At 61.5% G+C, this 54,038-nt stretch carries 61 protein-coding genes, 3 tRNA genes and 1 pseudogene (2 of these 65 running past the window's edge); 11 read left to right on the top strand and 54 right to left on the bottom strand.

The genetic code is table 11. From position 1 onward, the window contains the following. The 3 genes from LJY25_RS15030 to LJY25_RS15020 form a co-directional block, all read left to right on the top strand. Positions 1-3,098: the 3' end of a T9SS type A sorting domain-containing protein gene (locus tag LJY25_RS15030; protein WP_227609171.1), read on the top strand. Its footprint begins 8,029 nt before the window's first position; only the last 3,098 of its 11,127 coding nucleotides appear in the window; its start codon lies beyond the left edge, outside the window; the stop codon is at positions 3,096-3,098. Between the two features lie 178 nt (positions 3,099-3,276). Next, positions 3,277-3,807 carry a GAF domain-containing protein gene (locus LJY25_RS15025; protein ID WP_227609170.1) on the top strand — a complete coding sequence of 177 codons (531 nt, stop codon included), beginning with the start codon at positions 3,277-3,279 and terminating at the stop codon, positions 3,805-3,807. 468 nt (positions 3,808-4,275) lie between these two features. After that, on the top strand, positions 4,276-4,983 hold the full coding sequence (locus tag LJY25_RS15020) for a M23 family metallopeptidase (RefSeq protein WP_227609169.1): 708 nt from the start codon (positions 4,276-4,278) through the stop codon (positions 4,981-4,983). A 238-nt stretch (positions 4,984-5,221) separates the two neighbouring features. Here the strand turns inward: LJY25_RS15020 and LJY25_RS15015 are convergent, their stop codons facing one another. From LJY25_RS15015 to LJY25_RS14980, 8 genes are all read right to left on the bottom strand, one after another. Next, the gene (locus LJY25_RS15015) at positions 5,222-5,377 is read right to left on the bottom strand and encodes a hypothetical protein (RefSeq protein WP_227609168.1); all 156 of its coding nucleotides are present in this window, start codon (positions 5,375-5,377) and stop codon (positions 5,222-5,224) included. A gap of 131 nt (positions 5,378-5,508) precedes the next feature. Further along, positions 5,509-6,486 carry a DUF4249 domain-containing protein gene (locus LJY25_RS15010; RefSeq protein ID WP_227609167.1) on the bottom strand — a complete coding sequence of 326 codons (978 nt, stop codon included), beginning with the start codon at positions 6,484-6,486 and terminating at the stop codon, positions 5,509-5,511. 93 nt (positions 6,487-6,579) lie between these two features. Next, positions 6,580-8,949, bottom strand: a complete 2,370-nt coding sequence (locus LJY25_RS15005) for a TonB-dependent receptor (protein WP_227609166.1) — start codon at positions 8,947-8,949, stop codon at positions 6,580-6,582. Between the two features lie 187 nt (positions 8,950-9,136). Next, the gene (locus tag LJY25_RS15000) at positions 9,137-9,820 is read right to left on the bottom strand and encodes an OmpH family outer membrane protein (RefSeq protein WP_227609165.1); all 684 of its coding nucleotides are present in this window, start codon (positions 9,818-9,820) and stop codon (positions 9,137-9,139) included. A 90-nt stretch (positions 9,821-9,910) separates the two neighbouring features. After that, complete coding sequence (locus LJY25_RS14995; protein WP_227609164.1) at positions 9,911-10,471, bottom strand: GNAT family N-acetyltransferase; 561 nt, start codon at positions 10,469-10,471, stop codon at positions 9,911-9,913. After that, positions 10,468-11,457: a succinylglutamate desuccinylase/aspartoacylase family protein gene (locus LJY25_RS14990; protein WP_227609163.1), complete on the bottom strand. Its 990-nt coding sequence runs from the start codon at positions 11,455-11,457 to the stop codon at positions 10,468-10,470. The genes LJY25_RS14995 and LJY25_RS14990 overlap by 4 nt, the downstream gene beginning before the upstream one ends. Positions 11,458-11,585: 128 nt before the next feature. Continuing rightward, positions 11,586-12,524, bottom strand: a complete 939-nt coding sequence (rimK, locus tag LJY25_RS14985; RefSeq protein ID WP_227609162.1) for a 30S ribosomal protein S6--L-glutamate ligase — start codon at positions 12,522-12,524, stop codon at positions 11,586-11,588. Positions 12,525-12,587: 63 nt separating this feature from the next. Next, entirely contained in the window at positions 12,588-13,064 is a 477-nt protein-coding gene (locus LJY25_RS14980; protein WP_227609161.1) for an ATP-dependent zinc protease family protein, read from the bottom strand. A 299-nt stretch (positions 13,065-13,363) separates the two neighbouring features. Between LJY25_RS14980 and LJY25_RS14975 the strand changes: the two genes are divergently transcribed. Further along, positions 13,364-14,494, top strand: coding sequence for an MBL fold metallo-hydrolase (locus LJY25_RS14975; RefSeq protein ID WP_227609160.1), 1,131 nt, complete (start codon positions 13,364-13,366; stop codon positions 14,492-14,494). Positions 14,495-14,561: 67 nt separating this feature from the next. Here the strand turns inward: LJY25_RS14975 and LJY25_RS14970 are convergent, their stop codons facing one another. Next, the gene (locus LJY25_RS14970) at positions 14,562-14,873 is read right to left on the bottom strand and encodes a 2TM domain-containing protein (protein ID WP_227609159.1); all 312 of its coding nucleotides are present in this window, start codon (positions 14,871-14,873) and stop codon (positions 14,562-14,564) included. Positions 14,874-15,048: 175 nt separating this feature from the next. Here LJY25_RS14970 and LJY25_RS14965 point away from each other — a divergent pair, with 175 nt between their 5' ends. Continuing rightward, a complete protein-coding gene (locus LJY25_RS14965) occupies positions 15,049-15,615 on the top strand; it encodes an O-acetyl-ADP-ribose deacetylase (protein WP_227609158.1) in 567 nt (188 codons plus the stop codon). Positions 15,616-15,666: 51 nt separating this feature from the next. Beyond that, positions 15,667-16,479, top strand: a complete 813-nt coding sequence (locus LJY25_RS14960; protein ID WP_227609157.1) for an alpha/beta fold hydrolase — start codon at positions 15,667-15,669, stop codon at positions 16,477-16,479. A 190-nt stretch (positions 16,480-16,669) separates the two neighbouring features. On the opposite strand, the gene LJY25_RS14955 is transcribed toward LJY25_RS14960, so the two are convergent. From LJY25_RS14955 to LJY25_RS14925, 7 genes are all read right to left on the bottom strand, one after another. Next, complete coding sequence (locus LJY25_RS14955) at positions 16,670-17,233, bottom strand: DUF502 domain-containing protein (RefSeq protein ID WP_227609156.1); 564 nt, start codon at positions 17,231-17,233, stop codon at positions 16,670-16,672. 77 nt (positions 17,234-17,310) lie between these two features. After that, positions 17,311-18,198 carry a 4-hydroxy-3-methylbut-2-enyl diphosphate reductase gene (locus tag LJY25_RS14950; RefSeq protein ID WP_227609155.1) on the bottom strand — a complete coding sequence of 296 codons (888 nt, stop codon included), beginning with the start codon at positions 18,196-18,198 and terminating at the stop codon, positions 17,311-17,313. A 168-nt stretch (positions 18,199-18,366) separates the two neighbouring features. Further along, positions 18,367-19,086, bottom strand: a complete 720-nt coding sequence (gene cmk / locus LJY25_RS14945; RefSeq protein WP_227609154.1) for a (d)CMP kinase — start codon at positions 19,084-19,086, stop codon at positions 18,367-18,369. Positions 19,087-19,473: 387 nt separating this feature from the next. Next, complete coding sequence (locus LJY25_RS14940; RefSeq protein WP_227609153.1) at positions 19,474-19,878, bottom strand: hypothetical protein; 405 nt, start codon at positions 19,876-19,878, stop codon at positions 19,474-19,476. Between the two features lie 15 nt (positions 19,879-19,893). Further along, a complete protein-coding gene (locus LJY25_RS14935; RefSeq protein ID WP_227609152.1) occupies positions 19,894-20,562 on the bottom strand; it encodes a hypothetical protein in 669 nt (222 codons plus the stop codon). Positions 20,563-20,602: 40 nt separating this feature from the next. After that, positions 20,603-21,277: a hypothetical protein gene (locus LJY25_RS14930; protein WP_227609151.1), complete on the bottom strand. Its 675-nt coding sequence runs from the start codon at positions 21,275-21,277 to the stop codon at positions 20,603-20,605. Positions 21,278-21,323: 46 nt separating this feature from the next. Then, positions 21,324-21,482, bottom strand: a complete 159-nt coding sequence (locus LJY25_RS14925; protein WP_227609150.1) for a hypothetical protein — start codon at positions 21,480-21,482, stop codon at positions 21,324-21,326. Positions 21,483-21,736: 254 nt separating this feature from the next. Between LJY25_RS14925 and ade the strand changes: the two genes are divergently transcribed. After that, a complete protein-coding gene (gene ade / locus LJY25_RS14920) occupies positions 21,737-23,392 on the top strand; it encodes an adenine deaminase (RefSeq protein ID WP_227609149.1) in 1,656 nt (551 codons plus the stop codon). Positions 23,393-23,539: 147 nt separating this feature from the next. Here ade and LJY25_RS14915 read toward each other — a convergent pair whose 3' ends face one another. The 3 genes and pseudogenes from LJY25_RS14915 to LJY25_RS14905 all read right to left on the bottom strand — a co-directional run bounded on the left by LJY25_RS14915 (position 23,540) and on the right by LJY25_RS14905 (position 26,464). Then, a complete protein-coding gene (locus tag LJY25_RS14915) occupies positions 23,540-23,956 on the bottom strand; it encodes a response regulator (RefSeq protein ID WP_227609148.1) in 417 nt (138 codons plus the stop codon). Positions 23,957-24,015: 59 nt separating this feature from the next. Beyond that, positions 24,016-24,990, bottom strand: a pseudogene (locus tag LJY25_RS14910) (PLP-dependent cysteine synthase family protein); the annotation flags it as partial. A gap of 91 nt (positions 24,991-25,081) precedes the next feature. Next, positions 25,082-26,464: an erythromycin esterase family protein gene (locus LJY25_RS14905; RefSeq protein WP_227609147.1), complete on the bottom strand. Its 1,383-nt coding sequence runs from the start codon at positions 26,462-26,464 to the stop codon at positions 25,082-25,084. A gap of 508 nt (positions 26,465-26,972) precedes the next feature. Between LJY25_RS14905 and sucD the strand changes: the two genes are divergently transcribed. Together sucD and LJY25_RS14895 are read left to right on the top strand one after the other, a co-directional pair. Further along, positions 26,973-27,854, top strand: coding sequence for a succinate--CoA ligase subunit alpha (sucD, locus tag LJY25_RS14900; RefSeq protein WP_227609146.1), 882 nt, complete (start codon positions 26,973-26,975; stop codon positions 27,852-27,854). A 429-nt stretch (positions 27,855-28,283) separates the two neighbouring features. After that, on the top strand, positions 28,284-29,573 hold the full coding sequence (locus LJY25_RS14895) for a phage integrase SAM-like domain-containing protein (RefSeq protein WP_227609145.1): 1,290 nt from the start codon (positions 28,284-28,286) through the stop codon (positions 29,571-29,573). A 262-nt stretch (positions 29,574-29,835) separates the two neighbouring features. Here the strand turns inward: LJY25_RS14895 and LJY25_RS14890 are convergent. The 22 genes from LJY25_RS14890 to LJY25_RS14790 all read right to left on the bottom strand — a co-directional run bounded on the left by LJY25_RS14890 (position 29,836) and on the right by LJY25_RS14790 (position 42,086). Continuing rightward, positions 29,836-29,907 (bottom strand) — tRNA-Glu (locus LJY25_RS14890). 11 nt (positions 29,908-29,918) lie between these two features. Continuing rightward, positions 29,919-30,002: transfer RNA gene (locus LJY25_RS14885), tRNA-OTHER, on the bottom strand. A gap of 3 nt (positions 30,003-30,005) precedes the next feature. Continuing rightward, positions 30,006-30,079: transfer RNA gene (locus tag LJY25_RS14880), tRNA-Pro, on the bottom strand. 238 nt (positions 30,080-30,317) lie between these two features. After that, positions 30,318-30,629 carry a hypothetical protein gene (locus LJY25_RS14875; protein ID WP_227609144.1) on the bottom strand — a complete coding sequence of 104 codons (312 nt, stop codon included), beginning with the start codon at positions 30,627-30,629 and terminating at the stop codon, positions 30,318-30,320. A gap of 404 nt (positions 30,630-31,033) precedes the next feature. After that, positions 31,034-31,252 carry a helix-turn-helix domain-containing protein gene (locus LJY25_RS14870; RefSeq protein WP_227609143.1) on the bottom strand — a complete coding sequence of 73 codons (219 nt, stop codon included), beginning with the start codon at positions 31,250-31,252 and terminating at the stop codon, positions 31,034-31,036. A gap of 153 nt (positions 31,253-31,405) precedes the next feature. Beyond that, positions 31,406-31,822: a hypothetical protein gene (locus LJY25_RS14865; RefSeq protein ID WP_227609142.1), complete on the bottom strand. Its 417-nt coding sequence runs from the start codon at positions 31,820-31,822 to the stop codon at positions 31,406-31,408. 4 nt (positions 31,823-31,826) lie between these two features. Next, positions 31,827-32,354, bottom strand: a complete 528-nt coding sequence (locus LJY25_RS14860) for a hypothetical protein (protein WP_227609141.1) — start codon at positions 32,352-32,354, stop codon at positions 31,827-31,829. Continuing rightward, on the bottom strand, positions 32,354-32,542 hold the full coding sequence (locus LJY25_RS14855) for a hypothetical protein (RefSeq protein WP_227609140.1): 189 nt from the start codon (positions 32,540-32,542) through the stop codon (positions 32,354-32,356). Before LJY25_RS14855 ends, LJY25_RS14860 begins: the two co-directional genes overlap by 1 nt. Positions 32,543-32,553: 11 nt before the next feature. Beyond that, positions 32,554-32,964, bottom strand: a complete 411-nt coding sequence (locus LJY25_RS14850) for an N-acetylmuramoyl-L-alanine amidase (protein WP_227609139.1) — start codon at positions 32,962-32,964, stop codon at positions 32,554-32,556. Next, positions 32,961-33,518 (bottom strand): NUMOD4 motif-containing HNH endonuclease, encoded by a 558-nt coding sequence (locus tag LJY25_RS14845; protein WP_227609138.1) that lies wholly within the window; start codon positions 33,516-33,518, stop codon positions 32,961-32,963. The genes LJY25_RS14850 and LJY25_RS14845 overlap by 4 nt, the downstream gene beginning before the upstream one ends. 106 nt (positions 33,519-33,624) lie before the next feature. Then, positions 33,625-33,756 (bottom strand): hypothetical protein, encoded by a 132-nt coding sequence (locus tag LJY25_RS21270; protein WP_262908809.1) that lies wholly within the window; start codon positions 33,754-33,756, stop codon positions 33,625-33,627. Beyond that, a complete protein-coding gene (locus LJY25_RS14840; RefSeq protein ID WP_227609137.1) occupies positions 33,740-33,937 on the bottom strand; it encodes a hypothetical protein in 198 nt (65 codons plus the stop codon). Before LJY25_RS14840 ends, LJY25_RS21270 begins: the two co-directional genes overlap by 17 nt. Positions 33,938-33,939: 2 nt before the next feature. Beyond that, positions 33,940-34,113 (bottom strand): hypothetical protein, encoded by a 174-nt coding sequence (locus LJY25_RS14835; RefSeq protein ID WP_227609136.1) that lies wholly within the window; start codon positions 34,111-34,113, stop codon positions 33,940-33,942. A 49-nt stretch (positions 34,114-34,162) separates the two neighbouring features. Continuing rightward, on the bottom strand, positions 34,163-34,798 hold the full coding sequence (locus LJY25_RS14830) for a hypothetical protein (RefSeq protein WP_227609135.1): 636 nt from the start codon (positions 34,796-34,798) through the stop codon (positions 34,163-34,165). Then, entirely contained in the window at positions 34,795-35,142 is a 348-nt protein-coding gene (locus tag LJY25_RS14825; protein WP_227609134.1) for a hypothetical protein, read from the bottom strand. Before LJY25_RS14825 ends, LJY25_RS14830 begins: the two co-directional genes overlap by 4 nt. Then, positions 35,139-35,477, bottom strand: coding sequence for a hypothetical protein (locus LJY25_RS14820; protein ID WP_227609133.1), 339 nt, complete (start codon positions 35,475-35,477; stop codon positions 35,139-35,141). Before LJY25_RS14820 ends, LJY25_RS14825 begins: the two co-directional genes overlap by 4 nt. Before the next feature lie 208 nt (positions 35,478-35,685). Then, positions 35,686-36,243 (bottom strand): hypothetical protein, encoded by a 558-nt coding sequence (locus tag LJY25_RS14815; protein WP_227609132.1) that lies wholly within the window; start codon positions 36,241-36,243, stop codon positions 35,686-35,688. Continuing rightward, positions 36,243-37,181 carry a hypothetical protein gene (locus LJY25_RS14810; RefSeq protein WP_227609131.1) on the bottom strand — a complete coding sequence of 313 codons (939 nt, stop codon included), beginning with the start codon at positions 37,179-37,181 and terminating at the stop codon, positions 36,243-36,245. Before LJY25_RS14810 ends, LJY25_RS14815 begins: the two co-directional genes overlap by 1 nt. Positions 37,182-37,184: 3 nt before the next feature. Next, complete coding sequence (locus LJY25_RS14805) at positions 37,185-38,414, bottom strand: hypothetical protein (RefSeq protein ID WP_227609130.1); 1,230 nt, start codon at positions 38,412-38,414, stop codon at positions 37,185-37,187. Then, the gene (locus LJY25_RS14800) at positions 38,407-41,388 is read right to left on the bottom strand and encodes a hypothetical protein (protein WP_227609129.1); all 2,982 of its coding nucleotides are present in this window, start codon (positions 41,386-41,388) and stop codon (positions 38,407-38,409) included. Before LJY25_RS14800 ends, LJY25_RS14805 begins: the two co-directional genes overlap by 8 nt. 68 nt (positions 41,389-41,456) lie before the next feature. Continuing rightward, positions 41,457-41,867, bottom strand: coding sequence for an SHOCT domain-containing protein (locus LJY25_RS14795; protein ID WP_227609128.1), 411 nt, complete (start codon positions 41,865-41,867; stop codon positions 41,457-41,459). Between the two features lie 33 nt (positions 41,868-41,900). Beyond that, on the bottom strand, positions 41,901-42,086 hold the full coding sequence (locus LJY25_RS14790) for a hypothetical protein (RefSeq protein WP_227609127.1): 186 nt from the start codon (positions 42,084-42,086) through the stop codon (positions 41,901-41,903). A 169-nt stretch (positions 42,087-42,255) separates the two neighbouring features. Here LJY25_RS14790 and LJY25_RS14785 point away from each other — a divergent pair, with 169 nt between their 5' ends. Continuing rightward, positions 42,256-42,531: a hypothetical protein gene (locus LJY25_RS14785; RefSeq protein ID WP_227609126.1), complete on the top strand. Its 276-nt coding sequence runs from the start codon at positions 42,256-42,258 to the stop codon at positions 42,529-42,531. Here the strand turns inward: LJY25_RS14785 and LJY25_RS14780 are convergent. Then, positions 42,528-45,383: a phage tail tape measure protein gene (locus tag LJY25_RS14780; RefSeq protein WP_227609125.1), complete on the bottom strand. Its 2,856-nt coding sequence runs from the start codon at positions 45,381-45,383 to the stop codon at positions 42,528-42,530. The genes LJY25_RS14785 and LJY25_RS14780 overlap by 4 nt on opposite strands. Before the next feature lie 21 nt (positions 45,384-45,404). Between LJY25_RS14780 and LJY25_RS21460 the strand changes: the two genes are divergently transcribed. Beyond that, positions 45,405-46,100: an HNH endonuclease gene (locus LJY25_RS21460; RefSeq protein WP_394799970.1), complete on the top strand. Its 696-nt coding sequence runs from the start codon at positions 45,405-45,407 to the stop codon at positions 46,098-46,100. A gap of 22 nt (positions 46,101-46,122) precedes the next feature. On the opposite strand, the gene LJY25_RS14770 is transcribed toward LJY25_RS21460, so the two are convergent. The 12 genes from LJY25_RS14770 to LJY25_RS14715 all read right to left on the bottom strand — a co-directional run. Continuing rightward, positions 46,123-46,425 (bottom strand): hypothetical protein, encoded by a 303-nt coding sequence (locus tag LJY25_RS14770; RefSeq protein ID WP_227609124.1) that lies wholly within the window; start codon positions 46,423-46,425, stop codon positions 46,123-46,125. A gap of 8 nt (positions 46,426-46,433) precedes the next feature. Beyond that, entirely contained in the window at positions 46,434-46,817 is a 384-nt protein-coding gene (locus tag LJY25_RS14765; RefSeq protein ID WP_227609123.1) for a hypothetical protein, read from the bottom strand. A 3-nt stretch (positions 46,818-46,820) separates the two neighbouring features. Further along, positions 46,821-47,267 carry a hypothetical protein gene (locus tag LJY25_RS14760; protein WP_227609122.1) on the bottom strand — a complete coding sequence of 149 codons (447 nt, stop codon included), beginning with the start codon at positions 47,265-47,267 and terminating at the stop codon, positions 46,821-46,823. A 12-nt stretch (positions 47,268-47,279) separates the two neighbouring features. After that, positions 47,280-47,645 carry a tail completion protein gp17 gene (gene gp17, locus LJY25_RS14755; RefSeq protein ID WP_227609121.1) on the bottom strand — a complete coding sequence of 122 codons (366 nt, stop codon included), beginning with the start codon at positions 47,643-47,645 and terminating at the stop codon, positions 47,280-47,282. Further along, entirely contained in the window at positions 47,645-48,100 is a 456-nt protein-coding gene (locus LJY25_RS14750; protein ID WP_227609120.1) for an HK97-gp10 family putative phage morphogenesis protein, read from the bottom strand. The genes gp17 and LJY25_RS14750 overlap by 1 nt, the downstream gene beginning before the upstream one ends. After that, the gene (locus LJY25_RS14745; RefSeq protein ID WP_227609119.1) at positions 48,087-48,413 is read right to left on the bottom strand and encodes a phage head closure protein; all 327 of its coding nucleotides are present in this window, start codon (positions 48,411-48,413) and stop codon (positions 48,087-48,089) included. The genes LJY25_RS14750 and LJY25_RS14745 overlap by 14 nt, the downstream gene beginning before the upstream one ends. Next, entirely contained in the window at positions 48,410-49,018 is a 609-nt protein-coding gene (locus LJY25_RS14740; protein ID WP_227609118.1) for a head-tail connector protein, read from the bottom strand. Before LJY25_RS14740 ends, LJY25_RS14745 begins: the two co-directional genes overlap by 4 nt. Next, a complete protein-coding gene (locus LJY25_RS14735) occupies positions 49,019-49,306 on the bottom strand; it encodes a hypothetical protein (protein ID WP_227609117.1) in 288 nt (95 codons plus the stop codon). A 62-nt stretch (positions 49,307-49,368) separates the two neighbouring features. Further along, positions 49,369-50,688, bottom strand: a complete 1,320-nt coding sequence (locus tag LJY25_RS14730) for a phage major capsid protein (protein ID WP_227609116.1) — start codon at positions 50,686-50,688, stop codon at positions 49,369-49,371. 12 nt (positions 50,689-50,700) lie between these two features. Continuing rightward, positions 50,701-51,561, bottom strand: a complete 861-nt coding sequence (locus LJY25_RS14725; RefSeq protein ID WP_227609115.1) for an HK97 family phage prohead protease — start codon at positions 51,559-51,561, stop codon at positions 50,701-50,703. Further along, positions 51,539-52,855, bottom strand: a complete 1,317-nt coding sequence (locus tag LJY25_RS14720; protein WP_227609114.1) for a phage portal protein — start codon at positions 52,853-52,855, stop codon at positions 51,539-51,541. The genes LJY25_RS14725 and LJY25_RS14720 overlap by 23 nt, the downstream gene beginning before the upstream one ends. Positions 52,856-52,990: 135 nt before the next feature. Continuing rightward, a protein-coding gene (locus LJY25_RS14715; RefSeq protein ID WP_227609113.1) for a terminase large subunit crosses the window boundary here: on the bottom strand, positions 52,991-54,038 show its 3' portion. 641 nt of this gene lie beyond the right edge of the window; only the last 1,048 of its 1,689 coding nucleotides appear in the window; its start codon lies off the right edge, out of view; it ends in the stop codon at positions 52,991-52,993.

The following is a 54,038-nucleotide window of genomic DNA, read 5'->3' as shown; positions in this document are numbered from 1 at the left end:
GTCTGACCGTGCTCAACACCACCGGCGTGAGCCTGAGCGGTCCGATCTTCGTGACCGGCAACCTGGTTAACGACGGCGTGTTCACGATTGGCACCCACCTGGTAACCTTCAACGGGACGGTGCTGCAGACCATCGGCGGTACGCAGGTCACCATTTTCAACGGCATCACCTGCGACAACGCGGTGGGCGTGGCTTTGGGCCAGAACATCCGGGTGCGCGGCGACTTCCGCAACCTGGCCCTGTTCACGGCCGGCGGCTACATCGTGTACTTCGACGGGTTGGTGGCCCAGGGCATCTACTGCCCCTCCGGCACACTGACTTTGCACGACGTGACCTTCGCCAATCTGACCGGCGTGACCCTGTTTGACCCGATCTTCGTGACCGGCCACTGGCTGAATAACGGCGGCTTCGTCCACGGCGGGCAGCGGGTGAGCTTCAAGGGCAGCGTCACCCAGCTGATCGGCGGCTCGGTAACCTCGGTGTTCCACCACCTGAGCATCCTGACCGGCGCCACGGTGCAGCTCAACCGCACCATCACGCTGGTCGGCAACTGGATCAACGACGGCACCTTCCTGCACAACAGCCTGCTGGTGACCTTCAATGGCTCGATGCTGCAGACCATCGGCGGCGCCGTGCTCACGGCCTTCTACGACCTGACGGTGAACAACGCGGTGAACGTAAGCCTGGCCCAGAACATCGACGTGGTTCACCACTTCGTAAACCAGGGCGGGTACTGCGGCTGCGGCTTCCGCACCCGCTTCAACGGCACTACGGCGCAGACCATCACCTGCACCTCGGGCCGCACGAGCTTCCACGACCTGACCTTCGACAACGCGGCCGGCGTCACGCTGCTCGACAACATCGGGGTGACGGGCCTGTGGGTAAACAACAGCGGCTTTGTCGCCAACGGCCACCTGGTGGTCTTTAACGGCACCGCCCTGCAAACCATCGGCGGCACCGTGGCTACGGCCTTCCACCACTGGACCATCGAGAACAACAGCCCGGCGGGCGTGACGCTGCTGCGCGACGTGAGTTTGACCGGCAACTGGATCAACAACGGCCGCTACTGCGGCTGCGGGTTCCGGACGCTGTTCAACGGCACGGCGCCCCAGTCCCTGACCTGCACCACGGGCCAGAGCAACTTCCACCACCTGACCCTGGCCAACACCAGCCTGGGCGGCGTTACCCTCACCGGTAACATCAACGTGAGCGGCAACTGGCTGGTGCAGGGAGTCTGGAACCCGCAGTCGAACGTCGTGTTCTTCAACGGCACCGCCGCCCAGAACATTGGCGTTGGCGGCACGGTTACCCAGGCCATCTTCCACGGCATCACGATTTCCAATACCTCCCTGGCCGGCGTCACGCTGAACGCGCCGCTGGTGGTGCGGGGCAACTGGATGAACGACGGCGTGTTCTTCGGCGGCAGCCACACGGTCTTCGCGGCCGGCACTACGGCCCAGACGTTCGGCGGCAGCAGTGCCACCCGGTTCTGGAACTGGACGATCCAGAATCCGGCCGGCGTGAGCTGCACCGGCACCGGCGGTACGGCTACCGTGCCCGCCCTGGGCATCCAGCGTATGCTGACCATGGCCACCGGCTCGGGCAACCTGAGCTGCGGCGGCAACCTGACCCTGCTTTCCGACGCTACCGGCACGGCCATGGTGGTAAACGAGCCCGGTGGGGGCATCTGCACCGGCACTGCCACCATGCAGCGCTTCATCACCGGCCTGACCAACCCCGGCTACCGGCACTACGCCTCGCCGATGCAGCTGAACTCGGCCACGGTGAACGAGTTTGCCGACGACCTGCCGGTGTTTGAGCTGAACCCCGCTTACAACACCCAGGGCGCTACGGTGACGCCCTTCCCCACTCTGTTTCAGTACGACGAGACCCGCCTGAACTCGACGGCCAATAACCGCTTCGACCAGGGCTGGATGGTGCCTACCGCTACCGACAACCTATTGCCCGGCCGGGGCTACTCGGCCCAGACGGACCCGGGCACGACGGTTGACATCAGCGGGGTGCTGCAGAACGGCAGTGTAGGCTTTAGCCTCGGCCGCGGTGGCTTCAGCGGCTCGGGCTGGCACCTGGTGGGCAACCCCTACCCCGCTCCCATCGACTGGGACGTGGTACGCTCCACCAGCGGCATGCTCAACGGCGTGGCCGATGCCACCTACGTGTTTGCGCCCTCAGGCCGCTACACCGGCACCTACCGCTCGTACGTGAACGGCTTCGGCACTAACGGTGCTACTAAGGACATTGCCTCCATGCAGGGCTTCTTCGTGCGGGCTACCGCGGCCTCGGCTTCCATCGCCATGACCAACGCCGTGCGGGCCACAAGCTACGTGTCGCCGGTATTCAGCCGCGGCACGGCCGGCAACCCGGCCGCTCAGCCCAAGCCCTCGGCCCGCCTGAACGTGCGCAGCGCCGCGGGCCTGACCGATGAGGCCGTCATCTACTTCGAGCAGGGCGCTGACCTTGGCTTCAGCCCGAAGCACGACGCCTACAAGGTGCAGCTCAACGGCAACGGTGTACCCACGCTGTGGAGCGTAGCCGGCACCGGCAGCATGTCCATCAACGGTCTGCCCGACCTGGCCACGGCCCCCAGCATCCCGCTGGGCGTGCGCGTCAGCCAGACCGGCACCTACACCCTGAATGCCGCCGCGCTGCTCAACCTGCCGGCCGGTACCCAGATGTGGCTCGAAGACCGCGTGCTGAACCGCCGCCAGAACCTGGCTGCCGACTCCAGCTACACCTTCCAGATGGACGCTGCCTACACCGGCTCACGCTTCTTCCTCTGGTTCCAGGCCGGCCGCGTCACGGCCACGACCAACGGCGCCCTCGATGCCCGCACCGCCCTCTATCCCAACCCTACGACCGGTGTGGCAACGCTGGAGCTGAGCGGTCTGCGCGAGCAGGGCAGCGTGCGGGTAGAAGTGCTGAACCTGCTGGGTCAGATGGTGCAGAACCATACTATAAAGCCCCGCCAGGGCATCGTGGAGCATAAGCTGGATCTAAGCCAGCTGCCGACCGGCGTATATACGGTGCGCATCCACACGGCCGAAGGGCTGGTGGTCAAGCGCCTCGTGCGGCAATAGTCAGCCTACGTTTTTCATCACGCACATTCAACCCGCCGGGCTTCCCGGCGGGTTGTTTTTTTGTAACGGCAGGTACAGTTTGGATGTAGTGCTCTTGCTTTCTGCATATGGCCGCTCCGGGCGGTCAGCCCGTATGCAGGGCCGGGCCGGAGTTACTTCCCACGGCCCCTCCCCGGCTATGTTCGATCCTCCCCTCGCTGCCCTCGAAGTCCTGCTCACCACCAATGCCCCACCGGCCGACCGGCTGCAGCAGGCCCTCGAGCTGGTCGGTCCGTACCTGCGCGCCGACCGCTGCTTTCTGTACGTGCGCAACCCAGACCTGGGCCGGGGCCGGATTGCCTTCGTGTGGCGCCTGGATGAGGCAGTGCCCGACCCGCGCCACGACTGGCAGGACGACACCGGTGAGCTGCCGACCATTGACCCCTTGTTTCGGGCCGCCCTGGCCGCCAAGCCGTCCGTGTTCGTGGACGACGTAACCGAGGCGGGGCCGGAAGTGCTGAACCAGGACTTTGAGCGCACCACCTTTGGCCACCGGGCCCTGGTGCACGCCCACATCACCGAGCACGACCGGCTGTGGGGCATTTTGCAGCCCTGCGTTTTTGGCCACCCTCACCATTGGACGTCCGCGGAACGCGACTTCCTGAACGCCGTCGTACCGCTGTTTCTACCCGTGGTGCAAGCGTATATGCACGAGGTTGGGTCTGGTTAGCTAGTTTATTAAAGCGACCTTGGTGATTGGGAGTTTCACCGGCGTAGCTATCAACGATTCGGGCCACTTTAAGCTGCCAACTCCTCCGTGGGGCAGCACCAACAGGCGACGACCTGCCGGCAAGAGCGGGGCATTCACGTAAGCTTTACCTTCAGTCCTCACCGCGACCTCACGCCAATGCCGAATACTTATTCTGCTTTCTTCTGGTCGGTCTTTGCCAGGCTAGTATTGGCTATAGGGCCCCTGCTTGTGCTGACTACGTGCGCCGCCCCTTTGCAGCTTGCATCGGCAACATCACCTACCCGCTCAGTAACTCGCCCCATCGCTGATCAGGCAGCCATTGCGCGGGCGCAGGTGTACACCAACTGGTTTTTTGCCGGGAAGTCTGATAGCTTATGGGCGGCACTTAGTCCCCGCGGTCGCCGGCGCTTCCCGACCCCAGGCAGCTGGGCTGCCTTACGCGCCCAGGTGCTGCCTGTGCTGCCCGGGTTCGAGCGGGTGCTCAGCGACAGTGTCTCGCGCAATGATACGCTGGTCTCGGTCTATCAGTATGGTATCGGTGCCCGCGATGGGGTCACGTACTACGTGAAGTGGGTCATGCGCCCGGGCAACTTTCAGATCAGCAGCTTTGCCGCGTCGGATGCGGGATGGGTAGCCCAGACCCCAGTCAGTGACTACCGCCCCCGGACCAAATTGAGCCTGCCTTTCCAGGGGGAGTGGATCGTATTCTGGGGCGGGCCCACCGTCGCGCAGAATTATCACGCCGCGTACGCGCACCAGCGCTTCGCCATGGACTTGATGCCTGCCTCTGACAGCCTCTTGATTTGGCGGGCGTCCCGCGGCGAGAAGGTTCAGCTTACTGATTTTGCCTGTTTCGGCTCTCCCGTGCTGGCCCCGGCGGCAGGCAAGGTCGTGGCCTGCCTGGACACGGTTCCGGATAACGCAGTGGGCAAATTTCATCCGACTGCTGAGTTTGGGAACTACGTGGTGATTCAGCACACGAGCGGTGAATATTCATTTCTCGGCCACCTGCGTCAGGGCAGCCTGCAAGTGAAAAGGGGCGACCGGGTCCAGGCCGGCATCAAAGTAGGAGAATGCGGCAACAGCGGCCGCACCACGGCCCCTCATTTACATTACGACCTGATAACCAGAAAGCAGTTAAACGCGGTACCCTAAGCTTACCGGCCGTGTTTTATCAGTACTACGCCGGCTCCAAGCTGATTGGGCGGGGGCAACCTGAGCGGTGGCAACGGCTACGGCCCTCTCCCCGGAAGGCTCGTAGCAAGTAGATGACGGCATCCGGGAAAGATGACAACACGGGCCGGCGTTGGCTCTTTAAGTTCTGGCAACCCTGCCCAGTCCATAGTGCTGTGGGTTCCTACCGCACTACAATCACGCGGCCGTAGGGGCAGTGTTAGTACGGGCGGGGTTCTACCGCGCGCCGGGGAGTTACCATAACCGGAGCCGGCCGCACCACCCGCACCGGGCAGCGGTAATGCACGGGTTGGGGCCGGTAGGTGGGCTCCATGCCGAGGGCGATGGGCACCGCGGCTACGCAGCCCAGCAGCACCTGGAAGGCCAGAAGAGTCAGCAGAAGCAGAAACGGGCGGTTTTTATGACGAAGGCAGGTGAGGCAGCACCACGCGCGGTGCGGGAGTTAGCTGCTGCCAACGGCTTGGTGTTTAAGCACCCCCGCTGCTGCTACAGGGCAATGCGGTACGTCATATCGGTGGCGCCCCCGAACAGGCCGTAGCCGGGCCGGATGTTGGACACCAGCGGGGCAGGTTCAGCCAGGGGGTTGCCCGAGCTGTCGTAATAGCGGCGCCGGGAAAGAAAGAAGTTATAGGTATCGGCCGTGATGCTGCTGATGCGCACTTCGATAAAGCCCGGGTCGGGGCAGCCGCCCGGGCACCGCTCGGGATAGAACATGACGTCGGAAAGCAAAGTCAGGCGCTGCCCGTTCACGCCGGCGTCCGAAAACGGGTATAGGCTATACTCCTGCTGGGTGCTCGACAACCCAAACTGCCCTACCCCGGCCACGCTGAGCTGGCTGTCGTAGTCCAGCTGCACTGATGACCACCCGCCGGGCTGGCCCTGACGGTCGAGCACCCGGGCGTAGGCCATGTAGTAGTCCGTCGTAGCAGCATTATCCTGTAGCACCACGGTCAGGCGGCCGCGCCGCTCGTCGGGGTTACCGCCGGGGCTGGTGCCGGTGCGAAGCACGAAGCTGCCGCTTTCCACCACTGCCGGCGCCGGCATCGTCAGCGTGCTTTCGGCCGGGGGCAGGCCGGGCACGGTGGCTCGCAGGGTATAGGTCTGCCCCGGCTGAGTCTGCAAGCCCATCGTGGGCGCGTAAAAGCCGGGCGGGCCCGGAAACTGCCCCCTCTGACCTACCGGCCGGAACCGCTCCACCACCGTGCCGGCCGCGTCGCGGATTTCCACGGTGGCATCGGTGCGGCCGGTCAGCGGAGCAGTTGAGAATACGCGCTGGCTATTGCTCACGTAAAGCCGGCGCTGGTCATAAAGCTCGTTGTAGGATGAGTCGGTGGTGTTGTTGGGCAGCGTATACTTCAGGGCCACGCTGGGCGTGTGCGGGGGCTCGGGCAGCGTCAGCGTGGTTTCGCAGGCGCTCAGGGCCAGCGTAGCCAGGGTAGTGGCGAGAGTCAGCGTGGGTTTCATAGCGGATGTCTGTTGATTGCTGATTGTTGATTGTTAGTGGTTGATTGTCGGGAAATGCCAGAACCAATCAACCATTAGCAATCAACAATTCACTTAAAACTTAAAGCTTTTGCTGAAGGAGGGAATGATGGGGAACAGGGACACCTGCTTGTACACGGCCTCCACCATGCCGCCCGACGGGGTGCTATAGCCCTGGTCGAGGTAGATGTAAAAGGGATTCTTGCGGCTGTAGGCGTTGTAGAGGCTGAAGCTGTTCACGATTTCGCCCCACTTCTTCTTTTTGGTGTGGCTCAGGTCCAGGTCCAGGCGGTGGTAGGCGCGCATGCGGTAGGAGTTGCGCGGACCGTAGTCCTCGAAGTCGTCGAAGGGTCCGAGCTGGTAGCGCCCCTGCGAGAGCGTGGTGGCGTTGCCGGTGCCGTACACCCAGGTGCCCGACAAGGTGAGCGTGGGGCTGAACTGGTGAATCACGACCAGGGATGCGTCGTGGCGCCGGTCATATTTGTAGGGGTACAGGCGCCCTTGGTTGAGCTCCGGAAACTTGCGGTTGCTCCAGGCCAGGGTGTAGCCGATCCAGCCCGTCGTCTTGCCCGACTTCTTCTGCAGGAATACCTCCCCGCCGTAGGCCCAGCCCTGCCCGCTCGTGACCTTCGACTCCCAGTCGCTGTCAGTGGTGCCCAGGAAGTCGGCGCCCTCCCGGAACTCGATCAGGTTGTTCATCGGCTTGTAGTAGGCCTCGAAGCTCAACTCGAAGTCCTCGTCGTGGAAGCGCAGGTCCTTGGCCGCGCCTACGGCAAACTGCTGGGCCGTCTGGGGCTTGATCTTCGCCGTGGCCGGCACCCACAGGTCGGTGGGCAGGCCGATGCCGCTGTTGGTGAGCAGGTGAATAAACTGGGAGGTGCGGGCGTAGGAAGCCTTCAGCGACACGTCCTCGGTCAGCATAAAGCGGGCCGACACCCGGGGCTCGGGCGAGTGGTACACCTTCTTATTCACCAGGAACGTGTTGTAGCGCACGCCCAGGTTCACCTTCAGCCGCTCGCTCACCCGGTAGTCGTCCTCCACGTACAGGCCGGCCTCGCTGGCCCGCACCCGGCTCCCGATATTCACCTCGTCGGTGGGCACGCCCAGGTCGCCCTTGGCCTGCACGGCGCCGGGCCGGAACTGGTGCAGAATGTACTGCCCTCCGAAGCGCACGTAGTGGTTGGGGTTGGGCACGAAGTCGTAGTCCTGCTTGATGCTCCAGTCCTGGATGTTGGACAGGTAAGCCAGGGAAAACTTGTCGGTTTTCAGGTCGGTGCCCTGGTAGTAGCGGTTTTCCGACTCTACTCCCACCAGAAACTGGTAGCGGGTGTAAGTGAGGTGGGTGTTCATGAACAGCCGGTCGTTCACCACGCGGTTCCAGCGCAGGGCGGCGGTGCGGTTGCCCCAGCCCAGGCCGCTGTCGAGCCGGTCGTACTCCTCCCCGCGCTTTTCCTCGGTGTCGGCGTAGAACTTGTCGTTGCCGGCGTAGCCGCTCAGGTAGAGCCGGTCCCGGGCCCCGACTTTCCAGTTCAGCTTGCCGTTGAGGTCGTAGAAGTAGTAGCCGGCACTCACGCCCTCGGTAGCCAGCTTGACCAGGGGCTGGGTGAGCACGTCGATGTAGGTGCGACGGGCCGAGAAGATAAAGGACGCGGTGTCTTTCTTGATCGGTCCTTCCAGGGTGATGCGGGAGGCAATGATACCCACGGCCCCTTCGCCGTGGAACTTCTCCATGTTGCCTTCCTTCATCGAGATGTCGAGCACCGACGACAAGCGGCCGCCGTACCGGGCCGGGAAGCCACCCTTGATCAGCTCCACGTTCTTGATGGCATCGGCATTGAACACCGAGAAGAAGCCGAACAGGTGGGCCGCGTTGTAGACCGGGGTGCCGTCGAGCAAAATCAGGTTCTGGTCGGGGGAGCCGCCGCGCACGTACAGGCCGCTGCTGCCCTCGCTCCCGCTCTGCACGCCCGGCAGCAGCTGCAGCACCTTCAGCACGTCGGTTTCGCCGAACAAAGCCGGCAGCAGCTTGATCTGACTTACCGGCACGTTGATGGTGCCCATGCGGGTGCTGCGCGAAATCTTCTCTTCCCGGCTGCCCACGACTTCCACCCCGCTCAGCTCCGCCGACAGGGGCTTCAGGCGCACGTCATACGTCAGGCTGCGGTCGGCTTTCAGGCCCAGGCGCTGCTTTTCGTAGCCCAGGTACGACACCAGCAGCTTCACCGAGTCGGCGGCGGGCAACGTCAGGGAGTAGAAGCCGTAGGTGTTGGTGGCGGTGCCCTGCCCGGTGGCGGGGTTTACCACGGCCACCCCAATCAGGCTTTCCCCGGTGGCGCCGTCGCGCACGTGTCCGCTGATGGTGAAGCGGCCGGGCTGCTGGGCCAGGGCAGCCGGGGCGGTCAGCAAACCCAGGCCCAGCAGAATCAGGCGAAAAGGTGAAGTCATACGGTATGTTGCTCGTGAATGCGGCAGGATGACGGCGTAGCGGAGGCGCTGGCTTGGGGAAGGCGGCCCCTACGCTCTGCGTAGAGGAGGCCGGAAGCGGCCGGCTGGTTGCCTGCCCCCACAAAAAAAGCCGGCCGCTTGGAAACGACCGGCTTTCGGAATTAGTAGCCCGGGTGGGCAGAACAGGCTATTTGCGCTTGTAGGCGGCGTTCAGGTGCTTTACCACGGCGTCGGTGATGTCGAGGTCCTTGCGGCCGTAAGCAATGGTGCCGCTGGGGGCGGCAATCAGGATCAGCTTGTAGCCGTTGTCCTTGCCGTACTTCTCAATCAGCTTGTTCACGCGCTCCAGCACCTGCTGGCTCATCTTGGCTTCTTCCTCGGCGGCCTGCTGGCGGAGGCGGTCCTGCTGCTGGGCAATCTGCCCCTGCTGGGCCTGGAGGCGCTGCTCGGTGGCGGCACGCTGCTCGGCGGTCAGGCCGTCGGCTTCTTTCTGGTACTTCTGCACGGCCGCCTGGAAGCCGGCCAGCATGTTCTGGTTCTGCTTTTCCCAGCCGCGGGCCTTGGCCTCGAAGCTCTTGCGGGCGTCCTGCATGCCCTTGTAGCCGTCGAGCAGCTTGCTCGACTCCACGTAGGCTACTTTTTCGACGTTGGCGCTAGGAGCCGGGGCCGGGGTCAGGGCAGCCGTATCGGCCGGTGGCAGCTCGTTGTCTTCAGTGTCTGTTGTGTCGGCATCCGACGAAACGACGGCCGTTGTGGAGGCTACTGACTTGGCGGGCGCGGCGGCGCGCTTGTCGGCGAAGTGCAGGTAAAACAGAACGGCAATGGCCACGACGAGTACCGCGTCGAGAATCAGGCGAAAGGTATTATTCATTGGGAAAGTGAAGGGAAGACGCAAAAACCGGCCGCCACGGCAAACCAGCCTTCAAAGAAACGCAAAAAAACCCGCAGGTGCCGGCGCTTTTTACTTGTTTCCCGCGGGCCACTCCTCTCCCAGCAGGGCGTACAGGTACTCGTCGCTCCACCGGCCCTTAAACCAGACGTGCTGCCGGAAGTGTCCCTCGCGCCGCATTCCCACGCTTTCCAGCAGCCGCACCGACCCGGTGTTCAAACAGTCGGTAATGGCCATTACGCGGTGCAGGCCCAGCTCCCCGAAGCAGAAGTTTAGCAGCGCCCGTACGGCCTCGCGGCCGTAGCCATGCCCCTGCCACGGCGCCGCCACCGTGAAGCCCACCTCCGCCAGCCGGGGGTTGTCGGCCGACAGGCAGAGCGCGCAGTCCCCGATCAGCTCGTCGGTTGCCAGCAGGGCAATGCCAATCTGCACCCAGGTGCCGGGCGGGGCGGGAATCGGGGCCTGGCTTTGCTCAAGGACAAACGCAGTGGCCTGCTCCGCCGAATACGGCTCCCAGCTCTGGTAGCGGGCCACCTCAGGGTCGGCACGGTACGCCAGGAACCGGGACTGGTCGGCAGGCCGGAAAGTGCGGAGCCGGACGCGGCCGGCGGACCACTCAAACGCGCTGTTCATCCGGCAGCCGGCGTTTCGGGGCGCACTTCGGGCACCCCGATGTGCAGCAGCGCGTCGCCCTGGTTTACCACCGGCATGTGGTTGAGCCCGATGACGTAGCCGGCCACCGGCGACTCGAGCCGCACTGCCATTTCGCCGTAGGGGTCGGCCACGCTGCCGTAGGTCTGCCCTTTCTCAAGGTACTGCCCGTTCTGCACGTGGCTGCGGAACAGGCCCGCAAACCGGGCCCGGAGCCAGGTGTGGCGCATGCACACGATGGTGGGCCGGGCCGCCGCCGGGGCCTCGGCCAACATGCCCAGATGCTTTAACACCCGAAACGTGCCCTCAAGGGCCCGCTCGATGCCGGCCTCTTCCAGCCGCAGCGACTCCCCGGTCTCGTACACGATAATGGACTTCTGCTGCTTCCAGGCCGCCTCGCGCAGGGAGCCGGGCCGCAGGGCCGAGTGCAGGGTGAACGGCGCGGCAAAAGCGGCAGCCAGGGCGTCGTTTTCAGGAATGCCGAGCTGGCAGCGCACCTGGGAATAGTTGCTGCGGGCGGCTCCGCCGGTGTGGAAATCGATGCCGTAGTCGACCAGGGGCATTACCTCCCGCATAAACCGGTGCGCTACGCGGCTGGCCAGGGAGCCGCGCGGGTGACCGGGAAAGCTGCGGTTTACGTCCTTGCCGTCGGGCACTTCCCGGGAGAAGTTCAGAAAGCCGTAGATGTTGAGGATGGGAATGGCAATAATGGTTCCGCACAAAGGCCGCAGCTGGTCGCGGCGGATCAGGCGCCGGATGGTTTCGATGCCGTTCACCTCGTCGCCGTGCATGCCCGCCATGAGCAGCACCGTGGGCCCCGGCTCGGTGGAGCGAAACACATGTACGGGCACGTCGATAACGGTCCCGGAGGGCAGCTTGGAAATTACCAGTCGGGTCAGCACCCGCTCGCCCGGCCGGATGGTCAGGCCGTTAATCAGCAGGTCGGCGGGCGGCGTGGCGTGGGGCATTCTTTGAGCTATAAGCCGCAAGCTACAAGCTGCAAGCTTTTGTAAACGTCGACCTCTGGTTCGCTGGGTTCAGGATGACAGAGCAAAAAAGCTTGGAGCTTGCGGCTTGTAGCTTGTAGCTAAAAAAACTACTCTGCCTGGTGGTCGGGCATCGGCGCCGGCGCTTTGGGCTTAACGTCCTTGACTTTCTTTTTGTCGATCAGCTGCTCGGTGTACTCGATGATTTTGCCGGCAATGTTGAGGCCGGTGGCTTTTTCGATGCCTTCCAGGCCGGGCGAGGAATTAACTTCCAGCACGAGCGGCCCCCGCTTGCTTTGCAGCATGTCGACGCCGGCAATGCTCAGCCCCAGCGACTTGGCCGCCAGCAGGGCGGCGGCTTTTTCGGCCCGGCTTAGCTTGACGAGGGTGCCGGTGCCGCCCCGGTGCAGGTTCGAGCGGAACTCGCCTTCCTTGCCCTGCCGCTTCATGGCGCCCACCACTTCGCCGTTTACCACGAAGGCGCGCAGGTCGGCGCCCTTGCTTTCGGCCACGAACTCCTGCACGATGATGCGGGCCTTGAGGTTATGAAACGCTTCAATCACCGACTGGGCCGCCTTTTCGGTTTCGGCCAAGACCACGCCCAGGCCCTGGGTGCCTTCGAGCAGCTTGATGATAACCGGGGCCCCGCCCACCTGCCGGATCATCTGGGGCACTTCGTCGGAGTAGTTGGTGAAGGCCGTTTTGGGCATGCCCACCCCGGCCCGGGCCAGCACCTGCATCGAGCGGAGCTTGTCGCGGGAGCGGATAATTGACTGGCTGTCGACGGCGGTGCGCACCTTCATCATCTCGAACTGCCGCACCACGGCCGTGCCGTAGAACGTGACGGACGCGCCGATGCGGGGAATCACAGCGTCAAACTTCTCAAGGGGCGCGCCTTTGTAGATGATGCCGGGGGCGCCTTTTTCAAGCACGAGGTTGCACTGCAGATGGTCGATGACCACGGCCTGGTGTCCGCGTGCTTCGGCGGCCTGCACCAGGCGGGTGGTCGAATACAGCTTCGGCTCGCGCGACAGAATCGCCAGTTTCATCGGAGGAAATCTAAAAAGGGGTGGATAAGGAAGCCGGAGCGGCCGAAAAATACGGAAAATGCCTCAGGAACGGGGCTGGCGGAGTAGCTCACTGCTTTTATAGGACACGTTGCGCCGCGCTACGTCCACGATCAGCCGGGCCCGGCGCAGCAGCAGCCGGCCAATCAGCACCGGGTATTTCATGTCGGAGCGGTCGGACAACGAGAATTCGGTGATGACGTCTTCGCCAAACAGCCGGATGGAGGTTTGAATGACGTAGCGCTCCTGCACGTCGCCGTTGGAGCTTTTGATGTCGCGTAATGAGAATTCGTCGAAGGTGAGAGGGGAACCGTGGACGTTGGGGTGGTCGAGGTCGAGTAGCCGCACGTGCAGCACTTCCCGCCCGTCGGGCCGGGTTTCTACGTGGATGTCGGAGCAGTGAATGGCCCCGGTGTAGGCCCCGGTATCGACTTTGGCCTCAATGCCCCAGATCTGGAACTCGGGAAAATCAACCAACTCGCGCCGGCCTACCGTGCGCTTCATTACCCGTGGCTTTTTCATGGTGCGGGCAAGATAGTCAGACGGATGTGCGAATGTGAAAAATGTGCTGATGCGCTGATTTTTGAGTTTAACGAGTGAGCCGTCTGGCACACCGAAATGAGTGGAGGCAGCCTGAGCGGGCTGAGGTCGGGAAGGACAAAGCCTGCCCGGCTGGTGATGCTCAAAACTCAATGCCGGCAGAAAGGTTACGCCAGGGTGAACCGGGCCGGATAAAGTATCCGGGGCCACGGCTCGTCTTTCCTGGCAGGCTCTCCTACTTTGCCGGCCCGCTGTGCCGGCTGCTTATTTCTTCCCTGCGTATGCGTAAACCCTGGAAACTCATTGCCCAGTTGCTCGCCACCCTGGCCGTCGTGCTGCTGCTGGCGGGCGTGGCCTTTGCCAACCTCAGCCCCGAACTGGGCGGTAAGCCCACGAAGGCCCAGCGCCGGGCCTACGCCCGCTCCGGGCACTACCAGGATGGTGAGTTTAAAAACCTCGTGCCCACCGAGGTGATGACCGGCGCCAGTACACTGTCGGTGGCGTGGGACTTCCTGTTCCGAAAAAAAGAAAACACGGCACCGGCAGCTCCGCTGCCCACCCAGCCCCTCGACCCGCTCAGCCTGCTGCGGAAACCGGCGGACCTGCTGCGGGTGACGTGGTTCGGGCACTCGGCCAGCCTGGTGGAAATTGCCGGTAAGAATATCCTGCTCGACCCGATGCTGAGCGTGAAGATGGGGCCGGTGGCCTGGGCCACGCCCAAGCGCTACAATTCCGAGCTGGCCATTACCGCCGGGCAGCTCCCGGCCATCGACGCGGTGCTTATCTCCCACGACCACTACGACCACCTCGACTATAAAACCATCCGCCAGCTCAAGGACAAGGTCGCTCACTTCTACGTGCCCCTGGGTGTGGGGGCCCACCTGCTCCGCTGGGGCGTCGACTCGTCCCGGATCCGGGAACTGGACTGGGGCGACTCGGTGCGGCTGCCGGGCCTGACCATCGTGAGTACCCCGGCCCGGCACTTCTCAGGGCGGGGGCTTACCAACCGCAACTCCACGTCGTGGAGCTCCTGGGTTATGAAATCCGCGACCAAGCGGGTATTCTACAGCGGTGACGGGGGCTACGGCCCCCACTTCCGCGCCATCGGCCAGCAGCACGGGCCGTTCGACGTGGCGCTGATGGAGTGCGGGCAGTACGACGCCAACTGGGCCCAGATTCACATGATGCCGGAGCAGACGGTGCAGGCCACGCTCGACGTGCGGGGCCGCCTGCTGCTGCCGGTACACTGGGGAGCCTTCACCGAGGCCAACCACCCCTGGAATGAGTCGGTGACGCGGGCCACGGCTGAGGCCGGCCGCCTCCTGCTGCCCGTCACCACGCCCGAGCTGGGGCAGCCCGTAACACCGGGCGTTGGCGCGCTGCCCCAAACAACCTGGTGGTGGGGGATTTAGGGCGTGGCTGGCAGTTGTCAGTTGTCAGTTGCTAGTTGTTAGTCTACTAACAACTAGCAACTGACAACTAAGCCTTACTCCCTTCTGCCCGCTGGCGCACCAGTCGTTCGTACTCGCGCTCCGACTGGCGGCTGCGGCCGAACCCGCCGTAGGTGCCGATGCCGTTCATGAGCACGCCGAATCCCCAGAATGCCGTGGACCACAGCGGCCAGGGAGTAGAGAAATAGCGGTTGCCGTGCCCGCCGGTGTGCCGGTCGGTCAGCGCCCAGATAATCCAGAGCAGGCTGTTCACGGCCAGGTAGGTGAACAGGTGGGACTTGAACTTGGCGCGGGACTTTGCCATGCGCCACAGCTGGGGGTCACGGTTGGAGGCTTCCATCGGGAGAAAACGTTTGGTTGTAAGGAAGGCAAAAGCTAGAAACTACGGTTCTGCTTGCCTATTTCAATCCTCCCAGACGGCAACCTTTCGGGTTGAAATGCTGAATAGACAGGATGAAACGTTAGTTCCGTAGCCGGCTCACGTGCCCTTATCCACTGCCTTACCACCCCTATCTATGGCCTCCACCCCAGCCTCCTGGCGCTCTGAAGCCCAGCCGTTCGACCGGATTATGCTGTACCGCGGCGACATCACCCGGGTCGACACGGCGGCAATTGTCAATGCAGCCAACGCCTCCATCCTCGGCGGCGGGGGCGTCGACGGGGCCATCCACCGCGAAGGCGGGCCCGCCATTGTGGAGGAGTGCCGCCGCATCCGCCTCGCCGACTATCCGGACGGTCTGCCCACCGGCCAGGCCGTCATTACCACCGGGGGCAAGCTGCCAGCCGGGCGGGTGATTCACACCGTGGGCCCGATCTGGCACGGCGGCCTGCTGGGAGAGCCCGATCTGCTGGCTGCCTGCTACCGTAACAGCCTGTTGCTGGCCGCCGAAAACAACCTCGACAGCGTGAGCTTCCCCGGTATCAGCACCGGCGCGTATGGCTACCCTAAGGACGAAGCGGCCTCCGTGGCGGTGCGCGAGGTGCGCAAGTTTCTGGCCCGGCATGCCCGGCCCCAAACCGTGGTTTTCGTCACCTTCGACGAAGAGTCCCGGCAGCTGTACGAGCAGGAACTGAGCCGCTGACTTTCGGCATCTGCGGCGCCATGTGTCACCTTCTCACTTGTCTTTCGGTCTATGTTCGTTGAATCAGGGCGTACGCGGCTGCACTACGAGGTCTATGGCCGGGGCCCGCGCATCATTCTGGCGTTTCACGGCTACGGGCAGCAGGAAAGCCACTGGCGCACCGTGGCCTCGGTGCTGGGCAGCCTGAACGTCACCCTGTATTCGTTCGACCTGTTTTACCACGGCCAGAGCCGACTGGCGAAGACGGATACACCCCTCACCAAAAAGCGACTGTCCGGGCTGATTGAGCAGTTTTTGCAGGAACGGAATATCACCTCGTTTGGGCTGCTGGCCTTCAGTATGGGCGCCAAGTTCGCCCTCACCACTCTGGAAGCCTTTCCCGACCGGGTGGAGCAGCTCTGGTTGATTGCTCCGGACGGCATCCGGCCCCAGTTCTGGTACTCCCTGGCAACTTACCCGCCCTGGATGCGGGGCATTCTGGGCCAGGCCGTGCTGCGGCCCGAGCGGCTGCTGCGCTTTATCGGGGCACTGGGACAGCGCCGGCTGGTGCATCCCAACCTGGTCAGCTTTGCGCGGTGGCAGCTGGAAAACCGCGAGAAGCGTCTGCGCGTGTACCGCAGCTGGGTCGGGTTCCGGCAGCTCGTTTTTGATGTAAAGCACCTGGCTGCCCTGCTCAACCGCCAGCCCACCCCCGTCACGTTCTTTCTGGGCCGCCACGACCGGGTGATTCCGCACGCCGGCCTGCAGCAGTTCATTGCCTCGCTTCAACGGGCCCACACGGTATTGCTCGAAACCGGCCACGCCGGCCTTATCTACGACGTAGCCGCCTACCTGCGCCAGCACCCCGAGGAAGTGAAGTGGTGAGCAGTGGTGCGGATGCGGCTGGGCCTGCTATTGCGTGGGTGCCGGGCAAAGCACGTCGGGAATTCGCCGGGTAGAATACCCTCAAAAAGCCCCGTCGTACGCGTACGGCGGGGCTTGCTATGCCAAACTTCCCTGCATGCGGTTCCGCACGACAGGCTCGGCCAGCGCGCCCTGATTCCCCACCGGCTGCTTACAACCGCGACACGCCGCCGGAAACGATAAACTTCATGACTTCGCTGCTGGGCAGGTCCAGGAACGTCACGTTTTCGGACGGCACCAGCATCAGCTCACCCGAGAAATTATAAGAGTGCGGAAAGTACACGGCCAGCAGGGCTTCGTGGTTGATGACCGCCATGCTTTCCTGGGTCACGAAGCCCATCTTGTAGCACTGGGCTTCCTCATTCACGCGCACCAGCACCGGCCGGTTGAACTTCTGATTATCGCCTACAAAGGCGTCGAACAGGTCTTTGAGGCTGGAGTAGATGATGCTGACCAGGGGCGTGCGGTGCAGCACCCGCTCGGCCACCAGCAGAAACGGCCGGACCATAAACGACTTGGCAATGTAGCCGACCAGCGTAAATACCAGAATGGCCGTCAGCAGCCCCAGGCCCGGTACGTGGCCCAGCCCGGGCAGCTCATAGAGGTTGAACAGGTCGTCGAGCCAATGGATGGCGGAGTACAGGATGTAGATGGTCAGCGCTACCGGCGCCACAATCAGAAATCCGTTCAGAAAGTACTTGAAAAAGGAGCGCATGACGGGAAGGCAAAAGAATGCCCGGCCGAAGCCGGCCGGGCAGGAAACAAAGCAAATCGGAATGGCGCCGGCTACTGCTAGGCCGGCTGCACCTCGCCGATCTGGGCAATCCGGTCGGCCACGCGCTGCATCAGCCACATGGGCGTGCTGGTAGCCCCGCAGATGCCCACTGACCCGACGTTCTGAAACCAGGCCTCGTCCAGCTCCTCGTCGTTTTCCACGAAATAGCTGCGGGCGTTGTGCTGACTTACCACCCCGAACAGCGCCTTGCCGTTGGAGCTCTTGCGCCCGCTCACGAATACGATTACGTCGTGCTGGGCGGCAAACCTGGTGAGGGCCGGCTCCCGGTTGCTGACCTGCCGGCAGATGCTGTCGTTGGCGTCGAAGGAAGTCAGCTCCCCCCCGGCGGCGGTAATGCGCTCTTCAATCAGCTCCTTCATCCGGTAGAAGCCTTTCGTGCTTTTGGTGGTCTGGCTGAAGAGCGTGACGGGGCGGGTAAAGTCGATCTGGTCGAGGTCTTCTTCCTTCATCACGATAATGGACCGGTTGCCGGTCTGCCCGTTCAGGCCCGCTACCTCCGCGTGGCCCGGCTCCCCGTAAATCACGATCTGACCTTGCTGCCGGTTGGTGGTATCGAAGGCGTGCTTAACGCGGTTCTGCAGCTTCAATACAACCGGGCAGGACGCATCGATGAGCTCCAGGTTGTTGCGCAGCGCCAGAGCGTAGGTTTCCGGCGGCTCCCCGTGGGCCCGGATCAGCACTTTGCAGTCGTGCAGCTCCTGTAGCTGCTCCCGGCCGATAATGCGCAGCCCCTGCTGGTGCAGGCGCTCCACCTCCATGCTGTTGTGCACGATGTCGCCGAGGCAATACAGGGTAGGCTCGTTGGCCAGCTCATCCTCCGCCATCTGAATGGCGAATTCGACCCCAAAGCAATATCCGGAATTCTTATCGATGGTAACGGTCATAGATCTTTTTCAGCCTTGCAAAGATACCGGTTTACCAAGCAATATTCACGCCCTTGGCCGTATAACCGGCGTGTTTCCGGGCCAATGCCAAAATTCTACCCACGCGGCCGGGCCAGGGCCCGGCGCTGATGGTACGTACGTAATACTGTGGATTTTGGCTTGCTGCGCCTAGTGCCCCTGCGGGGTGTTGCCGGTCAGCTGTACGGCGTGGGCGAACAGCGCCGCCGACACCCGCTCCAGCACAAAGTCAACCTGCTCGTCGATGGTGATGTGGGAGGTGTCGAGCAGGATGGCGTCGGAGGCCCGGCGCAGGGGGCTTTCGGCCCGGGTCGAGTCGATGTGGTCGCGCTTGGTAAGGTTGGCCACGATATCGTCGAGGGGTATATTCTCGCCCTTGTCGGCCAGCTCCTGCTGCCGGCGCAGGGCCCGCGTGTAGGTATCGGCCGTCATGAACAGCTTTACCTCAGCGTCGGGAAACACGGTGGTGCCAATGTCGCGGCCGTCCATCACCACGCCCCGCTTGCGGCCCATGCGCTGCTGCTGCCGCACCAGCTCGTGGCGCACGGCCGGAATCACCGATACCTCGCTCACGAGGTTGGAGATGCGCATCTCGCGGATTTCGTCTTCCCGGATTACCCCGTCGAGGCACAGCTCGTTGCGGCCCGTGCGGCGGTTGCGCTTGAAGGCAATGTGCATCTGCTGCAGCGCCTGCTCGATGCGGGCCAGGTCGTCGAAGCCGATGTTGTTTTCGAGCAGGTACAGCGTCACGGCCCGGTACATGGCTCCGGTATCGATGTAGGCATAGCCCAGCTCGGCGGCCACGAGTTTGGCGGTGGTGCTTTTACCGCACGAAGAGTGGCCGTCGATGGCTATGACGATTTTTTTCATGTCAGGGTCGGCAGTGGGCGGAACTCCGGCACTAACGTACCGAAGCTAAAAAGGTAGCGGGCGCACCGGATTTTCTGGTGGGTGCCACAGGCCGCGCCCCGCAGCTCCCGGAAAAAGGCTTTTCAGCAAACCTTCATCCCGGGCCCCGGTTGCGCAACCATGCCTGCGGCCTTCAAAGCTACGGATGATCTACCAACTCGGAAAGCCCGCGCCCCGCGGCCTAAAGTACGTACTTGTTCGGCGCCATGACATAACCCGTTGGCATTCAAGTTAATCTAACACGCGCCGGTGTCGAAATTTCCGCAAGAAATACTGATTCCAGCCATCCTGTTTTGCGTGTCTGCCGGGTTTGCGCCGACTTCATCGCAGGTCAGCAGGGAAAAAGAATCAACCCGGAATCCAGCCTTTCCGCCCCTGCGGCGCCGCAAGCCGGGCCGGAATGCCGGCAAAGAACATGGCTACCGACTCTTTCTCTCCCCGGGCCAGCTGCTCGGCTACCCGGTAGAACGGGTTAAAGAAGTGCTTGCCCTGAATCCCAACGCCGGTCGACCCATCGGGGCCGGCTGCCCACTCGCCCCCGAACACCTGCACCATGCACTGACCCAGAAAGCACCCCAGGGCCGTAGCCACGCTTTCGTGGTTGTCGGGCTTCAGCAGGGGGCGCTGCTCTTCGATAAACCCGGCCAGGCGCTGCACGGCGGCTTCGTCGTAGGTGGCAAGCTGCAACTGCTGCCGCACGGCTTCGGCGGCGGCGTAGAGGGCGGCAATGGGGGACTCGGGTGCGTCGGACATAAAGACAAAATGAGGTTACTGCCCGCCCCCGGTGGGGCGCAGGGCGAGGTTGATTTTCCGGTCGGTATACGCAGCCAGCAGCTGCCGGGCGTCGCGCCAGGGCCGGAAGCGGCTGGTTGGGGGTGTCCCGGCCAGGGCTGCGTCGTCGCGGAGCAGCGTGAGCAGGAGCTGGCGGCACTTACGGCCGTTGGCGGGCAGCACCAGCACGGTGCCGTCGGGCTGGCGGAGCAGCAGGCGGCGGGTGGTCCAGCTCAGCAGGTTGTCGGGCCCATCGTTACGCTGGTAGCTGAGCAGCGTATAGCCCGCCCCGCGAAACAGCTGCTGGGCAAAGGCTTCGGGTACGATCTGGCGCCGCCGGAACATGGTCCCGCTGGTCACGACAACGTCGCGCACGACATTGAACGTGTCGCCAGGCGCTACCACGAACCGCTTGACCTGGGCCGGAAAGTAAGCCCGATAGGTCCGGGCACCGGCATCGGTCAGGTACACCCGGTCGCGGGTCCAGCCCTGAATCTGCCCGGGGTGCCAGGTGTTGTCGGTGCTCTGAAAGGAGCCGCTGAGCCCCCGGCTGCCCCGGTGCAGGGCCGGGTCCTCGGTGGGCGCGGGCGTGGGTGGTGGAAAACCTGCCGGTCCCTGACGCTGGGCCGGGGCAACGCGCGGCAGCGAGCCGGCAAGAAGCACCACAGCGGTACAGGCAAGTCGATTCATACCCAGGTGATACGCACTATTTCTCCGGCAGGTACAGCGCGGTCGGAGCCGGCTTGGTCAGGCCCGCCGGCTTCCAGGTCAGGTAAGCCCGCAAAATCTCCCGCAGGTGGACCGAGCTCAGCTCGTTGGCCTGCAGCTGCCGGGCCAGGGTCGGATGGTCGCCTACCAAGGCCAGCATAGTGTACTGAAACTCCTTTTTCTTCACGGGCACCATCACCGCGGAGCCGTCGGGAAAGCGCAGCAGGGGTACGGCGCCGCTGCCGGAAACAAACTCGTACAGCTCGGCCTGCGGGTGGTGCCAGGTGCGCTTCGCGAAAAGCGGTGCGGCCTGCGGATCGACGGCCGCGCCGGGAAACTGCACGCCCCGCAGGATGGCAAAGGTGTCGCCGCGGATAATGGTCTGGCTGAAGTCGGTAAGGGTCAGTTCGCGAGCGGCTTTCCCCTTCCCGATCATCAGGCCTTTGGAAGACAGCTCCAGCCGTTCGGCCGGCACCCACTCCCCGGCGGAAGTAAGCTGATAGCCCCCGCTTCCGTTGATCCTGAAGGTCTGGTCCATCATGGAGTTGATGGCTACCGATGTTCCGATACGCGCCAGGGCCATAACGGCGCCAATCTGAGCCCGTACCGGGGCGCTAATCACTAAAAACAGCAGCAGCAGCAAGGCCCGGTTCCGGGTAGATTTTTCATTCATAAACGAAATGGGCGAGGGCAGGATAAAAGGAAAGCTGCGCGGTCTGTTAGTGACTGTCGCAGGGGCAGGGCGCCTTGCCCAGCTTGGATTTGAGCTTGTACGAGGCCGTCTTTTTCTGCTGTAGCGTCCGGTGGGAGCAGCTCGTGGCAGCTACCGTTCCGGCGCAAAGCAGGGCGGAAAGCCCCAGCATCACGAATTTTCTCACAGCACGTTTTTTTGGTTGGCGAAATATACGGAGACGGCGCGCCTTGACAGCAAAACACCCCGGCCCCTGCCTAAACAGAAGTCTGGGGTATTTTCGTGCAGGGCTGCCGGCGAATTTTACCGGTGGTCAGCCTGGGGCTTCAGCTTGCCTTGTTCCCTACTGCCAAATCCTGCCTCTGGTAGCTGCTGAGGCCATCCTTTTGCCGTTGCCAGGCTTCGGCTTACCTTCCCACCCCATTCCCCAAACCTGCCCCTATGCCTTCTTCCTCCTTTCAACTGCGCGCCAACGTGGTCGACCTGCTCGCCGGCACCATCCGCCCCGCCACCCTGCGCGTAGCCGATGGCCGCATTGCCGGCACCGACTACGAAGCGGCCACTGCACCCGACCCGGCCCTCCCCTACGCGCTGCCAGGTTTCGTGGATGCCCACGTGCACGTGGAAAGCTCCCTGCTGGTGCCGTCGCAGTTTGCCCGCCTGGCCGTGACGCACGGCACGGTGGCTACCGTATCAGACCCCCACGAAATCGGCAACGTGCTGGGCGTGGCGGGCGTGGAGTACATGCTGGCCGACGGGCGCACGGTGCCCTTCAAATTCTGCTTCGGCGCCCCGTCCTGCGTACCGGCCACGCCGTTTGAAACGGCCGGGGCCACCATTACCGCCGCCGACATCGAGCAGCTGTTTCAGAACCCGGAAATCGGCTACCTAGCCGAGATGATGAACTGGCCCGGGGTACTCAGCCGCGACGCCGACGTGATGGAGAAAATAGGGCTGGCCCGGCGCTACGGCCGGCCCGTAGACGGGCACGCGCCCGGCCTGCGCGGAGCCGACGCCCGCCGCTACGCCGAGGCCGGCATCAGCACCGACCACGAATGCTTTACGGCCGAAGAGGCCCTGGACAAGCTGGCCTGCGGCATGCACGTGCTGATCCGGGAAGGCTCGGCCGCCCGCAATTTCGATGCCCTCATCGACCTGCTGCCCGCGCACTACGAGCACCTAATGTTCTGTTCCGACGACAAGCACCCGGACACGCTCGTGCTGGGCCATATCAACCAGCTGGTGCAGCGGGCCGTGGCCCGGGGCCAGGACGTGCTGAAGGTGCTGCGCGTAGCTTGTCTGAACCCGGTGCGCCACTACAAACTCAACGTAGGCCTGCTTCAGCCCGGCGACCCGGCCGACTTTATCGTGGTCGACGACCTGCGCGACTTCCGGGTGCGGCAGACGTATATTAACGGGGAGCTGGTAGCCGAAAACGGCGTGTCCCGGATTACCACCCGCCAGTCGGCCGTCGTCAATAACTTTCATGCGCAGCCGGTATCAGCCGCTGATTTTGTAGTAGCAGCCCCGTCGGCAGCTCCCACGGTACGCGTAATTGAGTGTTTCGACGGACAGCTTATCACCGCCCGCCACGACCTGCCCGCCCGGGTCGAAGCTGGCCTGGTGGTAGCTGATCCAACCCGCGACCTGCTCAAGCTAACGGTCGTGAACCGCTACGCTCCCGCTCCCCCGGCGGTGGCTTTTATCACTGGGTTTGGGTTGCAGCACGGCGCCCTGGCTTCGAGCGTGGGCCACGACTCCCACAACATTACCGCCGTGGGCTGCGACGACGAAAGTCTGGCCCGGGCCGTGAATCTGGTGATTGAAGCCGGGGGCGGACTGGCCGTAGTAGGCGCAAACGGTGAGGAGCAGGTGCTGCCCCTACCCGTGGCCGGCCTGATGTCGAACCAGGACGGCTACGTGGTGGCCGAAGCCTACGCCGCCGTCGATGCCCGCGCCAAAGCCCTCGGCTCCCCGCTCGGCGCCCCGTTTATGACGCTGTCATTCATGGCCCTACTGGTGATTCCCAGTTTAAAGCTCAGCGACAAAGGCCTGTTTGACGGGGAAGCCTTCCGCTTTGTGGACGCCGTGGTATAGCTGCTCTGGCCGCCGGTCTGTAGCTGGTGGCGTTGGCTCGGACGGCTTTGCCCCGGGCCGGCGAACTTAAGCGCGGTACATAAAAAAAGCCTCTGCCTGATTTGGGCAGAGGCTTTTTGCTAGGCTCTAGTAAGGGTTCTATGCATATCAGGCGTTGACAAAGCGCTTTTCCAGCAGCTTGTGCATCTTTTCTTCGGTCAGGGGCTTGGCCAGGTATTCCACACCACTGTACTGGGCCACCCGGGCGGTATCGGCCGAGTGCATCGAAGTCGTGAGCACCGCCAGCACGGTTTTGTCTTTCACGTCGTCGGGCAGGCTGCTGTAAAGCTTCAGAAACTCGAAGCCGTCCATGCCGGGCATCTTCAGATCCACAAACACCAGCTCGGGCATCTCATCCACCGGCTTCCCGTGCCCGTCGCCCCAGATGTACTGGTACGCCTGCTCGGCCCGGGTGAAGGTCAGCACCTGATCGGCCACGTTGAGGCGATTGAGCAGGCGGTTGTTCAGAAAGCTGGTCGTTTCATTGTCGTCGACCAGAACGACGTTGCGCAGCTTTTTAGACATGGCAGGGTGCGTTAAGAACGTGGGCCCTGCTCACGGCAAACAGGGATATGCGTATTCTACAACCAGCCTTGCTCGCGCATCCAGTCGTCATTATAGATTTTTCCGAGGTAGCGCGTGCCGTGGTCAGGCAGAATGATAACCATAACGTCATCTTCCTGCAGGTGCTCCCGGGCGTATTCCAACGCCCCGTGCACTGCCGACCCGCACGACCAGCCTACGAAAAGACCTTCTTCTTTGGCCAGGCGCCGGGTCATGACCGCGGCATCCTGGTCGGTAACTTTTATAAACAAATCTATGACGTCAAAGTTCACATTCTTGGGCAGAATGTCTTCGCCGATGCCCTCTGTTTTATAAGGATAGATTTCGTTCTGGTCGAAGATACCAGTTTCTTTGTACTTTTTAAACACCGAGCCATAGGTATCGAGGCCGATGGCTACTACGGCCGGGTTCTGCTCCTTCAGATACTTACTGGTGCCGCAGATGGTACCGCCGGTGCCCACGCCGCAGGCCAGGTGGGTGATGGTACCCTGGGTCTGCGTCCACAGCTCCGGACCCGTGCCCTCGTAGTGCGCCGCTGTGTTCGACATGTTGTCGTACTGGTTCGGGTAAAACGAGTTGGGCGTTTCCTCGCTCAGCCGCTTGGCCACCGAGTAGTACGAGCGCGGGTCTTCGGGCGCCACGTCCACCGGGCACACCACCACGTCGGCACCCACGGCGCGCAGGATGTCCTGCTTTTCCTTGCTCTGCTTGTCGCTCATCACGAAGATGCACTTATAGCCTTTGGCAATGGCGGCCAGGGCGAGGCCCATGCCGGTGTTGCCGCTGGTGCCTTCGATGATGGTACCACCCGGCTTGAGCAGGCCGGCCTTTTCGGCGTCTTCAATCATGCGCACGGCCATCCGGTCTTTCACCGAGTTGCCGGGGTTGAAGTATTCGACTTTAGCCAGCACGGTGCCTTTGATGCCGTCGGCTACCTTATTGAGCTTAACCAGGGGCGTGTTGCCGATGGCTTCGACTATGTTGTTTAAGTACATAGAATTGGGGAAGCGGTTTGGATGGGAGGACGGCAAAGGTAAGAATTTGCCGTCGTAGCCCTGTGTTCCGGCCCGATATTCCCCGGCCTGGCTAGAAGTTGCGAATGGTCAGCAGCTGGCCCGGGCTGGTCGGCTCCGCTACGACCCCACCGCTGCCCGGCCCCAGCGGCCGCAACGCCTGGGTCTGGTCGATAAACAAAAATGCGTCGTAGCGCTGGGGCAGGTTGGTAGGCACGTAGTTTCCGCTTTCCCGCCCGGGGTCGTACACCACCCCGATGGCCCGGTGTCCGCGGGTCTGGGTCAGCTTTTCCTCGCTGCGCCAGTCCTGAAGCAGAATAAGCTTGTTGCGGGGCTCAGCTTCGTGCAGGGTAGCCTCCCAGGAGCCGGCGGGGGCAGCAGGCACCTGCATTACCGTCGCGGGCCCGCCCCAGAAGGGAGAAGCGGTGACGGTTCCCTGGTACGTGCCAAAGCCTACAATAAACACGCCTTCGGCAGCGTGCTGCTCCCGGGTCAGCTGGCCCACATTTACTTCGCCGCGCTGAGCCATATCCGTATAGCGGGCGTCACCCACGTGGGTGTTGTGCTCCCAGACAATGATTCTGGCGCCGCCGTGAAAGCTCATCAGCCGGTTGATTGTTTCCATCATGTGCCGGTCGCGCACGTTCCAGGAGGCGGAGCTGCTTTGAAAAGCCGTACGGTAGTACCGCTCCGCATTCACCGCCACCAGGGCGTTCTGCTCGGCATTGAACGCGGCCTCGTGCCCGGCCGGCAGGCTCCGCATCCGGTTGCGGACGGCCGCGAGCACTGCGTTCAGCTCGTTGGCACAGCTGGCTCCCTGCAGGGTGGCCCGCCCATAGGCTTCCTCGCTGCCATTGTAGGGCTGCAGGCACTGCAGGGCCGCGTCCACGGCGTTGCGCGTAGCAGGGTCGGCCTCGGCGAAGCCGGTACGGATGCTTTCCAGGGAGGGCCACAGGCTGTACAGGTCCAGGCCGTAGAAGCCAACTTTGCGGGCTACGGGCTGGGTCTGGTTGTAGGTCCGCAGCCACTCGGCCAGCTCAGCCACTTCCTGGTTGGCCCACAGCCAGGTGGGCCAGCGGCCGAAGGAGCTCAGCACCTGCGCCGCTGACGTGGCCGGGCTGTTGCCCTTCACGTAGCGGTTCAGCTCGTAAAGAGCTGGCCAGTCCCCTTCCACGGCAATCATGGTAAAGCCTTTTTCCTGGATCAGGCGCTTGCTGAGCGTGGCCCGCCAGGTGTAGAATTCGGATGTGCCGTGCGAAGCCTCGCCCAGCAGCGCGTAGCGGGCGGTGCCCAGGCGGCTGAGCAGCGGGTCGAGGTCCTGGGCGGTTTCGAGGCGCGAGACACCGGTGGCAGGAAGGCTGATGCGGTTGGTGGCCGGCTTGGCGGGGTCTTTGTCGCCGCAGGTGCTCAGGCACCAGCTCAACGCCAGCAGCAGCGTTAGTCGGATAGTTTTCATAGCAGGGCAAGAGAAAAAGGAGCGTAGCGGCCGCTTCGGGCACCGGTCACTAGCCATGCGACAAACTAAGCAAGCAGGCTATTGCCGACCCATCGGACCGCCGGACGCTATGCGGGGAGGTAGGGGTTGACTTTGGTTTCAGCTTCCCGACGCGCCGGCCGGGCCGGCGGTGCTGCCATCTGTATTCTGCTGCCGAAGCAGCCTCCAACCGGTCAGACAACTGCGTCGCCCGCCCGGACCCGGATCTTCCCGGGTGCGTTTCTGCCGTCTCAAACTGACCCGAAAATGAAAATGTTGCGGCCGAGCTACCAAAGAAAGGCGAGCTCAGCGCTGAAAAGAGCCTTAGATAACCCGGAAAGGGGCGGCCTTCGGGCAGGAAAAACGGTCGATAAAGGCGAAACCGCGGGTGGCTTGCCACACCCCCAAAAAAGGCTACTTTTGCACACCCGCAGCCCGGCAGGACGGCGGACTCCCACCCCAAATCGAAATTCCTTTAACACTTCTCCGAATGAGCGTTCTGGTCAACAAGGATTCCAAAGTGATTGTGCAGGGTTTTACGGGCTCCGAAGGCTCGTTTCACGCCCAGCAGATGATTGAGTACGGTACCAACGTAGTGGGTGGCGTTACGCCCGGCAAGGGCGGCACTAGCCACCTCGACCGGCCCGTGTTCAACACCGTAGCGGAAGCCGTGCAGAAAGCCGGAGCCGACACCAGCATCATCTTCGTGCCCCCGGCTTTCGCCGCCGACGCCATCATGGAAGCCGCCGACGCTGGCATCAAAGTCATCATCACCATCACCGAAGGCATTCCCACCAAGGACATGATTGCGGTGAAGGAATACCTCAAGGACCGCGACGGTCTGCGCATGATCGGGCCTAACTGCCCGGGCGTGATGACCGCCGGGGAGTGCAAAGTGGGCATCATGCCCGGCTTTATCTTCACCAAAGGCAAAATCGGCATCGTGTCGAAGTCGGGTACGCTGACCTACGAGGCCGTAGACCAGCTCACCAAGGCCGGCCTTGGCCAGACCACGGCCATCGGCATCGGCGGCGACCCGATCATCGGCACCACCACCAAGGAAGCCGTGGAGCTGCTCATGAATGACCCCGAAACCGAGGGCATCGTGATGATCGGTGAAATCGGTGGCGGTATGGAAGCCGAAGCTGCCCGCTGGATCAAGTCGACCGGCAACAAGAAGCCCGTCGTTGGCTTTATTGCCGGCCAGACCGCTCCTCCCGGCCGCCGTATGGGCCACGCCGGTGCCATCGTAGGCGGGGCCGACGATACCGCCGCGGCCAAAATGGCCATCATGCGCGAGTGCGGCATCCACGTGGTGGATTCGCCCGCCGAAATCGGCGACACCATGCTGCGCGTGCTGGGCGGCAAGTAATTGTGTGACTTCGTTTGAATCGTTACAAAAAAGCCCCGGCGAAAACCGGGTTTGTTAGACTTTCTGCCACTGCCCATTCGCACTCTGCGGATGGGCAGTGTTCGTTTCCGGCCTGTTTGACGTGGTTTCCAGCCTACCCGCTAGGATTCGGCTCTGGTTACCATGCCAGTTACCAGGTTACCAGTGGTAACCAAACTGACCTGCTACCGGCTTTGGCTAACGAAACCCAGCGGATACTAATAATATTGGCAGTGCAACCAATCTATTATTTTGGTATCTTATCGGGTTTTTCTGGCCGTTCACCGAGCATTATTGCAGTTTAGTCGCAGATAAAACTTCAAATCAATACATGTTGCTATAGGAATTGCGTTGGGCATCTGCCACATTAGTGGCCCTGTTCCGTACTACAATCCTAATCCTATTAGCAACATGACAAACTCAGACTACGACGACGATTTGGAAGAGCCCTATTTCTGGCGGCGGGCCAACCGCGCCAAGGACGCCACCGGCAAGGCCCCTATCTACATGCGCCTGGATATTGAAGGCTACCCCCGGGCGGAGTGCAGCACGGGCGTATCAGCTACCGACGCGGAATGGTCCGCCGACGGGCAGCGCCTACGTATCCGCCGGGGGCTGAGCAAGCCGGAGCAAAAGCTAATCGCGGACGCCAACGACCGGCTGGCCGAGAAGTTCCGAATGGCGAAACGCATCTACCGCCAGTACCGCGAAGCCGGCAGCGACATCTCCCCGGCCGAGCTGCGGGACTTGCTGCAGGGCAAGAAAAAACGAAACGAAGACACGGGGCAGCTCACCTCCCTGTATACGGCAGTGCTTACCCAGGCCCAGGCCAAGGGCCGAAAGGCCGCTACGCTGTACAACCTGGCCCACGCCCGCGCCCATATCAACAAGTACCTGCAGCACCTCAAGCGCCCCACGATTCACGCCAGCCAGATCGACCGGGCGTGGTGCCGGGCGTATGAGCGGTACTGCATCGAAGAGGGGTTATCGGGGGCCACCATCCGCGACATGCTCGGCCTGCTGTTTCGGGCGCTGAACATGGCCCTGGATGAGGGCATTATTCAGGAGAACAAGTTCATCGGCTACAAGTACGAGTCCAAGCGGCCGGTGGCGGAAAAGAACTGTTTGCCGGTGGATGAGCTGCAGCTGCTGCTGGAGCATCCGTTCTCGGAGTCCCGGCTGACCAAGGCCGCGCACATCTTTTACTTCTGCGCCTACACCGGCCTAGCCCACTGCGACTACCTGCGCTTTGCCAAGCACCCGCCGGACTTCCTGTCCTACGTGCAGGACTCCCAGGGGCAGCATACGCTCGGCATCAGTATGCAGCGCCAGAAGCTGCAGCGCACGGACAAAGACTTATCGAAGGTCAAGGAGTTCTTTGTGCCGCTGTTCCAGGAAGCCCGGTTTGTGTTCTTTACCATCTACCGAGGGGACTTGCCCACGTACACCGTAGACTACGTATGGGTACTGCTTAGACGGGTGGCGGCCGAGGCCAAGCTCTCCATTCCCGACCTCTCCGCCAAAGATGCCCGCTCAACATTCAGCCAGCACATGCGGGACCGCTACGGCTCGGAGATTGCCAGCATCATGGCCGGCCACACCCGCGAAGTGATGGATACGAACTACTCCAGTGCCAGCCCCAAACGCGTAGTTGAACAGCTTACCTTGTTAGGCGTTAAATTCAGCTCCACCAGCAACTAAATGAGCCCACGCCTTACCCGTTTCCGTTTCCGCATCCTGTCCCGCCGCAAACCGGGCGCCGTCCGCTGGGGCTTTGCCTCCTAACCAACCACCAATCTTCGCTTGCTCCCATGCCTTCCTGCCTTGCCTATTGCAACCCGGCCCTGAGAGAGTCGGGTTGTTCGTTTATAGGGGGCTGCAATAAGAATTGCGCTATTATACTTTAGCGATCTAAACTGCAATAACGCAGAACGCCCCGCGCAGAGGCGAGGCGTTGCAGTTGTAACCCGTCCGGGAGTCGAACCCGGCACTTCAGCGTGAAAAGCTGACGACTTAACCGATTGTCGAACGGGTCATTTTAAAAGGTCGAGGTTGAGAGAATCGAACTCCCGATAGCAACTCCTGTTCTTAGGTGCGCACGTCGCCGTCTTGCCACTAAACGAAGCCTCGATGTCGGGGTGGCAGGACTCGAACCTGCGGCCTCCTGCTCCCAAAGCAGGCATCATAGCCAACTAGACCACACCCCGATAAACACAAAAAACCCGGCTTGTTGGGCCGGGCTACACGCTGAACAGTAGGTGAACTACTAGGCAACAGGCATCCGGCCCACGTTTGCGGGTTCCAGTTCCATTGCCGGGAGGTTCATGTACTTGTTCATAACGATGCAAACATACGCAACTATCTGAATAATAGATGCCAGTTGGCTACATTTATTTAGCAAGGCCGGGGTGTTCCTTCCCAACGCTAGGGAGGGGCGGGCAGAGGCTAGGCGGCGAGGCGCATAACACTCAAGTCTACATACCCGCCGCCGCCCGTTGGGATGGCATAGGCTGTGCGCCCGTGCGGCTTCTCTGTCCGGGCGTTGTATACACGTTCGGCTGAGTCTTCGCCGTGGGTCCACCCGATAGCCTCAAAGCAGCCCTTTATTAGCTCAGCTTGCAGGCTGGCTGTTTCTGTCCACGGCACGGCTATTAGGTCCATGTCCCGAACAAAGGAGCCGTGCAAGGCCAGCGCGTAGCCGTGCTGTTGGGCAACGTCCTTCAGGATACCGAAGTAGTTGGCGTATAGGACGGGCATCCATTTGTGCATGGCTTAGTTGGCGCTTCTAAGGTGAATACAGATATCCCACACGTTCGACATACCCCGGCGATTCATCCAAAGGATGCGGAGCGCCTTCTTGGTGCCGGGTATATCGCGCTTCCCATCGTAGGACGGGGGTGGGCTTTTGAACCGCTTTCGGTCTACTGAGTATGTCAGCGCCGGGTGTTCCTTCTTGAGTAATACAGCAGGTAGGTTCATACGGCGTTACTTGACCAATGTGTAAACCGGCGCAAACACATAATCCCCGTTGCTTGCCACCCGGTCAAAGACATAATCTACACGCCAAAGCGAATAGCCAGCCGGGGCGGAGGTCGCCGTAGTCGTCTTAGAAGTTGACCCGTCAAGGTTGTTTTCTGTGAAATAGGCAGAGGCAGGGATGTTCATTTCATTAGCTCGATTAGCGCCTCATCTGAGAGACTGTTGATGTATTGCCGGTAGGCTTGCGCCCGGCGGCGTTCGGCGTACTCGTTGGCAAGCTCAGCAGCCCGGGCAATGACGGCCGGGTTACGGAACTTGCCGTTCAACACCTTGCTCACCGCCTGCTTGCTGATGCCCAATTCCCGGGCTATTCGGCAGCCTGCCCCAACTGGTAGTTTCATGTAGACAATATACGTATAACTACGCTGATAGTCAACGTATTAACATACTATTTATCAACAATTTATCCACACAAAAAAGCCCCAACCTCCCGGCCGGGCCTTCCCGTTAGCAGCGCCGATGCACCCGCCAATAATACCCGATACGACCCCGCCTCATACGAGTTCCGGATAATGCCTCCATTGGCGAACCACCGGCCCCGCAAAGCATAAGCTCCACGCCTCCCCTTCCGGCAGGGCAAACAGCTGGTGTATCCGCTCGGGTTCTATTGTATGGAAGTCCCCGGCTACCCGTAGCACGTCCTCAGCCCCGCCGTTGCGGTAGATGCGTTCAGCGTAGGAGCCCTTCAGCAGAAGTATGTCCATCTGGCAAGGGTGACAATGCGGCGGCCCGGTGTCAGCTTCCCGGATGTGGTGAAACATTGCCCAGCGCCCGTCCGGCATGGGGCCAACGGTGTACTTAGTCAGCGGGCCGAAGTATTCGACCTTCTGCGGGCGCACCGGCCACAGGGAGCCGAGCAAGGGTCGCAGCGTGTCGGCATGGGTAACCAGCAGGGTTTCAAGGGAAGTCATAGGCTCACAGCTTAGACATGGTGACGTGCATATCATGCGGGGCCGGCAGGGCGCCCCCGAAGTACAGGCTATGGGTCAGGCCGTAGCGCGGCAGGTCGGGCAGCTTGTCGGTCAGGTGCATACCCAGGGACTTGCCGTCTGTATCCCGCACAGTGAAGTAGTAGAAGCCGTTAGCGTGAATACCCAGGCGACATTCAACTGTCTCACCTATCCTTATCTGCGCCACCACCGGGAAGGCCAGGCGCTCGTTCCAGTTGCGCTTTCCGTCGATGTAGCAGTAGGCCAGCAGCTCAATTCGTTCGTTGCCTGGGTTCCAGCGCCATCCAAACCGGGCGGAATTTTTATGCACAGCGAACAGTCCGAAGCTCAGGCCGAACAGCTTATTGACGTCTTCGCGGTTATAGGCAGGCAGCTGGTATTCGCAGTCTCTGGCAAAGGTCACCTGCCAGGCCATCGACTTGCGCCCGAAGTGAGGCCAGGACGAGAAGGGCCGGGTGTCTTGGTGCCGACCCTTCTTGATGGTCAGCAGCACTAGGGGCGTCCGTTGAGGTTGGGCTTCCGGCCGACGAAGTGGCTGACGGCAGCCAGGGCCAAGAAGAAGACACAGATAACCACCTCGTAGGCGTCGCCGCCCTTCCCCCAGGTGAAGTCATACACGGTGAAGATGATGGCAATGAGGGCCACGACAAGCAGGCCCTTGGTCATTCCTTTGAGTTTCATAAAAGAGGGGTTTAGAGGTGAGCGTATTCCTTCCTGGCGTCGAACGACGGGCAAGCTTTTTGAACATTCGGAAAGTCCCGGTGGCCTACTATGACGGCCTTCGGGTGCGCCTGCTTCCAGGCTCGCAGGATGCGGAGCAGCTCCCGCTTCTGCTGCGGGGTGCGGGTGTCTTTGGGCTTGCCTTTGGCGTCGATGCCCCCGATGTAGGAGACGTGCAGGCTGTGGGCGTTGTGGCCTCTCACCCCGTTGCTGGGGTGCTCGTTGGGCACCAGCCGGTGACAGAGCCCGGAGGCTTCAATCAGGACATGGTAGCCTGCCACGTTCCAGCCTCTCGTTTCCCGCCAGTAATTGAGTATGCCCTCCTTTGTGGCTGATGCAGGCGACGCCGTGCAGTGGACAACCAAGTGTGTAATCTTCCTCATAGGAATTTCCATTTGCGGCCGCCTGCGGTCTTTCGTTTACCGCTACAGGCAAGGCCAACGTGATGCGTTCCTGTTAATTTCTCTGCCTCCATAGCGGAAGCATATTCCTGTACTACCTGCCCATTTTCATCTAGCAGACCCACCCGCCGCCGCATCGTATAGTCGGCGATGTTTACCCGGTTCAAGCCGGTGCCGCGGGCGTGTTCGTTGTTCTCTGCGTAGGTGCAGTATTCTAGGTTGGCCGGGGTGTTGTTGAGCTTGTTGCCATCCTTATGGTTGATGGTTGCGCCTTCGGGCCGGGGGCCGATAAAGGCAGCGGCCACTAACTCGTGCACATAGCGTTGTTTGAGCCCTTCAGGCCCGCCGAGGTTCACGACGTAGTAGCCGTTCTTGGCTTTGTAGTTCTTAAGCATTCGCCCGCGCACCGTTTGGTTAGGCGCGGGGTTGCCAGCCTTATCCACTCCCTTGCGGGGAATGATGCGGTCTAAGCTGAATACTTGTCCTTGGTCGCTCACTTGGTAGCTGCCTACGTGGTTTTCTATGTCTTTTTTCATACCATAATATACAACAATATCATGGTATGATAAGGTGTTATCCAGTATTAATACAGGACTTTTTTATGTGGGAGACCCAATCGGAAAATCCGGGAATAATTCGGGATTAATTCGGGGCGAATTCCCCGGGAACCTGCCAGCCCCTCGTCTCCCGCCAGTAGTTCAGGATGCCGTCCTTCGTGGCGGTGGCGGGGCTGGCCGTGCAATGGACTACAATGGTTTTAATTAGACGGGGCATGGTCTTTCGGTTTAGGTAGGCTGTGAAGGCGGGAGGCGTCGGTTTCAAACTGCACCCCCAGCCGCAGGGACTTGACCACTACCCGGTCGAGCTTCTCCTTGCTTTTGAGCGTCACGCGGGGCCCGTCCGGGCCGAGGCAGTAGCAGTTGTTGAGGTAGGCGTGATCGACCGGGTGGCTCATGGCTAGAGGACTTGGTAGCTACCGCCCTTCCCCCGGAGCCAGTCGCGCAGCACCCGGAAGTGCTTGCCGACTGACCACCGTAGGATGGGAGCAGCTTCGGTTATGGTGTTATCCTCTCGCACCACTACCCCGCAGCAGAAGTAGGAGGTATTGCAGTAGACTAGCTTGGTTTCCATTGGCTTGCGGAATACTCTTCAGAAGTGAAGACTTTTTTATATTATATTCTCAGGCGGTTTCGTCCTGTTTGCGGCGAGGCCGGGCGGGCCAAAGCAGGTAGATGCCGTACACCACCCCGCCCAGCGCCAGGGCGGCCAGCAGCAGGCTAAAGGGCTTTGCCAGGGTGGCCTTCCAATCGGTGGCGGCCGGCTGCGTCACGGTGTTGCCGTCTCCCACGATAGCGGGGCCGGTCTTGCTGGCTGCCTGATGCACCACGGCCCCGCTGTCGGCATTGGCTATCGGGGCGGCGTTCTTCCAGGCGGCGGCTATCTGGCCTTGGTTGTCCGGGGCATACACGGCTCCCTTGCCCAGCTTGCGGGGTACAGCTGCTTTCTTCAGTCGCACCTCCCGGCGGTGGGCCTTCCCTTCCGGGGTGCTGAACAAGTCGCCAACAGCGGAGAAGATGCCGGATTTCTGGCCACCCTGTGCACCATCAGTTTTCGGTGTTTCCAGGCCCTGAGCGGGGGTTACCCCGGCCAAAGAGTCGGTTTTAGCCCCTGGCTGTGCACCATTGCTGGCCACCTCTATTTTGGGGGCCGGGACTTCCGTGGTGTCGGGCTTGGAGGCGCGGCAGGCGGCCAGACAAAGGCCCAACAGGGCGACAATGGCAAGCAGGGCGAGCTTAGCTAGGGTTGACTGTCTCATTCTACAGGATGGTTAGCGGCGTTGGGGTTCGGAACCTGGTCCATAATCGGGGGCGTGTAGCCGGGCGGGTTGGGCACGGCCAGCGGGTTTCCAGCGCCATCCGCCGTCTTGCGGTCCTGGAACTTCTCGTAGGCTTTCAGGGCCGAGGCACCCAGGGCGTAGCTGAGCAGGAACAGGGCGGGCTCAAAGCTGATACCCCTGCCCTGCCGGAAGTCAGCGTAGGCAATCCAGAAGCACAGGGCCAGGCCCGCGTAGAAGGCTTGCGCCCGGAACAGGTCTTTGGCGACGGTATGCCCGGGCGGGTTTTCGGTGATGTCGCGCCACCACTTCGGGATTAGGTTCATGAATGCGGCGGGTGTAACTTCTTGTGAATGATCTCCCGGTCGATGATCTTATCCATCTCGTAGAAGCTCTTTTCCAGTACCTCCTTCTTCTTCTCCAGTGTATCCACCCGCTTTTCCAGGTACTCGGCTAGCTTGGCGCTGGCCTTCTGCTCCTGTCCAATCTCCCCGACCAGCCGGGTTAGCGACGTTACCGCCGTTTCCAGGCGCTCTGTCTTCACGTCGCTGGCTTCGATGATGCGCTTAACCATCCAGCCTACCACCGCAACGACTGCCGTGATAGCACCGCCCACCACCACGTTTGGCACTCCACTAGGGGAACCTGCGGCGTCAAGCAACAGAACAGATAGACTGAGAGAGGGCAAGGCAAGCACGGCGTAGACGATTAGCGTAGGCGGGAGACACGGTAAGCCGGCTAGTATCAGTTGCCACGGTGGGAGTCGCCAGGGTACCGGGTACCATGTGCGAATCGAAGCGGAGGCAGTCGAGTAGGGCACAGCAGAAAGGGCTTAGAGGTGCAATAGGTAGGGCAGGCAGGGCAGGGTATTAGCGGGGCACGGTCACGACACCGGCCATGACCACGTTGGTCAGGGCGCAGGTCGAGTAGTAGAAGTGGGCGCCCATCCACAGCAGGGCGTCGGCAAAGGAGGTAGCGGACTGGTAGGCCTGAATGTCGTTGACCAGCCAGATGGTCTTATCATCGTAGAGTTCCACCCGGAACCGCTCGGCGCCATTCCACGCCCCCACGGGCAGGGCCGTATCGGTGCCGTTGTGGTACACGCGCCACTCGGCTGCCCCGGCGATGTAGAAGCCGGCTTTGATGTTGCTGCTTTGGGCTGTCGCGGCGCTGGTCCAACCGAAGTAGCCGTAGTCGGTGACGCTGTTGTGGGTGAACTCCACGTAGCCCCGCAGGCCCGTGCCGGTGTTGTCGAGGGCTTGCGTGTGCGTCGCGGTGGCCTGTCCGAAGCCGTCCACTGCCGTCAGGGTAGCCCCGGCGTCGGCCTGGCTACAGCCGTTGGCATACCAGGCATAGGCAGACGGCGTGATGCCCCCGCCGGTGAAGGGGCGGAAGCCGATGTTATGCGGATAAAGAGGCTTAGGCATCAGGCGAGGGTGAAAATGGTGTAGGCTACCCGGGTCACGTCCACCCGCTGCGGTTCCACGCGCAGAATCACGGCCGCCGGCGGGGTTGCGCTGGCAAAGGCGGCAGCGAGGTCAGCCGTTACATCAGCATCGGTGGTGCGCTCCGGGCCGTAGGCGGTGTTGTCCACGGCGCTGATGACCTGGGCTTTATAGCCGGTGGCGTTGACGTTGCCGGCCGTTACCAGGGCGAACGTCTTCGGCTCCATCAACACCACGTCGTTGTAGCGGCCCGTATCGTCTTTGGCGGCCTGGTAGCGGTCGGCTCCGCCGGTGCCGGCCTCGGCGTTGTTGATGTAGGTCTTATCCTGGGTGTTGGCGGGCGCGGTGAAGCTGGAGCAGTTAAGCAGGGTAACCCCGTTGCAGGTAGCTGGAATGATACAGCCGGTGCTATTGGTTATCAGGTTGCTGGTTCCGCCCTGAATCAGGTTGCCCGCCCCGCCGGTGATGCCGCAGAGGCCGGCGGCGCCTGTTATCAGGTTGTCGTCGCCGCCTACAATCAGGTTGGCATCAAAGCCCGGGTCGGTGCTAATGGTGCTTTGGTTGCCGCTAAGACCGACCACCAACCCGCCGGGGGAGGCAATGATCTGGTTGTTGCCTTCCAGCACGACCACCCGGCTGTCGAGGGCGTCGAACTCGGCCTGGTCTACATCACCCCCGCCCCCGCCTTTGGCTACCAGCTGCTCGTCGGCCGTCGCCCCGTGCTTCCACCAGTATTCGGTGCCGCCGATGTTGACCGTGCGGCCGGAACGAAAGGCAACAGGCACCGTGGCCCGGGCTTCCGTCAGGTCCGCATAAGGCCGGTAGAGGGTTTCCGACAGGCGGAAGTAATAGTACTCATCAACCGGCCCCCCGTAGTTGTTGACGATTCCGCCTGCGTTTGTAAAGCGTGTGTAGCCCATCGGTTAAGCGAATTGGAAAAGGTGGCGGGCACTGCTGCCGTAAGGGCCGGCGGCCTGGTAGACGTAGGGCGTATAGCCTGGCACCGGGATACCTCCCGCGTTGTTGACGCTGATGGTGGGCTGGGCTACATAAGCCGTAGTGATGTTGGCGTTCAGGTTGTCCAGGTCGGTCACGCTCACCAGCGAGAGGCCGGGCGGCAGCACGATAGCAAAGGTTTTTTCCGTGGTGCCGGTGGTCAGCGTGAACTGGTTGCCGGCGCTGGTCAGCTGGTTGCCGGGCAGGGCGCGGACCTGAGCGCTGGTGGCGGGCGCTACCGAGGCGGCGCCCCAAAACAGCCGGTAAAAACCGCGGAAGCTGAGCGTTTCGCTGTGGAAGTCCGCTTCGGCCGCCTGCGGGGCGTTGGGGTTGCGGATAGCGGCGTTGCGGTCATCGTCTTCCCCGGTGCTGGTGGTCTTGCGGTCACCTTCGTTGTAGGACACCAGCCCGTGAATGCTTTTCGGGGTGAGGGCGCGGGTCATGCTCAGGGCCTTGCTGAGCGTATTGCCCAGGCCGCTGGCTACCTGCTGGCCGTCTACAAAGAGGCGGTTATTGGTCAGGCTGCCCGCGTCGCCGGGCGTGAACAGGTCGCCAATGGTGTTAATGACCACCTCTCCTACTTCGCCCGTCGGGCTGGCGCTCATGTCGATGCTGAGGGCCGCCACCGTATAGGTCGGGTACAGCACCCCGGAAAAGGCATTTAGAATGGATTGCACAGGCGTCTTACCGGCATCCGGTACGGTCTGCCCGATCTGGTACTTGCCATAGGGGGCGTTGACCACCAGCCAGTCGGTCAGGAAGGTGTTGCCGCTATCCGGGGCGCCTTCCTCAAAGACTTCGGTGGAATCCGTCAGCGTGTAGGTACCCGACGTGTAGGTGCCGTCCAGGTTACGGCGCAGCGCCACCGGGGAGAACGTCGCGGCGTCGAACAGGCCGTGGGTGATGTAGACGACCCCGCTCTGGCTCTCGATGTAGTAGAGGCGGTTCGGGAACACGTCGGCTTCCGTCTGGAGCGTGCGGGCCTGGGCCGTGGTGACGCGGGCATACAGGGCGGGCACGTAGTTGCTCAGCGCCGCCGGGGTTATCCTGATATTCCGGTTTCCCGGGTCGGATTCCGTCGGGCGAACACCCAGCAGGTAGTCACTTGCTAACAGTGACGAGGGGGCCCCCAATTGACTTCCTTTGCGGTCAGGCATCTTCGAGTAGGAAATAAGAGTTGTCTTCGAGCAGCAGCGCGCCGCCGTCTTCGAGTAGTAGCAGGCCGTCGGGCCGCGGCGGAATACCGATATAGGTCCCGAGCAGCTCCACCAGCGTTACCGTATGAAAGCCCTGGGCCACGCTCCACACATGAGCGGTCTGCTTGTAGCCCCGGGGCCGTAGCTCCTGCGGGTCGGTAATGGTGTTGCGGACGCGGAGCCTCCCCATCAGCACGCCGGTCAGTACCTGCACCGGGCGCTGCTGCCAAAGCAGGCGTTCCGCGGCTAACAGGTCGCCCAGTTCCTTGCCGGCCAGCAGGTCCGTACCGAGTTCGCCCCACCGCTGGGTCGGGGTGCCGTTTGCCAGCAAGGGCGTGCGGTCCACGAGGGAGCCGGGCGTGTCGCTGCCTTTCAGGGCCAGGCGGTCATCGACCTGGATTAATCGGCCGGCCTGGGTGTTGCGGGCGCGGTAGAGGTCGGTGCGCTCTTCCACCGTGGCTTCGCCGTTGGTCAGGCGCAGCCCGGTGATGACCATGTCCTTGGTGCTGTAGAGCCGGACGGATACCGTGTTGGGCTCCACCAGGAACGGGATGGTAAAGGTGACGGGCTTCAGGAGTTGAAACAGCCGGACCTCGAAGCGGTGCGGGGTATTGCCTAGTCCGCTGGGTGATTGGATCCACTGGTTGCCCACTTGGATGGCGTACTGCAGCACCGGGTAGGAAGACGCCGGGAACCCGGGGGCGGGCTCGTCTATTTCCGGGCCGTCGGGTATCTGCAGGTCCCGGTCAAACGTGGCCGTGATGGTCAGCGTCATCATGCCGGGCAAGCGGAAGTCATCGCGCACGTTCCCGACGGCGGCCGGTGGGCTCTGCACCCAGGCGTTAAAGTCCGTTCCCGTAAAGCGCAGGCCGGCGGGCTCCCCTTTCTTGGCGGGGGCTTGCCGGGCCACGGCGGCACGGCCGGACCAGTACACCAGCGCGGCGGGGCCGGGCAGAAAGGCAGCCTCCGACCAGTCCGTGCCGGGCAGCAGGTTCAGAATCCCACCCGGTTCGGTGTTGATTTCCACGGCCGACACCGCCGGCAGCAGCTGCAGACGCTGGGCAGCCGTTACCCACGGCAGCTCGTCTTCGGGGTCGCTAATGACCCGCAGCAGGCTTTCGGTCGTGACCCCGGGTAGGCGGGCCCCGGTGGCGTCGTAGCGGCGGCGGCGGGTGGTTTGCCGGGCAACTTCGCTGATGCGCTCCACCCACCACGTACCTTCTTCCTGCCGGAGCTGGGCGTTGTAGCGGCTCAGCACCAAGGCCAGCACGTCCCGGCACGACATGGGCTTGCCGTTGTCGGTTAACCCCTGCGCGTAGGTGTAGACCTGCGCCAGCGGGTCATCGGCTGCCAGGGTAGTCATACCGTAGGCGTACAGGCTGACCGAGGTAGTCAGGGGTAAGGCGTAGTCCAGTACTTCCAGGCACCGCCGGAGCAGGTCCAAATCGGAGAACGTACCGGAGAGCTTGGCGCCGGAGGCCGTGGTAAAGGGAATCTCTTTCAGCCCGGCCAGTCCGTCGGTGGCCCGCAGGGTCATGTAGAACGGCGGAGCCAGGTGGGCGGCGTCGTAGAGCTGCGGGGTTAGCCAGCCGCTCCACTCCAGCGTTCCGCCAATCCACAGTTCGGCTTTGGCGTAGCGGTCATCCGGGGCGAAGGCGTCGCGCAGCTGGTCTTCCTGCATCACCAGCAGGTTGATGTCGAGCGTGCTGGCCTGCACCGGGTTGTCGGCTACGTGGTCGGTGGCGTTGCCCTCCCAGGTGATGACGGCCGTTTCCGCCTGCCCTTCCAACACTTCCGGCTCCCCGGTGTAGCCGCGCAGGCTGATGCGGACTTCGGCATCTTCCTGGTATTCGGGACAGAAGAAGGGCACCGTGTAGCGCAGCCCGTAGGCAGCGGCCGTGGTGAACTCCAGCTCGGCTAAGCAGCCGTCTACCCGGTTTTCCTTGACCGTGACCAGGTGGCGCCCGCTCAGCAGCCCGTCGAACGTGGGCGAGGTCTGCCCGGGGGTCTCGAAGCGGTCTAAGGAGTAGAGCAAATCACCCTGGGCGCCGGACGTGAGTACGGTAGCCGTGGCGTCCTTGCCCTGCGCGGATTCGGGCGTAACGGTTACCCCGGTAATCTGCAGCGTACACGCCCCGAAGACCGGCGCTCCGCAGAAGGGAGCGTCTGCCGTGAGGATGATGGAGGCGTAAGGCGGGGTCAGCAGGGCGGCGAAGTCCACCCGGGTCGTGCCTTCGCAGCGCCCGCTAAAGACCTCCCCATCGGCCCGGCCCCGTTCGGCCTGGGTCACGCCCAGCACTTCCGGCGTGGGCGGGGTGGTGTAGTCCTGCACCAGCCGGGGGCCGGTGGTGTAATACAGGTTATGCTCTACGCCCTGATCGTCGGTAAACGTGTCGATCAGATCCCCCGCGGGCGTGCTGGCAGCGCCAATGGTGTAGCTGCGCGTCAGCGTGCAGCGGTTCGTGCCGTCGCCCTGGTCGCGGACGTACACCAGGCCCGGGCCGGTGGGCAGCGCGTCGTAGCGCGTGCGGGCGGCGGTCCAGTTGGAGTTATCGATGGAGCTTTCCCAGGGGCCGTAGCTCGTGCCCACGTCGAGCAGGATGGCCCGGCCCACTACCTGCACGTTGCAGTACAGGTCGCAGGTCACGGCCGGCTCCTGGTAGTAGTTCTCTTCTACACTCAGCAGCGGGTCGGCCCCTACCTGGTTGAGCACCCGGACGCGGGTGGTGCCTTCCTGGGCTTCGTAGAGCACCTGTCCGTCGGGGCGGCCGTCGGCATCGGGGGCGTCGTTGACGGCTGCCTGCCCGATCAGCGCCCCGGTGCTCAGTACGTAGTCCTGATAGGTCAGGCTGCGTGGCAAGTCACTGGCATACACCCACTCCCGGCGCACATCGGCGGCGGTGTAGGTTTGCGTCAGGACGGGGAACAGGGCCATAGCACGAAGCTACCCTGTGCCTTGCCCGGGGTGAAGTGTTCTAGTGGAAAGGACTATATGAAACGAGGTTAGCTAGCTAAGAGCCGCCGCTTCTGTTCCTGAAACTCTTCCTCTGTCAATACTCCCTGGGTCTTGAGCTGAGCCAGTTTGGTTAGCTCATCAGCCACCGACACGCCTTGACTTGCCGCGGGCGCTTGCCCTTTTTGCTGGTAGGCCCGGATGTACTCGTTGATCTCCTGAATGATCTTGGCCGACTTCTCGGACTTCGGCACCTGCACCTTTCGGTTGTCGCCACCAGAAGCCAGGATAACCATATGGCCCATGACACTGAACATGCCAGCCGTTTCGTACTGAATGCCGTTGACGCTGCGCAGCGGGTACGAACTACCCCCGTTGCCGAAAAGAGACCACGTTAACTGGCCGTCTTCAATCTTAACCTTGGCTTGTGCGGTGCCGAAATCCCAGGACTTGCTTTCCATTGCGAGAGTTGTTACCCAGGCAATATAGGGGTTCTAAGAAACACTTAGCCGGCGCGCCTCATCAAGCATAAGGGTTCTAGCCAGCGCCGATACGCTTAGCCCTCGCGCCTTGGCTACACGCTGAAACAGCGCCTTTTCTTCGGCATCTACCTCAATGGTAAGCATGGGCTTACGGGGCTTCTTCTCTTCGCTTTTCATGGTGTAAAGATAGTAATACATGGGGAACACATTAATTTATTTTGCTTGTCTCTATAATTTCTCATGTGTTTGTAATGATTACACGTATATTTGAGCATCAAAAAAAGAGAGGCCAACCCCGGCAAGGGTTGACCTCCATTTCAAAACAGGGGCGCTAACCCCTATTTCAATCACTGTAAGAGTAAAGGTAATGACTGATTACGAATTTGAACTCGAATTGTCGATCATGCCCGGCTATGCCGGAATCTGGGTAGGCATAGCAAAGCAAAAGGCGGTGTACGTTCGCTGCAAGCAGGGGCGCTTACACGCGGAAGCCATGCAGAAACAGCTGATTCGCATCTATCAATGGATGCGCGGCCAAGGTCACGCGGTAACCCCTGGGCTTGTGCGGGATATTGCCGTCGGCTCGAAAGAACGCCTGAACTCACTAACGGCGTTGTCAGTGCTGCCGCTTGTCTACTCCTAGCGCCCCGACGTGAGGCCCTGCCGTGTTTGGGCAATAGTGAGGGTGCCGATCAGATCTGCCCCGCGCTGAACTACTTTAACCTCGTGAATCACCGTGACGGGCCCGCCAGTTGCAGTTGTTTCTAAAGAACCACGAGTGCGCGGGGTGTAACCTGCGCTGGGCCCGGTAACACGGGGGGTGTCGGTTTTTGCCTGGAGCTTAGTGCGCTGGCCCTGGGCATAACCACCGGCCGCCCCTAGGGCCAGGCCCGCAGCAATCTCAGCCACACCCTGCCCGACGTTGCCGATAGCAATATCCCCAGCGCCCTTCAAGAGCAGTTGCTTTCCGAACTTTAGCAGAAAGTCGGCCATCAGCGCAAGCGTATCCTGAAGTGTTGCATTCAGGGCGTCATTTACATTCCCAACGCCGGCCGCCACCTGCCCTAGATTTGCGGCAGCTCCGATTGCAAGGTCTGCAAAGGCGCCCTTTAACTCGCTTAGAAGCCGTTCCATTTCCACATTGGCGGCGGCCATTGTGTCGAGGGCTTCCAACTGAATACTTCCTAGTCGAGCATATGCCCCGCCCGCCTCGTCTATACTGAGGTTCAGCGCATCTAAGCTGACAGGCGGCAAGGTCATGGCTTCACTCAGGCTCGACGTGTCAAGCTTAATAGCTTTAAGCTGAAGGCTAGAAACATCCGTGTAGATGTCCTGAAGTTTTTTCAGTTCACTTACATACCTTTGAACGGTCTGACTGGCTGGGTCAAAGCCAGCGGCAACCAGCGACCTTACCCCTGCCTCAAGGGCGCTTTGCCTGCCCCCTAAATAGTCATAGTTAAGCCCTAAGGCTCGGCTCAGGTTATCATTCAGGGAGAGCGCTATTCGCAAATCCTCTAGCGCTTTGGCCCGCGCGGCTGCGGCCTCATCAACACCGGGCGTTAACGGAGAGATGCTGCTGGCTTTGGCGTTGGCATCTGCGACAGACAGGACTTCCCCCTTCAGGCTTCGCAGGTTGGCGTTCTGATCGTTGTAGTCTTGGTTGAGTCGCTGAAGATTGGCCCGAAGGGCGCTGATCTCGGCGTTGTCGAGCTTGCGGCGGGTCGTTACGTTTTCGTATCCTTCACCCACCTTACGTAGGCTGGTTTCCTCCACGAAGATTTCACCGTTAGGCGAAGCCGACTGCAGCAGCTGGGTGGTTTTGACAATCTGGGTAGCGAGATTGCGAAGGGCTGTCGTCTGGTCCTGGATGTCCTGCTTATTACGCACCCGCAGCACGGCCTTTTGTTCCTCAACGAAGGCCCGCGCTTTAGCCGAGTTAATATCCAGCGCGTTCCCGTAACTGTCGAACGCCGTGGCAACACCCGGCACCTGATCGGCAATCTGCTTGATTACCCGGCGCAGTTCTTCCTGCTCAGATTTACTGAGGGAGGTTTTACTTTTTAGCTGATCGTAGCGGGCAAGCAGTGGATTTACCCCTTTTTCGAGGGCTTCAACAGCTGCTTTTTGATCTTTAAACGACTGCGTGCTACTACCCTGGGTTGCCAGGTAGCCAGCGGTAGCAACAGCTAGCGCTGTCAGCCCTAGCGCAATCAATCCTATAGGTCCGCTTAGCAACGCAAAACCAGTTGCTATTGCGGGTAATGCTGCACCTAAGGCCCCAATGGCTGCTACCACCGGCCCGATAGAAGCACTAATACCAGCCAACAACACCCCGAACTGCAGAATCTGTGGGCTTGTCTGCGCTAGTCCAGTTATTACGCCTGTAAAGGACTGAAGCAGCGAAGTGCCTATCTTCTGTATACCACTCTCGGCTATAGCTATTCCCAATCCTTCAAGCGCACTTTTTGCAGCTTCTAGGGCCCCAGCAAATCCTTTGGAGAGTATTTCGCCTTGACTAGCGGCTTTGACTTTGCCAATGGCCTCCGCCATCTTGTCAAACCCCTCGGTGCCTTGTTTCGCAAGCAACAGGGCTGTTCTGATTGAATCGGTTCCAAATATCTTTGTCCCCAGATCAGTACGCTGCTGTTCATTCAGCCCCTGAAATGCCTTTTGCAGGTCCCCCGCGATGATGCGCAGGGGCTTCATTTGGCCCTGCGCATCAAAGAATTGAAGCCCCAGCTTCTTCATAGCCTCTTCGGCTTCCCGACTTGCAGGGACCAATCGGCTTAGGAAGGTTTTAAAGCTAGTACCTGCGTCCGAACCAGATGAAAAACCCGAGGAAGTAGCAGCAATGGCAGTATTAAAGTCCTCGAATTTCACCCCAAGGGGGCCGGCAACGCCACCTGCCTGCCCCAGTGCAGCGGCATAGTCGTCTATGCTGAATTTGCTTGCAATGGTGGTGCCTGTAATGTTGTCAACAACCGCAGCCAAGTCCTTTGCAGACTTGCCGAAGTTATTCATTACATCGGTGGCAATGTCGGCTGATCCAGCCAACTTACCGCCAGTGGCCGTCGCCAAATTCACAGCCGCGTCAGCTGCCCCGCCTAATATATCGGTAGTGCTAACGCCGTTTTTAGCTAGCGCCTCTAATGCGCCGGCTGCGTCTTGGGCAGAGAACTTGAGCCGCGGATCGAGAGCAATAGATTTTGCCTTGTTCTTTAAATCATCTAGTTCTTTACCGCTTGCCAGGGTCGCCGCCTCAACCCGATTCATGCCAGACTCAAAGTCGCTTCCCATTTTTAGGGCGCCTGCGCCAATGGCGGCTAATGGCAGGGAGACGTACTTGCTCAGGCTCTCGCCCACCCCTTGCAAGGCTTCGCCAGCCCTTACAAAGCCCGACAACTCTTTTTTTGCGATTGCTAGGGAGCGTTGGAAACCTGAAATTTCCGCTCCAAGCACCACCGACATTTGCGCTAAAATTCCACTTGTTGCCATTTTATTTTACTAGATTTACACATGGAAAACACAAGCGGTGTATCGACTAAGATTTGCACCTTTTGCAAGAAGGCGCTACCGGTGGGCGTGTTCGGAAAGCACAAGGGGCGCAAGGATGGGCTTAGCGAGTGGTGTAAGCCTTGTGCAGCAGCAGAGAGGAAGCGGAGATACCAAGAAAGTCCCGAGACCAGAGAGCGGGCGCGCATCGCCAGACAGACTTATTACCAGAAGAACAAGGATCAGATAAACTCCCAAAAGGATGAATATCGACGGGCTGACCCCGCCGCCCATGCCGCAAGAGGCAGAAGTTGGTATCACCGCAACTTGGAAAAGGCAAGGGCTGGCAAAAGATCTTCTACTGCTAGATGGCTTGCCCGGTCGGGGCCTGAATACCGGCTCAATTGGGTTAAAAACAATCCGGAGAAGTGTAAGGCTACATGGGTCCGGCGTCGCGGGCGCACCGGTTACGGATACTTCAGCGTTCACTTGCTCCGTAGAATGTGGGCCTCTCAGAATGGCCTTTGTGTCTATTGCAAGTTGAGCCTGGGAGAGGGTCCGCATGACACCTCGAAATACCATGTTGACCATATTTGGCCGGTAAGTAAAGGCGGCACGAACGAAGAATCTAACCTCCAATGCCTTTGCCCATCGTGCAACAGGAGGAAGAACGCCAAACTCCCTCACGAATTCGAGAAGGAGATTGGGTTCCGCTCTTAGTACCCCGCTGGCAGCCATAGGGTTAATTCAGGTTATCCCGTTTCTTAATGCGGGCAATGAGTTCGTCGCGGCTGATTCCCGGTTTCACTGGTCCGGCCAGCAGCATGGCGCGGCGGTCCTTGCGGAGCGGCACCAGTTGGTTGGCGGGCTTGCGGTGCTTCTCGTCTACATTGCTGTTATACAGCACGCCGTAGAGCAGGCGGGTGTGTTCCCACTTCTCTTCTTCCCGGCGCAGGTAGCCCCGCACCCGGCAGTTGTACTGCGCGAACGTCAGCCGGAAAAAGTCCTTGGGGAGTAGTTGCAACTCCCCAAGGGCAAAGTCCATAATGTCGGCTACGCTTGGCCCGGGGCTGCCGTCGCCGCTTCCGTCGGCAGCCCCTTCCGGTTTCCCAACTCCTGAAAGCTGGCCGTGAGGGCTTCCATCAGGGGCGTTAGTTCGTCGGGCCGTAGAAACAGCACCTCCGCTACCCATTCCCGGGCCGTGTCCAGGTCGAAGTCAGCCGGCAGGGCGTTGACCTTGCGGCGCACCTTCAGGCCACAGTACACCAGGGGCGTAATGGCGTCCGGGTTGCCGCTGCCGAGCGAATCAATCGCGGCGGACAGGTCGCCGCCCTGAAGGCCAACGTATTCGAGCAGTGCGCCCATTGTAAAGGCCACGGTGCGGGGCTTACCGCCCAGGCTCAGGGTTACTTCGCCGGTTTGGGTAGGGGTGCTCATTGGTTATTCGGGGTTGATGGTTTTCACCAGGGGCAGGTTCAGGCGGATGGTAGTCGAGTAGCTGCCGACTTCTCCCACGCCAACCGAAGCCGACACCGAGGTAAAGAAGCCTTTGCAGGCGTACACCGGCTCACCGGGCTTGTCCGAACCCCAGGTGAAGTCGAAGATGGTGCCCGCCTGCCACGCGTCGATGATGTTTTCCGACGTGTAGTTGTTGGTGGCATCCGTCGAGCCCGGGCCGCTGGCATCGTTCGTGGCAACGGTCATCACGCCGTCGGCCTTCGCCGTGGCCGACTTGGCGCCGGGCAGGTAGTTCTTGTTCAGGCCGGTGCGCTTGCAGCTGGCTTCGATTTCGTCCGTGCTCAGGTCCAGGCCGATGCTGTTGGAGCAGTAGACGAGCTTGCCCCCGATGCTTACACCGAGGTTTTCAAAAGTGGATTCAGCAATCATGGGTACAGTTGGTTAAGAAGTGGGGAGAATCAATGTGTAGTCCTGACGCCTGCCGCCGATCTGGCCGGCGTCGTCGTATTGGTCGCCTTCGCCGGTCCACCGAAACCCGGCCTCCTGCAGGGCTTTGCGCACAGCATCTGCCAGCGGGTCCAGGTCGGCGTAAGCGATGGCGTAGAGGTTGATCTGCAGCCGTACCTCATCGGAAAGCGTACACTCCCGCCGGGTCTGAGCACGAGGCTGCCGGTTGACAATGCTGTAGGTGGCGGCTGGCAAGACCATCCCCGCCTCTAGCCGGTTGGGCCGGATGCGGGTTCCCAGCAGGGCCGCCGTTTCGGGGCTCGTGCTCAGGACCTGAAAAAGCAGCTCACCCGGGGCCATTAGTCGAAGTTGAGGTCTTTGAAGTTTCCGTCGAGCACCGCCTTGATGTCGAGGCGGATACCAGCTATTACTTGATCTTTGGTCTGCTCAAAGGCCGGCCGCCAAAACGGTTGGGCTGGCATCGAGCCGGTTGCCCTGCCATCCTTGCGGACGCGGGGCGCGGTTCCGAACTCAATCAGGTGCGCCGCGTAGCCGTTGAAGGCTTTGCTTCGCCGGGGGCCGACGTACACCGACGTCCCCCGTCCGGCACCCCGGCCGGCAATGGTTCCCAGGCTCTTGGCGACCGTTCCTTTGTTCCTTGGAACCAGCTCCCGGCCCCGCTGAATGAGCGGCCGGGCGTTCTTGCGCAGGATGCTTTGCAGCGTCTTTTCGCCTAGCCGTTTGGGCAGGGCGTCCAGCAGCTGCTCAACTTCCTTGAAGCCCTGGAACTGAAAGGTGTTCTTAGCGGCCATCATCGTTTCGGGTAAAGGCAGACAACTTCAGCCCGGCCCGGCGGCCCAGCTCCTGCACAGCTTCGATGTCGTACACCTGCCCCTCGTAGGTTATCCGAAGGCGGGCCGACAAACCGGGCTTGTAGCGGATGGTGAAGTCGATGCGCTGAATGGCGACCTGCTCCCCGGCTTGCACGGCTTCGTTGCCTCGGCCGTAGTCCACCCGGGCCCATACCTCCCCTACTTCAGACCAGGCCGGAACCTGCTCCCCGTAGGCGTTTTGGGTAGCGGTGTTCTGCTCTAGCGTAATGCGCCGGTCCAGCTTGCCGATGTTCATAGCACCGGCTCCCTTTCCATATCAATCAGCGCCTGGGCGCCCATTGGTATCTGCACCATGCCGTTCTGACTTGCCCCCAGGACCACCTCCTGCCGGTTTTCATACCAGTGCCCCACGACCAGCCGAATAAACTGCTGCACGATGGGCGGCACCTCGTCTACTGAGGTAGCGCCGGCCGTGTAGTACACCAGCACGCCTTCGTTGATGCGCGTCCGATAAGAGAGTTGAGGCTGAAGGCCGGAATAGCTGGTTGGGCCAACCAACAGGCCAGGATACAGGTCAGAAAGGGCGTATAATTCCGGTTCGAGGTCGGCGTAGGCGTCCCCCTCTCCGAAATACTGCACCTTCGTTACCTCCTGCACCGGGGCGAGTAGGTGAAGCCGGCCGCTATAATGCCAGCCACTGAACCCCGTCACATACTCGGCAACCATTACTGGCTGACCAGTAGCTGCTTCCCACAGCGCCCCGGCCGTTACGGCTAGGTCGCTGATATAGGCAGACTCAGCCGGCGTTGCATCTTCGGCCTTGAGGTGCGTTTTCAGCTTCTCCAGGTCGTGAGGCAGGGCGTAGCCAGGGGTAAGGCGGCGGGTCAGGGGCGCGGACATTTACAGCTGCTTGAAGAAGGGGCCGTCTTTCTGGATGCGGTCAAATGCCTCCCGGCTGATGGTGCCTTCATCACCGACGAAGTAGCCAAACTCAGGGTGCGAACGAAGCACTTTCACCTTCACGGTGTCGCTCTTCTTAGCCGATTGGGCCTTTACTTCAGCCGGCACCGACTTTTCCTCACTTGCGGTAGGAAGAGCAGCGGTTTCGGCGGCGCGGGGTGCGCTTGCGGTTTCGGGGCGGGCCGAGCGGGCTTCTGCCGTCGGCTTGGGGCCTTTTTTCTTATCCATGACTCAGGGAATGAGAGGTGAAACCATAGGCCCGGCCGGGGCTACCGGCCGGGCTGTTCAGGTTAGACGAGGGTGGTGTTCACATCCTTCACCACGGCGAAGGCTTTAGCCCGCTGTACCATGATGTCGTAGAAACCCTGGATGATGATCCGCACTTGGCCTTCCGTTGCCAGCGTGTAGGGGTCCGTGGTGATGTCCAGGCCGCCCCACTGACCGATGAGCAGGTCGCTCCAGTTACCGAAGATCAGAGCCGACAGGCCGGTGCCTGAGCCCTTGGTGATGTCGCCGGGGACGTTGGTGGTTACAGCAGCGTCGTAGCCAAACAGCTTATTAGCTTCGTCCATCAGGAACTGACCCGAGCCGGCGTCCACTTTCGTGTTCATCAGGGCCGCCATCGTGTTGACGTTCATCAAATAGCCCGGGTTGGTCAGCGGGATATTGCTGTTCATGACAGCAGCCAGCAAGGCAATGGCGGTGCCGCGGGTGAAGGCGCCACCGTTGGCGCCCAGGGCCACCTGGTTCACGTCGGGGTTGTTGATGATGCCCTGCGGGATGTTTCCCGTGCCGATTCCGTCAATGGCCGTGCGGTCCAGCTTCTGCACCACGCTGTTTTCGAGGTCGGCGCGCAGCATACGCTCAATCGAGGGGGCGGTTTGCGCCAGGAACTGCTTGGAGCGAATGGCAAACGTGCCGAGACGGTTAGGCGAAAACTCGCGGTCCACAAACTTCTGGTTGGACTTGTCGAGCGTTTCGATTTCGCCTTTCCAGGTCGATACCGCGCCGGTTGCCAGTTCGCCCATGCCGATATTGCCAACGAGGCCGGTCAGGAACTGAGCACCAAGGTCACGAATGACCGACTTGGGGCGCAGGAAGTCCAGCACGGGGCGAACTTCACGCTCTACGACGGCCGAGCCGTCTTCCGGCTGCGTGGGCATGGTTACCGAGTTGTCGCGGGTGGCAATCAGCATCTGGGGAATACCCAGGCCCTTGATGCCTTCGCCGCCGAGGCTGCGGTTTTCACGCACAGCTTCCTGGTGCATTTCTGCTTCCACGCCGTCGAGGGCGCGGTAGGAGTCGTGCGAGGGCGGCAGCGTGGAGCGAACAGCCTTCAACAGCGAATAGCTAGCCAGGCTGCGCTTCTCGGTCGTGCTGTGGTTGTTGACGGGCTTCTGCTGGCCGGCCAGGGAGGCGGCGTTGCGCTCCTGCACCTCGGCAATGTCAATGTCGCTTTTCAGCGACTCGGCCGCGTTCTGCAGGTTGCGCACTTCCGTCTTTTCCTCATCGCTGAGGCTGCGGTTCTCTGCCTTCGCCTTGTCAAACAGGGCGGTAGCAGCATCGATTTTGGCGGTGCGCTCTTCGCGCAGCTGTTGTAGGTTTTTCACGGAGAGTGAAGGTTAGAGAGTGGAGAAAAAGGCGTGTTCTTCGTGCATCCGCTGGGTTTCAGCGTCGGGTGAAGCTCTTTGGGCATCCAAGTCGGAAAGCCAGTCTTTCATTTGAGTGATTTCGGCGCTTTGGGTGTCGATAATACCCTGCGCAAAAGCCCGTATATCATCATCCTTGATCTTCTCAAGGGCTTTGTTTGCCATGTCCAGCGCCATTTCGTGGTGCGGAATCATGTCTTCCAGGAATTGACGTTCGGCCTTCGTGGCGGCCGACTCATCCCGCTTTTTCTTCTTCTTTCCCGACATTTTCATGCTACCCATGCGCTCATCCAGGCTGCGCTTGGCGGCGCTGGTATCGGCGTAGGCCGGATCGGTGACCGGGCTCACGTCGTAGACTTTCTTAATGGCGGTGACGGTGCGGACGTAGAGCGTGCCGCCGCCTTCGGTTTCCTCTTCCTCCCAGGTGTCGCCGTTGCGGGTCGTGGTGAAGGCAAAGGAGCTGCCCACCACGTCGCCGCGGTTCATCTTCGCCATCAGGCGCACATGGTCGGGGTCGGCTGGGTCGTAGCTAATGCGGTAGCTCAGCCCGCCGTCGGTGTCGCGGGTCAGCGTCATCGTGCCGGACGTGGTGCGGCCTAGCAGGATGTCGTTGTTGTGGTTGAATAACCCTACCACGTCGCTCATATCAGCGGCGTCGAGGGCTTTGGGGTCAATGATTTCCACGAACCCGCCCAGGTTCTTGGAGCGGGAGCCGCAAACGATGGCCTTACCGATGAAGGCCACCGGCTCCTGCGTGCCTTCGCGCAGTTCGACCGACAGCGTGCCGGAGGCAAAGCGTACTTCGGGGCCGTTAGGCTTCAGGGGCGTCTTCATTGGGCGTAGTCGTAGTGACAGCCGGGGCCGTCTGCTTGTCGATGATGTCGTTGATGCGGCTAAGGGGCACCATAGCGCCCTGGATAAACCGCTCGTTGCCGCCCTCCACCGGGTTCATCTCTTCCAGGTCGCGCACGTCGTTAATCGACATGACGCCCGTATTGAGCATTTCCCGGTAATAGGCGCCGCGGGCCTGCGAGTCGCCCCGCATCAGCCCGTTGAAGTTGTGTTTGCCCTTGGTGGTGGCGATTTCAGCGGCGCGGAACAGCTTCAGCCGAAACTCCTGCTCGATGTTCACCGCCCAGGGCTGCAGCGTGTTCTGGATGTACTCAATGGCCTGCTGCTCGATGTTGGCCTTGATGGAGCTGTCCATATCCCCGATTTTGTGGGGCGGGACGCGGAAGATGCTGGCGATTTCGGCCCGGCTGAGCTTGTGCGTGTTCAGGAACTCCGCATCCTTCGGGGCAATGCTGATCGGCTCGTACTTGATGCCCTCTTCCAGCATCAGCACCCGGCTGCCGCCGGTGCCGGAGTAGTTGGACTCAAACTGATTGCGGAGGCGCTCGGCAACGCCGGCGTCCTTGAACTTGGTCGGGTGCAGCATCACGCCGTCTACCCGGGCGCCCTTCTCGTAGAAGTTGATACCGTAGTTCTGGTTTGCCAGGCCCAGGCCGATGGTTTTGCGGTGGGCGTGCAGCGGGCTGATGCCGCGGCCGGCCGACAAACTCAGGCCCCGCAGGTGGATCACCTCGTAGTCGGCATAGGGCAGGCGCTTGGTGTCGCCGTCAAAGCGATACCAGAACCGGCCGTCTTTCTCCAGAACCTCGGTGCGGTCGGGGTGTTTGTAGTGCAGGGCGACGGGGCTTTGGCGGCCGTCGCGCTCAATCAGGGCGAAGGCTTCGCCGCGCAGCAGCACGGTTGCCAGCATACTCTGCCGGAACTGAAAGCTGGTTTGCTTCGGGTTGGCCTGCTGGTTGAGCAGGCGGTAGGCCGGGTGGTCTTTGCGGACTTCTTTCGAGTCGCCCGTATCCTGGTAGATCACGAACGGCAAGGCGGCCAGGTCCTGGCTGATGGCCTGCACGCACGCCCACACGGCGGCGAAGCTCAGGGCCGAATCCTGGTTGACCGACACGCCGGCTACCCCACCCCCGGTAAAGCCCAGGGCCCGGAGCAAGGCCGGGTTTGTTTCTTCCGTCGATACGGCATAGCCACGCTCTTCCCGAACAGCTGAAACAGCCGCCTGAAGCGGGGTATTTGTCGAACGGGTGAACGGGTTAGACCAGAAACTAGACACGGCTGTGGGGCTTGCTGAAACAAAGCAAGCGCACACCGGGCGCGGGTACTAGGGAAGCGGGGGAAAGGACTATATGAAACGAAAGCCCCGCCGGTTGGGGCAGGGCTTTCGGTGGTTTTCAGGGGGTTGGGGCCTTCAGAACGAGAGGAAACCCCGCCCATCCTCATTGTAGACGGATCCACTTTCCTGCTCGGTGCTGATGATTTCACCCAGGGCCATGATAGCCGCCACCGGGCCGTCGATCTTGTTCTGTGGCTGCTCCTTGCGGGGGTAGATGTTCTCCTTGGCGTCGGTGTGGGCCACGACGTTGCTGATCATCCAGGTCATCATCGGGTTTCCGTCGTGAACCAGCTTGCCGGACTTGACCAGCATTTCCAGCTGCTTCATGGGCTCCGACATATTCTGTACGGTGTTGCGGTATTCCTTCACCGGCAGCCCTTCCCCGGCTAAACGGGTCGCTAAGTACGTCGCCTGCCAGGGGTCGTACCCCATCGACACCACCGTAAACCGGCTGGCATCGTCCCGCAACTCTTCCTCAATGGTGGCCTGATCGGTCACGTTCCCCTCGGTTAACTCCAGGTAACCCTCGGTGGACCACCCCGCATAGTGGGAGGCATCGGGGTTTTCGGCCGCTGCTTCGGGCAAATAGAACCGCGGAATGAGGTAGTAGGTGTCTTCCCGCTTGAAGATGTAGACCTTGGCGGCCACGTCGAGCTTGGAGGCCAGGTCAAGGGCTATCCAGACCTCATCCCCGGCAAAGCGGTCCAGGGTCAGTTCTTTATCGGCGCAATCCTCCCAGGCTTTCATATCCATCCAGGCCGTGTCGGCATTCACCCACACGTTGAGGTGCTTGGTCAGGAAGTTGTTCTGCGCGGCGGCCATCTCCTGCGCCTTGCGGGCCTTGCGGGCAATGTCTTCCGGCTTGACCGATATTCCCCAATTAGGATTTGCCTTGGCCCATACGGTCGTATCCGTCCATACGTCTTCATCATCCAGGGTCCAGATGATACCGAAGTATTCCTCATCGGTCGCCACGCCCTGCAGCACCTTGGTCACGTAGGTGCGCTGCTCGTAGCAGATGCCGGAGCGATTGAAGCCGGCCGTGGTGATACCCCACAGCAACGGCTGGGCCCGGGCGCCGGTAGCGGTTTCAATCACGTCCCACACTTCCCGGGTCTTGTGG

Source organism: Hymenobacter translucens, assembly GCF_020685205.1.
Lineage (GTDB): Bacteria > Bacteroidota > Bacteroidia > Cytophagales > Hymenobacteraceae > Hymenobacter > Hymenobacter translucens.
This window is presented reverse-complemented; position numbering and strand designations above follow the sequence as displayed.

Excerpts from the sequence above, each read along its gene's own strand:
- LJY25_RS15025 (WP_227609170.1), top strand. The coding sequence starts at position 3,277 with ATGTTCGATCCTCCCCTCGCTGCCCTCGAAGTCCTGCTCACCACCAAT.
- LJY25_RS15010 (WP_227609167.1), bottom strand. The coding sequence starts at position 6,486 with ATGAAACCCACGCTGACTCTCGCCACTACCCTGGCTACGCTGGCCCTG.
- LJY25_RS15005 (WP_227609166.1), bottom strand. The coding sequence starts at position 8,949 with ATGACTTCACCTTTTCGCCTGATTCTGCTGGGCCTGGGTTTGCTGACC.
- LJY25_RS15000 (WP_227609165.1), bottom strand. The coding sequence starts at position 9,820 with ATGAATAATACCTTTCGCCTGATTCTCGACGCGGTACTCGTCGTGGCC.
- LJY25_RS14995 (WP_227609164.1), bottom strand. The coding sequence starts at position 10,471 with ATGAACAGCGCGTTTGAGTGGTCCGCCGGCCGCGTCCGGCTCCGCACT.
- LJY25_RS14990 (WP_227609163.1), bottom strand. The coding sequence starts at position 11,457 with ATGCCCCACGCCACGCCGCCCGCCGACCTGCTGATTAACGGCCTGACC.
- rimK (WP_227609162.1), bottom strand. The coding sequence starts at position 12,524 with ATGAAACTGGCGATTCTGTCGCGCGAGCCGAAGCTGTATTCGACCACC.
- LJY25_RS14980 (WP_227609161.1), bottom strand. The coding sequence starts at position 13,064 with ATGAAAAAGCCACGGGTAATGAAGCGCACGGTAGGCCGGCGCGAGTTG.
- LJY25_RS14975 (WP_227609160.1), top strand. The coding sequence starts at position 13,364 with ATGCGTAAACCCTGGAAACTCATTGCCCAGTTGCTCGCCACCCTGGCC.
- LJY25_RS14970 (WP_227609159.1), bottom strand. The coding sequence starts at position 14,873 with ATGGAAGCCTCCAACCGTGACCCCCAGCTGTGGCGCATGGCAAAGTCC.
- LJY25_RS14965 (WP_227609158.1), top strand. The coding sequence starts at position 15,049 with ATGGCCTCCACCCCAGCCTCCTGGCGCTCTGAAGCCCAGCCGTTCGAC.
- LJY25_RS14960 (WP_227609157.1), top strand. The coding sequence starts at position 15,667 with ATGTTCGTTGAATCAGGGCGTACGCGGCTGCACTACGAGGTCTATGGC.
- LJY25_RS14955 (WP_227609156.1), bottom strand. The coding sequence starts at position 17,233 with ATGCGCTCCTTTTTCAAGTACTTTCTGAACGGATTTCTGATTGTGGCG.
- LJY25_RS14950 (WP_227609155.1), bottom strand. The coding sequence starts at position 18,198 with ATGACCGTTACCATCGATAAGAATTCCGGATATTGCTTTGGGGTCGAA.
- cmk (WP_227609154.1), bottom strand. The coding sequence starts at position 19,086 with ATGAAAAAAATCGTCATAGCCATCGACGGCCACTCTTCGTGCGGTAAA.
- LJY25_RS14940 (WP_227609153.1), bottom strand. The coding sequence starts at position 19,878 with ATGTCCGACGCACCCGAGTCCCCCATTGCCGCCCTCTACGCCGCCGCC.
- LJY25_RS14930 (WP_227609151.1), bottom strand. The coding sequence starts at position 21,277 with ATGAATGAAAAATCTACCCGGAACCGGGCCTTGCTGCTGCTGCTGTTT.
- ade (WP_227609149.1), top strand. The coding sequence starts at position 21,737 with ATGCCTTCTTCCTCCTTTCAACTGCGCGCCAACGTGGTCGACCTGCTC.
- LJY25_RS14915 (WP_227609148.1), bottom strand. The coding sequence starts at position 23,956 with ATGTCTAAAAAGCTGCGCAACGTCGTTCTGGTCGACGACAATGAAACG.
- LJY25_RS14905 (WP_227609147.1), bottom strand. The coding sequence starts at position 26,464 with ATGAAAACTATCCGACTAACGCTGCTGCTGGCGTTGAGCTGGTGCCTG.
- sucD (WP_227609146.1), top strand. The coding sequence starts at position 26,973 with ATGAGCGTTCTGGTCAACAAGGATTCCAAAGTGATTGTGCAGGGTTTT.
- LJY25_RS14895 (WP_227609145.1), top strand. The coding sequence starts at position 28,284 with ATGACAAACTCAGACTACGACGACGATTTGGAAGAGCCCTATTTCTGG.
- LJY25_RS14875 (WP_227609144.1), bottom strand. The coding sequence starts at position 30,629 with ATGCCCGTCCTATACGCCAACTACTTCGGTATCCTGAAGGACGTTGCC.
- LJY25_RS14870 (WP_227609143.1), bottom strand. The coding sequence starts at position 31,252 with ATGAAACTACCAGTTGGGGCAGGCTGCCGAATAGCCCGGGAATTGGGC.
- LJY25_RS14865 (WP_227609142.1), bottom strand. The coding sequence starts at position 31,822 with ATGACTTCCCTTGAAACCCTGCTGGTTACCCATGCCGACACGCTGCGA.
- LJY25_RS14855 (WP_227609140.1), bottom strand. The coding sequence starts at position 32,542 with ATGAAACTCAAAGGAATGACCAAGGGCCTGCTTGTCGTGGCCCTCATT.
- LJY25_RS14850 (WP_227609139.1), bottom strand. The coding sequence starts at position 32,964 with ATGAGGAAGATTACACACTTGGTTGTCCACTGCACGGCGTCGCCTGCA.
- LJY25_RS14845 (WP_227609138.1), bottom strand. The coding sequence starts at position 33,518 with ATGAAAAAAGACATAGAAAACCACGTAGGCAGCTACCAAGTGAGCGAC.
- LJY25_RS21270 (WP_262908809.1), bottom strand. The coding sequence starts at position 33,756 with ATGCCCCGTCTAATTAAAACCATTGTAGTCCATTGCACGGCCAGCCCC.
- LJY25_RS14840 (WP_227609137.1), bottom strand. The coding sequence starts at position 33,937 with ATGAGCCACCCGGTCGATCACGCCTACCTCAACAACTGCTACTGCCTC.
- LJY25_RS14835 (WP_227609136.1), bottom strand. The coding sequence starts at position 34,113 with ATGGAAACCAAGCTAGTCTACTGCAATACCTCCTACTTCTGCTGCGGG.
- LJY25_RS14830 (WP_227609135.1), bottom strand. The coding sequence starts at position 34,798 with ATGAGACAGTCAACCCTAGCTAAGCTCGCCCTGCTTGCCATTGTCGCC.
- LJY25_RS14825 (WP_227609134.1), bottom strand. The coding sequence starts at position 35,142 with ATGAACCTAATCCCGAAGTGGTGGCGCGACATCACCGAAAACCCGCCC.
- LJY25_RS14815 (WP_227609132.1), bottom strand. The coding sequence starts at position 36,243 with ATGCCTAAGCCTCTTTATCCGCATAACATCGGCTTCCGCCCCTTCACC.
- LJY25_RS14810 (WP_227609131.1), bottom strand. The coding sequence starts at position 37,181 with ATGGGCTACACACGCTTTACAAACGCAGGCGGAATCGTCAACAACTAC.
- LJY25_RS14805 (WP_227609130.1), bottom strand. The coding sequence starts at position 38,414 with ATGCCTGACCGCAAAGGAAGTCAATTGGGGGCCCCCTCGTCACTGTTA.
- LJY25_RS14800 (WP_227609129.1), bottom strand. The coding sequence starts at position 41,388 with ATGGCCCTGTTCCCCGTCCTGACGCAAACCTACACCGCCGCCGATGTG.
- LJY25_RS14795 (WP_227609128.1), bottom strand. The coding sequence starts at position 41,867 with ATGGAAAGCAAGTCCTGGGATTTCGGCACCGCACAAGCCAAGGTTAAG.
- LJY25_RS14790 (WP_227609127.1), bottom strand. The coding sequence starts at position 42,086 with ATGTATTACTATCTTTACACCATGAAAAGCGAAGAGAAGAAGCCCCGT.
- LJY25_RS14785 (WP_227609126.1), top strand. The coding sequence starts at position 42,256 with ATGACTGATTACGAATTTGAACTCGAATTGTCGATCATGCCCGGCTAT.
- LJY25_RS14780 (WP_227609125.1), bottom strand. The coding sequence starts at position 45,383 with ATGGCAACAAGTGGAATTTTAGCGCAAATGTCGGTGGTGCTTGGAGCG.
- LJY25_RS21460 (WP_394799970.1), top strand. The coding sequence starts at position 45,405 with ATGGAAAACACAAGCGGTGTATCGACTAAGATTTGCACCTTTTGCAAG.
- LJY25_RS14770 (WP_227609124.1), bottom strand. The coding sequence starts at position 46,425 with ATGGACTTTGCCCTTGGGGAGTTGCAACTACTCCCCAAGGACTTTTTC.
- LJY25_RS14765 (WP_227609123.1), bottom strand. The coding sequence starts at position 46,817 with ATGAGCACCCCTACCCAAACCGGCGAAGTAACCCTGAGCCTGGGCGGT.
- LJY25_RS14760 (WP_227609122.1), bottom strand. The coding sequence starts at position 47,267 with ATGATTGCTGAATCCACTTTTGAAAACCTCGGTGTAAGCATCGGGGGC.
- gp17 (WP_227609121.1), bottom strand. The coding sequence starts at position 47,645 with ATGGCCCCGGGTGAGCTGCTTTTTCAGGTCCTGAGCACGAGCCCCGAA.
- LJY25_RS14750 (WP_227609120.1), bottom strand. The coding sequence starts at position 48,100 with ATGATGGCCGCTAAGAACACCTTTCAGTTCCAGGGCTTCAAGGAAGTT.
- LJY25_RS14745 (WP_227609119.1), bottom strand. The coding sequence starts at position 48,413 with ATGAACATCGGCAAGCTGGACCGGCGCATTACGCTAGAGCAGAACACC.
- LJY25_RS14740 (WP_227609118.1), bottom strand. The coding sequence starts at position 49,018 with ATGTCCGCGCCCCTGACCCGCCGCCTTACCCCTGGCTACGCCCTGCCT.
- LJY25_RS14735 (WP_227609117.1), bottom strand. The coding sequence starts at position 49,306 with ATGGATAAGAAAAAAGGCCCCAAGCCGACGGCAGAAGCCCGCTCGGCC.
- LJY25_RS14725 (WP_227609115.1), bottom strand. The coding sequence starts at position 51,561 with ATGAAGACGCCCCTGAAGCCTAACGGCCCCGAAGTACGCTTTGCCTCC.